Source organism: Chelatococcus sp. XZ-Ab1 (assembly GCF_029309855.1).
In the GTDB taxonomy this organism is placed as follows: Bacteria; Pseudomonadota; Alphaproteobacteria; order Rhizobiales; family Beijerinckiaceae; genus Chelatococcus_A; species Chelatococcus_A sambhunathii.
On sequence record NZ_JARKII010000015.1, the window covers coordinates 1 to 56,179 of the forward strand.

Annotated in this window: 51 protein-coding genes and 2 pseudogenes (1 of these 53 cut by a window edge); 19 read left to right on the plus strand and 34 right to left on the minus strand. The window is 67.5% G+C overall.

Annotation, left to right across the window (positions count from 1 at the left end):
- A pseudogene (locus tag P2T65_RS18575) lies at positions 1–128 on the plus strand (IS5/IS1182 family transposase); the annotation flags it as partial.
- Here the strand turns inward: P2T65_RS18575 and P2T65_RS18580 are convergent.
- The 3 genes from P2T65_RS18580 to P2T65_RS18590 form a co-directional block, all read right to left on the minus strand.
- A complete protein-coding gene (locus tag P2T65_RS18580) occupies positions 125–1,411 on the minus strand; it encodes an MFS transporter (RefSeq protein ID WP_055460283.1) in 1,287 nt (428 codons plus the stop codon). The pseudogene P2T65_RS18575 and the gene P2T65_RS18580 overlap by 4 nt on opposite strands.
- Positions 1,412–1,657: 246 nt before the next feature.
- The gene (locus tag P2T65_RS18585; protein ID WP_055460284.1) at positions 1,658–2,509 is read right to left on the minus strand and encodes a universal stress protein; all 852 of its coding nucleotides are present in this window, start codon (positions 2,507–2,509) and stop codon (positions 1,658–1,660) included.
- Positions 2,510–2,520: 11 nt separating this feature from the next.
- Complete coding sequence (locus P2T65_RS18590; RefSeq protein ID WP_063187339.1) at positions 2,521–4,008, minus strand: SulP family inorganic anion transporter; 1,488 nt, start codon at positions 4,006–4,008, stop codon at positions 2,521–2,523.
- A gap of 799 nt (positions 4,009–4,807) precedes the next feature.
- On the opposite strand from P2T65_RS18590, the gene P2T65_RS18595 reads away from it, so the two are divergent.
- Positions 4,808–5,992: a hypothetical protein gene (locus P2T65_RS18595; protein ID WP_276200463.1), complete on the plus strand. Its 1,185-nt coding sequence runs from the start codon at positions 4,808–4,810 to the stop codon at positions 5,990–5,992.
- Positions 5,993–6,168: 176 nt separating this feature from the next.
- Here the strand turns inward: P2T65_RS18595 and P2T65_RS18600 are convergent, their stop codons facing one another.
- The gene (locus P2T65_RS18600) at positions 6,169–7,638 is read right to left on the minus strand and encodes an NAD-dependent succinate-semialdehyde dehydrogenase (protein ID WP_276200464.1); all 1,470 of its coding nucleotides are present in this window, start codon (positions 7,636–7,638) and stop codon (positions 6,169–6,171) included.
- Between the two features lie 161 nt (positions 7,639–7,799).
- Positions 7,800–8,702 carry a helix-turn-helix transcriptional regulator gene (locus P2T65_RS18605; RefSeq protein WP_276200465.1) on the minus strand — a complete coding sequence of 301 codons (903 nt, stop codon included), beginning with the start codon at positions 8,700–8,702 and terminating at the stop codon, positions 7,800–7,802.
- On the opposite strand from P2T65_RS18605, the gene P2T65_RS18610 reads away from it, so the two are divergent.
- Positions 8,701–10,266: an MFS transporter gene (locus tag P2T65_RS18610; protein ID WP_276200466.1), complete on the plus strand. Its 1,566-nt coding sequence runs from the start codon at positions 8,701–8,703 to the stop codon at positions 10,264–10,266. The two genes, P2T65_RS18605 and P2T65_RS18610, sit on opposite strands and share 2 nt — an antisense overlap.
- Positions 10,267–10,706: 440 nt before the next feature.
- Here P2T65_RS18610 and P2T65_RS18615 read toward each other — a convergent pair whose 3' ends face one another.
- The 9 genes from P2T65_RS18615 to ccoN form a co-directional block, all read right to left on the minus strand.
- Positions 10,707–11,075, minus strand: coding sequence for an SPW repeat protein (locus tag P2T65_RS18615; protein ID WP_245280589.1), 369 nt, complete (start codon positions 11,073–11,075; stop codon positions 10,707–10,709).
- Between the two features lie 668 nt (positions 11,076–11,743).
- Positions 11,744–11,926, minus strand: coding sequence for a cbb3-type cytochrome oxidase assembly protein CcoS (gene ccoS / locus P2T65_RS18620; RefSeq protein WP_055460291.1), 183 nt, complete (start codon positions 11,924–11,926; stop codon positions 11,744–11,746).
- On the minus strand, positions 11,923–14,184 hold the full coding sequence (locus P2T65_RS18625) for a heavy metal translocating P-type ATPase (protein WP_276200467.1): 2,262 nt from the start codon (positions 14,182–14,184) through the stop codon (positions 11,923–11,925). Before P2T65_RS18625 ends, ccoS begins: the two co-directional genes overlap by 4 nt.
- Before the next feature lie 4 nt (positions 14,185–14,188).
- Positions 14,189–14,983: a DUF2189 domain-containing protein gene (locus P2T65_RS18630; protein WP_055460293.1), complete on the minus strand. Its 795-nt coding sequence runs from the start codon at positions 14,981–14,983 to the stop codon at positions 14,189–14,191.
- A gap of 24 nt (positions 14,984–15,007) precedes the next feature.
- Positions 15,008–15,226, minus strand: a complete 219-nt coding sequence (locus P2T65_RS18635; RefSeq protein ID WP_055460294.1) for a hypothetical protein — start codon at positions 15,224–15,226, stop codon at positions 15,008–15,010.
- A 3-nt stretch (positions 15,227–15,229) separates the two neighbouring features.
- On the minus strand, positions 15,230–16,105 hold the full coding sequence (ccoP, locus tag P2T65_RS18640; RefSeq protein WP_055460295.1) for a cytochrome-c oxidase, cbb3-type subunit III: 876 nt from the start codon (positions 16,103–16,105) through the stop codon (positions 15,230–15,232).
- Positions 16,096–16,263 (minus strand): cbb3-type cytochrome c oxidase subunit 3, encoded by a 168-nt coding sequence (locus P2T65_RS18645; protein ID WP_055460296.1) that lies wholly within the window; start codon positions 16,261–16,263, stop codon positions 16,096–16,098. The genes ccoP and P2T65_RS18645 overlap by 10 nt, the downstream gene beginning before the upstream one ends.
- On the minus strand, positions 16,260–17,009 hold the full coding sequence (gene ccoO, locus P2T65_RS18650; RefSeq protein WP_026015350.1) for a cytochrome-c oxidase, cbb3-type subunit II: 750 nt from the start codon (positions 17,007–17,009) through the stop codon (positions 16,260–16,262). Before ccoO ends, P2T65_RS18645 begins: the two co-directional genes overlap by 4 nt.
- Positions 17,006–18,658, minus strand: coding sequence for a cytochrome-c oxidase, cbb3-type subunit I (gene ccoN / locus P2T65_RS18655; protein ID WP_055460297.1), 1,653 nt, complete (start codon positions 18,656–18,658; stop codon positions 17,006–17,008). Before ccoN ends, ccoO begins: the two co-directional genes overlap by 4 nt.
- 308 nt (positions 18,659–18,966) lie before the next feature.
- On the opposite strand from ccoN, the gene P2T65_RS18660 reads away from it, so the two are divergent.
- From P2T65_RS18660 to P2T65_RS18675, 4 genes are read left to right on the plus strand one after another with little or no spacing between them, the layout of a single operon-like run.
- A complete protein-coding gene (locus P2T65_RS18660; RefSeq protein ID WP_055460298.1) occupies positions 18,967–19,953 on the plus strand; it encodes a zinc ABC transporter substrate-binding protein in 987 nt (328 codons plus the stop codon).
- A 14-nt stretch (positions 19,954–19,967) separates the two neighbouring features.
- Positions 19,968–20,792, plus strand: a complete 825-nt coding sequence (locus P2T65_RS18665; RefSeq protein ID WP_063187360.1) for a metal ABC transporter ATP-binding protein — start codon at positions 19,968–19,970, stop codon at positions 20,790–20,792.
- On the plus strand, positions 20,789–22,000 hold the full coding sequence (locus P2T65_RS18670; protein WP_055460300.1) for a metal ABC transporter permease: 1,212 nt from the start codon (positions 20,789–20,791) through the stop codon (positions 21,998–22,000). Before P2T65_RS18665 ends, P2T65_RS18670 begins: the two co-directional genes overlap by 4 nt.
- The gene (locus P2T65_RS18675; protein ID WP_276200468.1) at positions 22,000–22,992 is read left to right on the plus strand and encodes a metal ABC transporter permease; all 993 of its coding nucleotides are present in this window, start codon (positions 22,000–22,002) and stop codon (positions 22,990–22,992) included. Before P2T65_RS18670 ends, P2T65_RS18675 begins: the two co-directional genes overlap by 1 nt.
- Here the strand turns inward: P2T65_RS18675 and P2T65_RS18680 are convergent.
- Complete coding sequence (locus P2T65_RS18680; RefSeq protein WP_055460302.1) at positions 22,953–23,261, minus strand: hypothetical protein; 309 nt, start codon at positions 23,259–23,261, stop codon at positions 22,953–22,955. The two genes, P2T65_RS18675 and P2T65_RS18680, sit on opposite strands and share 40 nt — an antisense overlap.
- Positions 23,262–23,380: 119 nt before the next feature.
- On the opposite strand from P2T65_RS18680, the gene P2T65_RS18685 reads away from it, so the two are divergent.
- Positions 23,381–23,533, plus strand: a complete 153-nt coding sequence (locus P2T65_RS18685; protein WP_071923285.1) for a DUF3309 family protein — start codon at positions 23,381–23,383, stop codon at positions 23,531–23,533.
- 225 nt (positions 23,534–23,758) lie between these two features.
- Here the strand turns inward: P2T65_RS18685 and P2T65_RS18690 are convergent, their stop codons facing one another.
- The gene (locus P2T65_RS18690; protein WP_082464870.1) at positions 23,759–24,643 is read right to left on the minus strand and encodes an RNA methyltransferase; all 885 of its coding nucleotides are present in this window, start codon (positions 24,641–24,643) and stop codon (positions 23,759–23,761) included.
- A gap of 113 nt (positions 24,644–24,756) precedes the next feature.
- On the opposite strand from P2T65_RS18690, the gene ilvD reads away from it, so the two are divergent.
- On the plus strand, positions 24,757–26,610 hold the full coding sequence (gene ilvD, locus P2T65_RS18695) for a dihydroxy-acid dehydratase (protein WP_276200469.1): 1,854 nt from the start codon (positions 24,757–24,759) through the stop codon (positions 26,608–26,610).
- 123 nt (positions 26,611–26,733) lie between these two features.
- On the opposite strand, the gene P2T65_RS18700 is transcribed toward ilvD, so the two are convergent.
- From P2T65_RS18700 to P2T65_RS18735, 8 genes are all read right to left on the minus strand, one after another.
- Positions 26,734–27,729: a Gfo/Idh/MocA family oxidoreductase gene (locus tag P2T65_RS18700; protein ID WP_276200470.1), complete on the minus strand. Its 996-nt coding sequence runs from the start codon at positions 27,727–27,729 to the stop codon at positions 26,734–26,736.
- 3 nt (positions 27,730–27,732) lie between these two features.
- A complete protein-coding gene (locus P2T65_RS18705; protein WP_082464871.1) occupies positions 27,733–28,623 on the minus strand; it encodes a sugar phosphate isomerase/epimerase family protein in 891 nt (296 codons plus the stop codon).
- On the minus strand, positions 28,620–29,456 hold the full coding sequence (locus P2T65_RS18710; protein ID WP_055460306.1) for a carbohydrate ABC transporter permease: 837 nt from the start codon (positions 29,454–29,456) through the stop codon (positions 28,620–28,622). The genes P2T65_RS18705 and P2T65_RS18710 overlap by 4 nt, the downstream gene beginning before the upstream one ends.
- Complete coding sequence (locus tag P2T65_RS18715) at positions 29,453–30,355, minus strand: sugar ABC transporter permease (RefSeq protein WP_055460307.1); 903 nt, start codon at positions 30,353–30,355, stop codon at positions 29,453–29,455. Before P2T65_RS18715 ends, P2T65_RS18710 begins: the two co-directional genes overlap by 4 nt.
- A 90-nt stretch (positions 30,356–30,445) precedes the next feature.
- Complete coding sequence (locus P2T65_RS18720; RefSeq protein ID WP_055460308.1) at positions 30,446–31,708, minus strand: sugar ABC transporter substrate-binding protein; 1,263 nt, start codon at positions 31,706–31,708, stop codon at positions 30,446–30,448.
- A gap of 82 nt (positions 31,709–31,790) precedes the next feature.
- Positions 31,791–32,735, minus strand: coding sequence for an alpha/beta hydrolase (locus P2T65_RS18725; RefSeq protein ID WP_055460309.1), 945 nt, complete (start codon positions 32,733–32,735; stop codon positions 31,791–31,793).
- Entirely contained in the window at positions 32,732–33,364 is a 633-nt protein-coding gene (locus P2T65_RS18730; protein WP_055460310.1) for a GntR family transcriptional regulator, read from the minus strand. Before P2T65_RS18730 ends, P2T65_RS18725 begins: the two co-directional genes overlap by 4 nt.
- 114 nt (positions 33,365–33,478) lie before the next feature.
- On the minus strand, positions 33,479–34,300 hold the full coding sequence (locus P2T65_RS18735; RefSeq protein ID WP_063187381.1) for an IclR family transcriptional regulator: 822 nt from the start codon (positions 34,298–34,300) through the stop codon (positions 33,479–33,481).
- 184 nt (positions 34,301–34,484) lie between these two features.
- On the opposite strand from P2T65_RS18735, the gene P2T65_RS18740 reads away from it, so the two are divergent.
- From P2T65_RS18740 to P2T65_RS18770, 7 genes are all read left to right on the plus strand, one after another.
- Positions 34,485–35,387, plus strand: a complete 903-nt coding sequence (locus P2T65_RS18740; protein ID WP_055460312.1) for a dihydrodipicolinate synthase family protein — start codon at positions 34,485–34,487, stop codon at positions 35,385–35,387.
- A 53-nt stretch (positions 35,388–35,440) separates the two neighbouring features.
- Complete coding sequence (locus tag P2T65_RS18745) at positions 35,441–36,433, plus strand: tripartite tricarboxylate transporter substrate binding protein (protein ID WP_276200471.1); 993 nt, start codon at positions 35,441–35,443, stop codon at positions 36,431–36,433.
- 16 nt (positions 36,434–36,449) lie between these two features.
- Positions 36,450–36,929, plus strand: coding sequence for a tripartite tricarboxylate transporter TctB family protein (locus P2T65_RS18750; RefSeq protein ID WP_276200473.1), 480 nt, complete (start codon positions 36,450–36,452; stop codon positions 36,927–36,929).
- Between the two features lie 6 nt (positions 36,930–36,935).
- Positions 36,936–38,459 (plus strand): tripartite tricarboxylate transporter permease, encoded by a 1,524-nt coding sequence (locus P2T65_RS18755; protein WP_276200474.1) that lies wholly within the window; start codon positions 36,936–36,938, stop codon positions 38,457–38,459.
- Positions 38,456–39,361 carry a PfkB family carbohydrate kinase gene (locus P2T65_RS18760; protein WP_063187387.1) on the plus strand — a complete coding sequence of 302 codons (906 nt, stop codon included), beginning with the start codon at positions 38,456–38,458 and terminating at the stop codon, positions 39,359–39,361. Before P2T65_RS18755 ends, P2T65_RS18760 begins: the two co-directional genes overlap by 4 nt.
- A complete protein-coding gene (locus tag P2T65_RS18765) occupies positions 39,361–40,419 on the plus strand; it encodes a tagatose 1,6-diphosphate aldolase (protein ID WP_055460317.1) in 1,059 nt (352 codons plus the stop codon). The genes P2T65_RS18760 and P2T65_RS18765 overlap by 1 nt, the downstream gene beginning before the upstream one ends.
- A gap of 119 nt (positions 40,420–40,538) precedes the next feature.
- Positions 40,539–41,303, plus strand: a complete 765-nt coding sequence (locus tag P2T65_RS18770; RefSeq protein ID WP_055460318.1) for an SDR family oxidoreductase — start codon at positions 40,539–40,541, stop codon at positions 41,301–41,303.
- A 113-nt stretch (positions 41,304–41,416) separates the two neighbouring features.
- Here the strand turns inward: P2T65_RS18770 and P2T65_RS18775 are convergent, their stop codons facing one another.
- The 10 genes from P2T65_RS18775 to P2T65_RS18820 form a co-directional block, all read right to left on the minus strand.
- Positions 41,417–43,078 carry a Na/Pi cotransporter family protein gene (locus P2T65_RS18775; protein ID WP_055460319.1) on the minus strand — a complete coding sequence of 554 codons (1,662 nt, stop codon included), beginning with the start codon at positions 43,076–43,078 and terminating at the stop codon, positions 41,417–41,419.
- Between the two features lie 92 nt (positions 43,079–43,170).
- Positions 43,171–43,920, minus strand: coding sequence for a 5'/3'-nucleotidase SurE (locus P2T65_RS18780; protein WP_276200475.1), 750 nt, complete (start codon positions 43,918–43,920; stop codon positions 43,171–43,173).
- 8 nt (positions 43,921–43,928) lie between these two features.
- A complete protein-coding gene (locus P2T65_RS18785) occupies positions 43,929–45,080 on the minus strand; it encodes an MBL fold metallo-hydrolase (RefSeq protein WP_071923290.1) in 1,152 nt (383 codons plus the stop codon).
- Positions 45,077–46,162, minus strand: a complete 1,086-nt coding sequence (locus P2T65_RS18790; RefSeq protein ID WP_055460322.1) for an ABC transporter ATP-binding protein — start codon at positions 46,160–46,162, stop codon at positions 45,077–45,079. The genes P2T65_RS18785 and P2T65_RS18790 overlap by 4 nt, the downstream gene beginning before the upstream one ends.
- A complete protein-coding gene (locus tag P2T65_RS18795) occupies positions 46,150–47,856 on the minus strand; it encodes an iron ABC transporter permease (RefSeq protein WP_055460323.1) in 1,707 nt (568 codons plus the stop codon). Before P2T65_RS18795 ends, P2T65_RS18790 begins: the two co-directional genes overlap by 13 nt.
- Positions 47,857–47,877: 21 nt before the next feature.
- Complete coding sequence (locus P2T65_RS18800) at positions 47,878–48,870, minus strand: ABC transporter substrate-binding protein (RefSeq protein WP_055460324.1); 993 nt, start codon at positions 48,868–48,870, stop codon at positions 47,878–47,880.
- Between the two features lie 114 nt (positions 48,871–48,984).
- The gene (locus tag P2T65_RS18805) at positions 48,985–50,286 is read right to left on the minus strand and encodes a dihydrolipoamide acetyltransferase family protein (RefSeq protein WP_055460325.1); all 1,302 of its coding nucleotides are present in this window, start codon (positions 50,284–50,286) and stop codon (positions 48,985–48,987) included.
- The gene (locus tag P2T65_RS18810) at positions 50,286–51,284 is read right to left on the minus strand and encodes an alpha-ketoacid dehydrogenase subunit beta (RefSeq protein WP_055460409.1); all 999 of its coding nucleotides are present in this window, start codon (positions 51,282–51,284) and stop codon (positions 50,286–50,288) included. The genes P2T65_RS18805 and P2T65_RS18810 overlap by 1 nt, the downstream gene beginning before the upstream one ends.
- Positions 51,285–51,291: 7 nt before the next feature.
- A complete protein-coding gene (locus tag P2T65_RS18815) occupies positions 51,292–52,308 on the minus strand; it encodes a thiamine pyrophosphate-dependent dehydrogenase E1 component subunit alpha (protein ID WP_055460326.1) in 1,017 nt (338 codons plus the stop codon).
- 95 nt (positions 52,309–52,403) lie between these two features.
- Positions 52,404–53,747 carry an SAF domain-containing protein gene (locus P2T65_RS18820; protein ID WP_276200477.1) on the minus strand — a complete coding sequence of 448 codons (1,344 nt, stop codon included), beginning with the start codon at positions 53,745–53,747 and terminating at the stop codon, positions 52,404–52,406.
- 185 nt (positions 53,748–53,932) lie between these two features.
- Between P2T65_RS18820 and P2T65_RS18825 the strand changes: the two genes are divergently transcribed.
- The 3 genes and pseudogenes from P2T65_RS18825 to P2T65_RS18835 all read left to right on the plus strand — a co-directional run.
- Entirely contained in the window at positions 53,933–54,895 is a 963-nt protein-coding gene (locus P2T65_RS18825; RefSeq protein WP_055460328.1) for a sugar-binding transcriptional regulator, read from the plus strand.
- A 349-nt stretch (positions 54,896–55,244) separates the two neighbouring features.
- Positions 55,245–55,685 carry a transcriptional regulator GutM gene (locus P2T65_RS18830; RefSeq protein WP_055460329.1) on the plus strand — a complete coding sequence of 147 codons (441 nt, stop codon included), beginning with the start codon at positions 55,245–55,247 and terminating at the stop codon, positions 55,683–55,685.
- An 84-nt stretch (positions 55,686–55,769) separates the two neighbouring features.
- Positions 55,770–56,179 (plus strand): annotated as a pseudogene (locus P2T65_RS18835) (PTS glucitol/sorbitol transporter subunit IIC) (its annotated part continues 136 nt past the right edge of the window); the annotation flags it as partial.

A 56,179-nucleotide genomic window follows, 5' to 3' on the forward strand; every position in this document is an offset into this window, starting at 1 on the left:
TCTTCAACAAGATCAAACACTTCCGCCGTATCGCCACCCGCTTCGACAAGACGGCGGAAAACTTCCTCGCCGCCGTGAAGCTCGCGTCCATCCGCATCTGGCTACGCGGTTATGAGTCTACGGCCTAGAATCGCGCCAGCCGACGCAGTCGCGGCATGAGCACTCCCAGGCATGCCGCGGCGGCAAGAGCATAGGCCACCATGGCGAGATATTGCAGAGCAAGCGGCGCGCCCAGATCGAGTAGAACGCCCATGAGCCCCGGCGCGAGTGCCGAGGCAATGACCTGGGCCGCAAAGGCGACGGATCGGATCGCGCCGAGATGGCGCGTGCCGAACAGCTCCGCCCATAGCGCGCCGAGCAGCGTCGAGGCGCCCCCGTTGGTGAGTGCACCGAGGGCCATGAAGACCGGCACACTCCATGGCGAAGCCGACAGGGCGAGGACGGTGACGGCGCCCGCCATCGGCAAAAGGAAGAACGGCAACAGCCGGATCGAGCCGAAACGATCGATGAGCCAGCCGGTGGACAGTGCCGTGACCACGCTCACGCTCGCATAGACCGGGAACCAGCCGGCGAACCAGGAAAGCGTCCAGCCCTTGTCGTCAACGAGATAGGCCTGATGAAAGAATATCCCCGTCATGACGAAGGAGGGCGCCACGACCGCGACCAGGGCGGCAAAGAATTCGGGACGGCGCAGGACCTCCCCGCGGGTCCACTGTTTCTGGCCGGTGCCTTCCGCCTCGCCGCCGGTCTCGGTGTGATCGTGCCGCGGCTCCCGACGCAGCAGGGCGAGCGTGAGCGGAACGGACACGGCACAGAGGACGAAGGCGCCGACGAGCCACGTCTGGCGCCAGCCTATCGCCGCCATGAGGGCGACGGCGGTCGCCGGCATGAACGCTTCGCTCACCGGAAATCCCAGCACCGCGAGCGACATCATGCGGCCGCGCCGCTTGATATACCACCGGCCGACGCCGGTGAGCGCCAGATGTCCCATTGCGCCCTGGCCGAACAGGCGCAGCCCGAACAGGATCGGAAGCAGCAGCCATGGCGAACGGACTTGTGACATTCCCATGCACATCGCGGCCAGGGCAAGAAGCGCGAGCACCGCCAGTCCGCGGATCCTGAAGCGGTCGGCGATCTTCCCGCCCCACATCAGAACGCAGGCGCTGGCGATCGTGCCCAGGCTGTACAGGGTGCCGAAGCCGCCGTCGGAGAGAGCGAGGTCGGCTTTCAGCCACGGCGCGAAGACCGCGATGAAATAGGTCTGCCCGAAGGCGGATGACATGGTCATCACGATGGCGGCGACGACGAATTCGGTCGGCGCCGGAGCGCGCTGAAGACCAGCCGACCGAAGACCCGGTGCGGGACGGGCCGCGCCCGTCTGCGGCCCGGCGATGCCTGGTACATCAGCCATGGTCGAGGCCCACCGCCTGACGGGCCACGGTGCCGGAAGGGACGCAATGACGACCGGCGCCGGCTCCCGCAGGAGCGCACCGGACAGGAAGCGGTGCCGCGCGCACGCTGCAAGTTGGGCAGCCGTTGTCGAATGGTGGCATGGCCGTGAGCCTAGACAGGGGCGCGCCGGTAGGACAGTACGGGCAAGGCACGTCTGCCCTGCCTCCCTTGCAACCCGGAGCGCATCCTCCGCTTCCCTGATGCCCTACCGGAACATCATGATCGGGATCTTGCAGGAACGGACCATCTCGACGGTGGTCGAACCGACAATGAGGTTGCGGATGCGGGAGTGGCCGTAGGCGCCCATGACAAGGAGGTCGATGCCCTCGCGTTCGACGCTCTGGGCAATCACCTGTTCCGGCTGGCCGGGCACGAGGTCGGCTTTCGGCACGTAGCCCGCGGCGGCGAGCTGGGCCACGGCGCCGTCGAGCTTCTTCCGCGCGTCGGACGTCTCAGCGCCCACCATGAGCAGCCGGCAGGAAAGCCCGGCGAACATCGGGCTGCGCGCAATGTGGTCCACCGCCTTCAGAGCACTGGCGCCGCCGTCGAAGGCGACGAGGACGCGTTCGATTGGCCTGAAGGCGCGCGCCGCGACAAGTACCGGGCGGCGGCTGGCGCGCACCACACGTTCCAGGTTGGAGCCGAGGTGCAGCTTGGCGAAATCCGCTGCCTCGCCGCGCTTGCCGATGACCACGAGTTCGGCGTCCATCTCGCGCTCGGCGACCGTTTCAGTGAGATCGCCAAGGCGCAGGCTGGTCACGGCATCGATGCCGGCAGCGGCAAGGCGCGCCTTCGCTTCGTCGAGGACGAGACGACCGCGCTTCTGGGCAAGGCGTGCCTTCTCCTCGTCCAGCGCGGCGAGTTCGGCGAGCAGGGTGTCGCGGGCATCCGCCGAGAGGCTGCCGGTATAGTCCGCGGGAATGCTGGAGGTGTCGCGTCGGCCCAGGACATGCAGCACCTCGACCGAGGCGTCCAGGCGGGCGGCCGCCCAAGCGGCATGGTCGCAGACGCTTTGCGCATAGACGGAGGCATCGATCAGGGCGAGAAGCTTCGTCATGGCGTTTCCCCTCAATGGCCCATCAGGCGCTCAAGGGCGCCGGGCTTGTCATGGATGGCGAGCCGGTCGACGATGGTCTCGCTCGCTTCGTTGAGCCCGAGGATCTCGACCTCGGCACCCTCCCGCCGGAATTTGAGCACTACCATGTCGAGCGCTGCAACGCTGGAAATGTCCCAGATGTGGGCGCGCGAGACATCGATTGTGACCTTCTCCAGCGCCTCCTTGAAATCGAAGGCATCGGTGAAGGCATCCGCAGAGGCGAAGAAGACCTGGCCCTCGACGACATAGGTACGGTGGGTTCCGTCGGGCGACAGATATGATGTGACGCGGAAGATCTGGGCGATCTTCCAGGCGAAGAAGATGCCGGACAGCAGCACGCCGATGAGAACGCCGATGGCGAGGTTGTGCGTGGCGATGACGCCGAGGACGGTCGCCACCATGACGATGGAGGACGAGCGCGGATGGGTGGCGAGGTTCTTCAGCGACACCCAACTGAAAGTGCCGATCGAGACCATGATCATCACGGCGACGAGGGCGGCCATGGGAATCTGCTTCACCCAGTCGCCGAGGCCCACGCACAGGACGAGCAGGAAGACGCCGGCACAGAAGGTGGACAGCCGCCCGCGGCCGCCCGACTTCACGTTGATGACGGACTGGCCGATCATGGCACAGCCCGCCATGCCGCCGATGAATCCGGTGGCGAAATTGGCGATGCCCTGGCCGATGCACTCGCGGTTCTTGTCGCTCCTCGTGTCGGTCAGTTCGTCGACGATGGTGGCCGTCATCAGGGATTCGAGCAGGCCGACGGCGGCCACCGCTGCCGAATAGGGCAGGATGACAAGAAGCGTGTCGAGATTCAGCGGCACGTCCGGCAGGAGGAAGACGGGCAGCGTGGACGGCAGTTCGCCCATGTCGCCGACGGTTCTCAGATCGAGTCCGAGGCCGATCGAGACGGCGGTGAGCACGACGATGCAGACGAGCGGCGAGGGGATCGTCTTCGTGATGAGGGGCAGTAGGTAGATGATGGCGAGCCCCGCCGCCACCATCACATAGGTGAGCCACGGCACATTGGTGAGCTCCGGCAGCTGCGCCATGAAGATGAGAATCGCGAGGGCGTTGACGAAGCCGGTCATGACCGATTTCGAGACGAAGCGCATGACGTAACCGAGCCGCAACAGGCCAGCGCCGACCTGCAAGACGCCGGCGAGCACCGTCGCGGCGAGCAGGTATTGCAGCCCGTGTTCCTTGACGAGCGTGATCATCAGTACGGCCGTTGCCGCCGTTGCCGCCGAGATCATGCCGGGGCGCCCGCCCGTGAAGGCGATGATGACGGCAATCGAGAAGGAGGCATAGAGCCCGACCTTGGGGTCGACGCCGGCGATGATGGAGAAGGCGATGGCCTCCGGGATGAGAGCCAGGGCGACCACGAGGCCGGCGAGAATGTCGGCGCGGATGTTGCCGAACCATTCGGTTCTGAGCCGCGAAAGGGAGGAGGACATAGAAACAGGGCTCCGTGCAGGCGCGCCGTTGGTCCGGCGCGGCAAGAGAGGTCAGTTTGTCGTGAAGGAACAGGAGAGAACGGGATGTCGCAGCGGCCGCCTGAGAGCACGCGATCGCCGACACGGCGCGGCCGAGCGGGGAACGCAGATACAGGCAGGAGAGCGCGTAGCTTACATCGGCTCGTTCGTCTCTGGGAACAAAGGCTGCTGCAGCGCAGCATCGATGGTGCGTGCATAGACAGGGCGGCGTGTCATTGCAAGCCCGTTGATCGGGCGGTCGGCAGCAAGACCAGGGCAGACCAGTCCCGGTGGCTGCGCCGGAGCGGCGGATTGCCAGGCGCAGGCTTCCCGACACGGCTGCAGATGAACGTTTCAAGGTTTCCCTTCACGACGCCCACACCCATGCCCGGCGATCGGCATTGATGCCGCGGGCCGATCCTGCGGCTTACCGCCTGACGACGATCGCGCTCCGACTTGGGTCGACACGAAGGCCGGCGGCAGCAGCAAGCATGGCGGCTGCCTGTAAGTTGTGTTGTTGTGCCGCGTTGTCTTTCGAACGTATATCACTTGTCATAAAAGTCGTTCGGGGTTCTGATATGCTGACGGGCGCCATGAATACATTATTCTTCACGCGTGAGATGACACGACAGTTTTATATATTTCGAACTTGAGTTCTCTGCGTTTGGTTGTGAACGTCCGGGCGGGTCGGTCCGGGAGCGGCGTTCCGGATGGGACGCAACATCCCCCATCGCTGTTTGTCGCCTGGTCTGTAGCGGCATGTCGAATTGCGAGTGAAAGAATGATTCCAGCATCCGTTTTCAACAACCTGTCCCTCGGTATTTCCATGACAGCCGATCATCGGGCGCCGTTCTTGCCGCAGAGGCCGGGTGTGGGGCCGGGCAACGTAGGTTCGCCGGCCTTCCATCCTCCGGCTCCGGAGGTGGGGGCCAGGCTCGAGGAACAAATTCGAGAGGCCGCAACCTTCATCAATCAGATGTTTCCTGAGACCCGCGCCTGTTCGGATGTCGCTGGCGATGCGGAGCTGCGCCGGGAGAGGGCCGTGGATGGGGCGCGCAAGCATCGCCCGCGCCATCGCAAGATCTATCAGGTGTCGCGCAAGAATGACGACACTCCCGACAAGCTGCCGTCGTGGGACACGACGCACGGCGATCCCGTCTTTCGCATCGGTGCGGATGGACAACCACGTCAGGTCGGCTGGCGCACCGCCGACGGCACTTTGAAGAAGCTGGGTCTCGAGACGGGCGAGCCGAAAGGTGCCGGCAACCAGATCGGTCAGCCTCGCCGGGGCGGCGGGAGGCTCTACGAGACGATCAAGTGGGAACCGGACCATCCGCCGCCAAGGCAGTCCGTCGGTTCAAAGGATAGCATCTTCCTCGTCCACCCGAATGTTGCCAAAGCCCTCGGCGGCGAGATCGGCGATCCCTCGATCCAGAGCAGAATCATAGATGCCATTCAGAAGAAGGGGATCGAGCCGGTTGCCACCGACTTTGAGACCTTTGCGCCCAACGTTCCGCTGAGTTGGGATTTCAGGTTCGACTTCAACGGCCACGCGCCGACGGGTGCGCAGGATCTGGCGCGCCGGGATGGGCGCCGCTTCCGGGATGACCTGGCTCTCTACATCTATGAGAACAATCGTAATCCCCACAATCGCCCCATGGTTATCGACTCCGCAACGACGTACATACTTGTTTCTGATGTCCCTCATGGCGTCATCGGTCAGGCCGCTCCTGGCAGGGCGTACATGATGATCGCCTTCAATCATCTCGATGATGGTGTCCTCAAGCATGAGTTCGGCCATAAGTATGAACTGATGCACGACGATGACGATGGGGTCATGTATCCCTTCGTCCGGAAGCATCAGAACACGAACTATACCAATCAGAACAAGGCTGACATGGTTGGCCCGCTATCGAGGGCATTGGGCTATGATCCGGAAACGGGAAACGCGCCGCCGAACGGCTGATCGCCGCGAGGGAGGCGCCAGCGGCGCCGGCGATAGGAAAAAGGTGGCGAGGCCGAGCCCCCTATCGTCCATGCGATGACAAGGTTGGGAACGGAGCCGCTGCTCGATGCCCGAGCCGGTCGCCGGAGCCGGCGCGGGGGTGTTGCGGAAACCCGCTGGGGAGGGCTGCGCTTGCCTCACAGGCCGCCGACGCAGACGTATTTGATGTTCAGGTAATCGTCGATCCCATATTTGGAGCCCTCGCGCCCGACGCCGGATTCCTTGACCCCGCCGAAAGGCGCGACCTCGGTGGTGATCAGCCCCTCGTTGATGCCGACGAGGCCGTATTCGAGCGCTTCCGAAACGCGGAAGGCACGGCCGAGGTCGCGCGTGTAAAAGTAGCAGGCGAGGCCGTATTGCGTGTCGTTGGCAAGCTGCACGGCCTGTGCCTCATCCTTGAAGCGGAAGAGAGGGGCCAGCGGTCCGAATGTCTCCTCGCGGGCGACGGCCATGGCCGGCGTTGCGTCCGCGATCACCGTCGGCTCAAAGAAATTGCCGCCGAGGCTCTGGTGGCGCCGGCCGCCCGTGAGCATGCGCCCGCCCTTGGCGAGGGCGTCGGCGATATGCTCCTCCACCTTGGCGACCGCCTTCTCGTCGATGAGCGGGCCCTGCACGACGCCGTCCTCGAAGCCGTTGCCGATCTTCATGCCGGCCGAGGCCTTGGCGAGGCGTTCGGCGAAGGCTTCGTAGATGCCCTCCTGGACGAGGAAACGATTGGTACAGACGCAGGTCTGGCCGGCGTTGCGGTACTTGGCAATCATGGCGCCCTCGACGGCGCGGTCGAGGTCGGCGTCGTCGAAGACGATGAAGGGCGCGTTGCCGCCGAGCTCCATCGACACCTTCTTCATGGTGCGCGCCGCCTGTTCGGCGAGCTGCTTGCCGACCTCCGTCGAGCCGGTGAAGGTGATCTTCTTAACGAGGGGGTTCGACGTCAGCTCTCCGCCGATCTGCCGCGCCGCCCCGGTGAGAATGTTGACGACGCCGGCGGGAATGCCGGCCTCCTCGCTGAGCACGCCCCAGGCGAGCGCCGAATAGGGCGTCTGCGAGGCTGGCTTGACCACGATGGTGCAGCCGGCGGCGAGCGCGGCGCCGAGCTTGCGCGCGATCATGGAGGAGGGGAAATTCCACGGCGTGATGGCGCCGACGACGCCCACCGGGTCCTTCGTGACGAGGATGCGCCGGTTCTGCCACGGCGAGGGGATGACGTCGCCGTAGATGCGCCGGCCCTCCTCGGCGAACCACAGCACATACGCAGCCGACATGCCGACCTCGCCGCGCGCCTCAGCGAGCGGCTTGCCCTGCTCGGCTGTGAGGATGCGGGCGAGATCCTCCTTGTTGTCGGCGACGAGTTGGGCGAGGCGGCGCAGGTGATCGGCCCGCTCGGCCGCGGTCTTTGCCCGCCAGGACGGAAAGGCGGCATCGGCGGCCGCGATGGCTCGGGTGGTTTCGGCCGCTCCGGCGTTGGGCACTGTGCCGAGGAGCCGGCCGGTCGCCGGATCGGTGACTGCGATGGGCTCGCCGGCCGAGCTGTCCTTGACCCATTCGCCGCCGATGAGATTGGTGGAGCGGAAAAGCTCGGGGCGCTTCAATCGGGGCTCTGTCTGCATGGTTGTTCTCTCCAACTGCGCTCGCTTGCCGGCGCGCGCATCTCGACGGCACTGGCGGGCGGACGTGAGGGCAGCGCGCTTCCAGCATCCTCGAAGGGCAATGTGGCGCTGGCAAGGGCCATGAAGACAATCGGGACCTGCGCCCTCGGCGTGGGCAGGAGCTACGGGTCCCGTTTTTCAGCCGGCGACGGATCCTCGAAATAGACTACCATCCTGAGATGGCGATGTTCATCGACCGTCAGCACCTCGTGACGAAAGGTGCGATGCCTGCCGTGCGGATCGATGACGGCGCTGATGCCGCGGCTGTAGCTGTCCATGGTCGGCTGCTCGAACCAGCGCCGGAAATCCGCCGACAGGCTCTTGAGCTCGCCGATCAGCGATGCGAGCACCGGGCTCTCCGGCGCGGCGGCGACATCGTAACGGAACTGGGCGAGCAACCTTGGCGCATCCCGATGCCATGCCGGCAGCCGCCGGCGCAGGTCGGGGTCGGCGAAGAGCATGCGCATGATGTTGCGGTCCGCCTGCTCGCGGCCGGAGAGGCCGAGCAGCCGGTCGATGGCCGCATTCCAGGCGATCACGTCCCAGCGCAGGTTGACGACACAGGCCGGCCGCGCGGCGAGATCGTCCAGCATCTGCTGGATGAGCGGGCTGACCGAGAGCCACTGATAGTCTTCGAGCGGCGGTGGGCGCCGATGCGCCAGCAGAAAGAGGTGGCAGCATTCCGCGTCGTCCAGCCTAAGGGCCTTCGACACGTTGAGAAGGAAATCCTCGGAGACCTGAATGTCGCGCCCCTGCTCGAACCACGTGTACCAGGTCAGTCCGACGCCAGCGAGGGCAGCAACCTCCTCGCGCCGGAGACCCGGCGTGCGGCGCCGACCCGTCGAGGCGAGGCCGACGTCGGCAGGCGTCAGCCTGCGGCGGTGGCGTATCAGGAAGTCCGACAGGTCGCTTCGTGTGCGGGCGAGGGTTCGGTTCGTCAGGGGATTGCTCCAAGTAACAGGATAACTTCCAATATTGTAACAGGATGATGTCGTGCCGACAGTCCTCCGACAAGGAGGCAACATGACATCTCGCTGCGACATCGACATTTCTCTTCCAGACGCGGTCCTGGGCGACGCCGCGACGGTCCCGTCCTCGGCGCGGCTGCGGGAATGGCTGGGCCTTGCCCTTCTTTCCCTGCCGACGATCTTACTCGGGCTTGATCTGACGCTGCTGCATCTGGCGCTGCCAGCGCTCGCCGCCGACCTGCAGGCAACGAGCACGCAGGCGCTCTGGGTCATGGATGCCTACGGTTTCCTGATCGCGGGCTTTCTCGTCACCATGGGCACCCTGGGTGACCGCATTGGGCGTCGCCGACTCCTGATGATCGGCGCTGCCGCCTTCGCCGCCGCCTCGATCGCCGCGGCCTTCTCGCCCTCCGCACCGATGCTGATCGCGGCGCGTGCGGCGCTCGGGATCGCCGGCGCGACGCTGATGCCGTCCACCCTGGCGCTCATCAGCAACATGTTCGTCGCCCCCCGCGAGCGGGCGTTGGCGATCGGTGTCTGGGCCACCATGTTCGCGGCCGGCATGGCTCTGGGACCGATCGTGGGCGGCGCCCTGTTGGCGCATTTCTGGTGGGGCGCCGCATTTCTCTTGGCCGTCCCCGTCGTTGCGCTGCTGCTCGTCCTCGCCCCGGTCCTGTTGCCGGAATACCGCGCCCCGCGCGCTGGCCGCCTCGACCTTCCGAGCGTCGTCCTGTCACTCGCCGCCATGCTGCCGGTCATTTACGGCGTCAAGCGGTTCGCGAAGGACGGGCCCACGCCCGAGGCAGCCGTCGCCATGGGGCTCGGGGTACTCGTCGCGCTCATCTTCGTGCGGCGGCAGCGGCGTCTCGCGGACCCGCTCGTCGACATGAGCCTGTTCGCCGAAAAGGCGTTCGGCATTGCGCTGGTGGTGCTGCTCTTCGGCCTCGTCGCCGTCGGGGGCACCATGCTGCTCGTCACGCAGTACCTGCAGCTGGTGGCCGGCCTTTCGCCGCTCGTCGCCGGTCTCTGGATGGGACCGCCGGCCGTGGCCATGGTCGTTGCCGGCATCGGCGCGCCGCTTGTCGCGCGGCGCGTCAGGCCGGGATATGTGGTCTCCGGCGCGCTTGCCCTGTCTGTTGCCGGCTATCTCATGCTGACGCAGCTCGACGGCGGCGGTTCGGACCTGGGGCTGCTGGGCGCCGGCTTCTCGTTGGCCTATCTCGGGCTCGGGGCGATCGCGGCGCTCGGTACGGATCTCGTCGTCGGTTCGGCGCCCCCCGAGAAGGCGGGGTCGGCGTCTGCATTGTCGGAGACAGTGCAGGACCTCGGCGCCTCCCTCGGCGTCGCCGCGCTCGGCAGCCTCGCCACCGCTGTCTATCGCGGCGCAATGGCGGGGCGGGGGATGGAGACGCTCGCCGGCGATGCGCGCGAAGCGGTTGCGGACAGCCTCTGGGCGGCCTCCGCCATCGCCGGCAGGCTGCCGGCGGGGCTGATCGACCAGGCGCGGGCCGCCTTCATGGCGGGCTTCACCGCTGCTGCTGTCGTCAGCGCCGTATCAGTCGCCATTCTCGCGGTGCTTGCCGCCGTGGCGCTGAGGCATGTCGGCCGCCCGGGCGATTGAGCGACCGAACGGGGTGCGCCTCTGGCCGATTGCAAGCGATTGGGTTTCAGGCACCCGTATCGGGGGCATCCCGAATGGCAGGCAGGGGTAAGCGGGCATTGCGATCAAATCGCGCGATTATATCGAGCGGGAGGACTGGGGGCGCCTTGCATGGCCGCAAACAAGGATACGCATCGCGGAAGTCAGCCTGACGTTGGCGGGCTGCAACCTCGCCCACGAGGCGGCCTGCGTGCCGGCGAGGATCTTGGAGATGACCGGCATGTCGCCGGGCGAAGTCGCTGAGAGTCGTCGAGCGCTGGCGGCGTTGCGCGAAAAGCTGCACGTTGGTTTGCCGGACAGGGGCTGACGCGGCAGCGGCCGGCGCGGCGACCGGAGCATGGGACAATGATGAGGGGCGAGCCCTGCCACGGACGGCTGGGCCCGCCCGGATGAGCTTGCCGTCAGGCGGCGCCTACCGGCTGACGGTGGATGAACCACAGCTCGATCGCGGCGAGGACGGCGACGATCACGCCCGCGATCACGTGCGGATAGAACGCCGCAGCGATCCCGGTGAAGCCGAGCACCCACGGCGAGATCAGCGCCCAGATGCCGAGCGCCAGGTTCGCCCATTCCTCCCATTCCGCGAAGGAGACGAGCGCGCCGATGGCGATGAGCGCGATCGCCGCCCCAACGAGCCAAGCGTTCCAGGAGGCCGCTGCCTCCATGGTGAAGCCCAGCACCCAAGGGCTGAGTGCGAGGCAGACGCCGACGAGGGCATTGCCGACGTCGAGCGCCGTATGCTCCGTCTTCCTCATCATTCTCGCTGGCATGACACTGCTCCTTCCTTGACACACCGGTCGCCCGTGACGCGCGCAGCCGGCCTTCGCCGTGGCAGGGCCGCAAAGCCGCGCCGCCGGCGCGGCCAGCGAACATGCAAGGTGAAGGAGAGGGACACGTACTGCGTCGTCCTCATGGCCACATCCTCCGGTGGAGGACCGTGCATGGGCGACATCTCCGGACCCCGGTCCGGCTGCGGCCCGTGTCACGGTGACCGCTTGCTCTTCATTTAGCCGGGAAAGCCTTACTTTTCAAGGGTTATGGGGATCAGTCCATCACGGCATGGCCCGGTTCGCCCTTGCGGTCGGCAGGTCCGGCCGGCGCATCATCAGGAGCCGTAGCACGGACAGGAGCAGCACGGTCGTCATGGTCAGCGTCGCGACCGAGGCTCCTGTGTCCAGTAGCTCTCGTTCCAGAGCGAATAGGCGAGCATCATGATACCCGTGAGCATCAATGAGACGCGGGTCGGGGCGAAGACAGCCGGCCGGCGATGAGCATGGCGATCATGGTGTCGATCCCGCGCGGCGCCATCAGGAGCCCTACGGTCGCAGCCGAATAGCCGCCGAGCATTCGCAGATAGGGCGAAAACGATCTGCAAACAGCGCTATTGAAGCGGTTGGAGCATGCCTCCACTGGCTCGGCGTCCCCGCGATGGCATGGTTCAGCATTGGCTGGAGGCGGACTTTCCGTGCGGCAGGATGGGCGCGTCCTCGTCATCGAGTACACGTTCGGCCGCGCCGTCGAGATCCTCGTACTGGCCGCCGCGCAGCGACCAGAGGAAGACGGCGAGCCCGACGAAACCGAGGCCCAGCGACAGCGGGATGAGGTAGAAAAAGTCGCTCATGCACGTGCCTCCGACATCCGGCCGACGCGCCGGCCCGCCTCTCGGGCGCCGCCGTCGGCACGGCCGAGGCGCAGCGCATTCGCAACCACGATCACCGAAGAGGATGACATGGCCACGGCGGCGAAGAGCGGTGTCACGAAGCCGAACACCGCGAAGGGCAGGGCGATGGCGTTGTAGATCAGCGCGAGGGCCAAGTTCTGGCGGGTCAGCGCTTGCGCCGCGCGGGAGAGGCCGAGGGCCGCCGGCACGGCCTCGAGCCCGTCGCGCAGGAAGACGAAGTCGGCTGCGTTGCGGCCGATGTCGGCGGCCGTGGCCGGTGCCATCGACGCATGCGCGGCGGCGAGCGCCGGCGCGTCGTTGAGCCCGTCGCCGACCATCAGCACCTTGCGGCCGTCGGCGGCGAGCGCGGCGAGGATCGCCACCTTGTCGCCCGGCACGAGGTCACCGGCGCATTCGGTAATGCCGAGCTCGGCGGCAAGGCGCAGGACCTCATCGCTGCGGTCGCCGGAGAGGAGGACGATCCTGAGCCCCTCGGCCTTGAGCGCCCGCACCGCCTGCTGCGCGCCCGGCCGCAGTCGGTCGGCGAATGAAAAGCCGGCGACGAGGCGGCCGTTACGCGAGAGGACGGTGCCGGTGATGCCGCTGGCGTCGCGGAGCGCCCAGGCCGCGCGGCCGAGGCGGTAGACATGGCCGCCCGCGGTCGCCTCGAGCCCGAGGCCGGGATGTTCGCCGACGCTGTCGAAGACGGGCGCCAGCCGCACCCGGTGCTGCGCGGCGGCGGCGATGGCGCGCGCATGGGGGTGGCGCGAATGGGCGGCGATGGCCGCGGCGACCGCAAGTTCGGCCGGTGCAATGTCGCCGGCATTCGTAAGCGCGAGGATGCCCTGCGTCAGCGTCCCCGTCTTGTCGAAGACGACGGTGTCGATCTCGGTGATGCGCTCCAGCGCGCCTCCGTCCTTGACCATGATGCCGGCCTCGAAAAGGCGGCGGGCGGCGACCACCTGCACCATCGGCACGGCGAGCGCCAGCGCGCAGGGGCAGGTGATAATGAGCACGGCGACAGCGACGGTGAGCGACTGGTGCCAGCCGCCGCCGACAAGCATCCAGCCGATGAAGGTGACGAGCGCAGCCGCATGGACGAAAGGCGCATAGAGAGAGGCCGCGCGGTCGGCGAGCCGCCGGTAGCGCGAGCGTCCACCTTCCGCCGCCTCCATGAGGCGCAACATCTCGGCGAGGAAGGAATCCTTTGCCGCCGCCCGTGCCCGCATCGTCACCGGCCCGGTGAGGTTGAGCGTGCCGGCCTCCACGGCGGTGCCGGGGCCGGCCTCGCGCGGCAGGCTCTCGCCGTTGACGAGCGAGCAGTCGATGTCCGATTGCCCGGCGATGATCTCGCCGTCAACCGGGATGCGTTCGCCCGCGGCCACCATCAGCGTCATGCCGGGAGCGATTTCGGAGAGCGGCAGGTATTCCTGCCGTCCGTCGCCACGGACCACATGGGCGCCGCGCGCGGCGAAACGCGCGAGGCCCTTGACGGCGGTGCGTGCCCGCTCGCGCATGACATGATCGAGCGTGCGGCCGATGAGCAGGAAGAAGATGAGCGATACGGCTGCGTCGAAATAGGCATGAGCACCGCTGTTCACCGTGTCGTAAAGGCTCATGCCGAAGGCGATGAGGATGCCGATGGAAATCGGCACGTCCATGTTGGTGCGCCCGTGGCTGAGTGCGTTCCAGGCGGAGCTGAAGAAGACGCGGCCGGAATAGGCGATGGTCGGCAGGGCGATGGCGGCGGAGATGAGGTGGAAGAGGTCGCGTGCGCCGGCCTCGGCGCCGGACCACACCGCTACTGACATCAGCATGATGTTCATCGCGCCGAAGCCCGCCACCGCGAGCGCACGCACGAGGCTGGAGAGCGTCTCGTCGCGCTCGTCGGCTGCCGGGTCGTCGAGATGGGCGGGATAGCCGATGGCCGCAAGCGTCGGGACGAAGGCGCTCGGGTCCGCCGCCTCGCGCCAGCGCACCGAGACGCGGCGCGTGGAGAGGTTGACGCGCGCGCCCTCGACGCCGTCGATGCGCCCGAGCGCGTTCTCGACCGTGCGCATGCAGGCACCGCAATGCACGGCCGGAACGGACAGGTCCGTCTGCCACAGGCCCTCGCCGATGCGATGGCTGGCGAGGACGATCTCCTCCCGCGAGGGCCCTCCTTCAGCGGCCGCGGGCGCGGCGGCGAGGGCGAGCGTGGCCGGCCCGCAGCAGCTCATGGGGTCATTCCTCCTGCGCGATGGCCTTGTAGGCGTGCCAGGTGCCGTGGCCGAGCACCGGGAAGGTGATGATGAGCCCGAGGAGGCCCGTGACGAGGCTCGCTAGGAAGAGCGCGAGCACGATGGCGCCCCAGGCGAGCATCACGGGCAGATTGTTCCACACCAGCGCCATGCTCTTGCCCATGGCCGTGAAGGCATCCACGCGCCGGTCGAGCAGCATCGGGATTGAGAAGGCGCTGATGGCAAAGGAGAAGGCAGCGAACAGTGCCCCGACGAGGCTGCCGACGACGAGCATGGCAAGGCCGAGTGGTGTGCCGAACAGCATCGCCGTGATCGGCCCGAGGCCGGGTACGAAGGGCTGCCAGCCGAAAAACAGCGCGTAGATGATGACGGCTGCACGCATCCATACCAGCATCAGCATCATCAGGAGCGCGCCGGTGAAGAGGATCTGCCCCGTCGAGGCCGCCTTCACGAAGATCATGCCGGCAAGGCTCGCCCTTCGCCCCTCGGCAAGGCGCCGGCTCTTTTCGTAGAGGCCGATGGCGAGCACCGGTCCGACCACCATGAACCCAGCCAAGGCAGGGAAGAGGATGTAGTCGAATCCGAAGGCGAACAACCCCCAGATCGTGATGACTGAGACGGCGAAGACGAGAACGCCGTAGGCGAGGCTCGCCCCTGGCTGCACCGTGAAGTCCCGCCAGCCCTTCCGGAGCCAAGTGAGGGCCTCCGACGCAGGCAGTCCGCGATCGAGATCGACGCGGGCGGGCTTGACCGGCGCTTCGTGCGCGACTGTGCTCATGTCCTTTTTCCTCGCTCCGTCCGCTCAGCACGATGACTTGGCCGCGCGGAAGGCGCCTTCGCCCCCGCCCGGCGCCTTCAGATGGGCGACGCAGTCCGGCTGCGAGGACAGCGCCACCGCGACGAGATGCGCGTTCGCTCCGATGATCACCGCGGCCGCCACCGCGACGATGAGGAAGGCCGTGAGGCGCCCCCGCGACAAAGGCTTGCGGGCCGGATCCCGATGTCGTGTCCTCGCCGTCATGGGTCACTTGCCTCCGCCGAGGTCGAGCACGTAGAGCGTGAGGATCTTGCGGTCGAGCTCCGAGAGCCGCGTCTCCCACGCCGGCATGTGGCCCTGGCGACCACCGTAGACGGTATTGAAGATCGACTGGCGGTCCCCGCCGTAGATCCAGAAGCCGTCCGTCAGGTCAGGAGCCCCCACGTCGGTGCTGCCCTTGCCCTCTGGCCCGTGGCACGAGGCGCAGTTGGCGTCATAGACCTCCTTGCCCGCGACAATCGCTTCTTTTTCCGGCCCGCTCGCGAGGGTCGGATCGCTCAGCGACTGCACATAGGTGACGACGTTGAGTACGGCCGCTCTGTCGAGCATCTGGTCGCGGCCGAAGGCGAGCATCTGTGCGATGCGGCCCTCGGGATGGCCGCTGTTGATGCCGACACGGATCGTCTCGGCGATCGCCTCGGGCGTGCCGCCCCACAGCCATGCACCGGCCGTGAGGTTAGGATAGCCGGGCCCGCCCTTGCCGGCGGTGCCGTGGCAGACCGCGCAATTGTCGCCGAAGAGGGCGCGGCCGCTCTCGCGCACCTTCTGCATCAGGCCTGCATCCGCCTGGATGGTGGCATAATCGTCCTGCGCGATGCGCTGCGCCCAGCTGCGCTGGCGCGCGGCCTCGGCGACGCTCTCGCGCACGATCTCGCGCTGGTCGATACCGAGCAGGCCCTTCGTATAGGTCACGCCGAGCGGCCAGGCCGGCATCAGCACCCAGTAAACGAAGGCGAAGAGGGCTGTGACGGAGAGGAAGAACCACACCGCCTTCGGCACTGGGGTGTTCAGTTCCTTGATGCCGTTCCACTCGTGCCCGGTCATTCGCTGACCGGTGTAGGGATCGTGCTCGCCTACCGACATGGCGTGTCCTCGTCGTCGATGATGCTCTTGGCAGCTTCCTCGAACCGCTCCTTGTTGGAGGGCCAGAAGGTGTAGGCGACGACGGTGATGGCCATCGCCATGAGGTAGAAGAGGCCGTAGGATTTGGAGAACGCGACGAGCGTGTCGTGGTCGATCATGGCTTCGCCCCTTCGGTCGATGCGGTCTGCTGGTGGGCGGCGTCCGTGAGGCGGCCGAGCACCTGCAGGTAGGCGACGAGCGCATCCATCTCGCTCACCCGCTCGGGCTTGCCATCGAAGGCGCGCACGTTGGTAGCCTCGCCGTAGCGGGCGGTGACGCCGGCCGCGAAGGGGCCGTCCGGCATCGCCTGGCCATAGGCGTCGGCGGTGGCGTTGGCGATCATCTCGTCCGTATAGGGCACGCCGACCACGCGCTGGGCGGCGAGATGGTCGGAGAGGTCGTTCACCTTGAGCGGCGTCTCGGCGAGCCAGCGGTAGGCCGGCATGATCGATTCCGGCACCACGTCGCGCGGGTTGATGAGATGCGCAACGTGCCAGGCATCGGAATACTTGCCGCCGATGCGGGCGAGGTCCGGCCCCGTGCGCTTGGAGCCCCAGAGCATCGGGTGGTCGTATTTCGACTCGACCGCCAGCGAATAGGGTCCGTAGCGCTCCACCTCGTCGCGCAGGGTGCGGATCATCTGCGAGTGGCAGGCATAGCAGCCCTCACGGATGTAGATGTTGCGCCCCGCGAGTTCGAGCGGCGTGTAGACGCGCATATCGGGCGCCTCCTCGACCGTCTCGTCGATGGTGAAGAGCGGGGCGATCTCCATGAAGCCGCCGATGCTCGACACCACGATGATGGCGACGACGAAGCCGATGGCGTTGCGTTCGAGCTTTTGATGGATGCCGAACATCTCAATCATTCTCCCGCTTGGAGCGACCGGGCGAGGGCGGGAACGACGGGCGCGTCGGGCGCGTCGGCCCGTTCGGCCGACGCCTCGCGGATGGTCATCCACACGTTGTAGAGGCCGACGACTGCGCCGATGACGAAGAGGAGGCCGCCGATGGCACGGGCGATGTAGTAGGGCCGCATCGCCACGAGCGAGTCGATGAAGGAATAGGCGAGCGTGCCGCCTTCGTTGTAGGTACGCCACATCAGGCCCTGGATGATGCCCGAGTTCCACATTGCGAAGACGTAGACGAGCGTGCCGGCCAGCGAGAGCCAGAAGTGCACCTCGACGAGCTTGTTGGAATACATGGCCGGCCGCTTCCAGACCCACGGCACGACGGCATAGATCGAGCCGAAGGTGATGAGCGCTACCCAGCCGAGCGCGCCGGCATGCACGTGGCCGACCGTCCAGTCCGTGTAGTGCGAGAGCGAGTTGACGGCGCGGATCGACATGAACGAGCCCTCGAAGGTCGAGAGGCCGTAGAACACTGCCGCCAGCATCATGAAGCGCAGCGTGGCGTCATCACGCACCTTGTGCCAGGCGCCGTTGAGGGTGAGCAGAGCGTTCGCCGCCGCCATCCACGAGGGCACGATCAGCATGATCGAGAAGGTCATGCCGAGCGTCTGCACCCATTGCGGCAGGGCCGTGTAGTGCAGGTGGTGCGAGCCCGCCCACATGTACATGAAGGTGATGCCCCAAAAGCCGAGGATCGACATGCGGTAGGAGAACACCGGCCGGCCCGCGCGCTTGGGCAGGTAGTAGTACATCATCCCGAGGAAGCCGGCGGTGAGGAAGAAGGCGACCGCGTTGTGGCCGTACCACCACTGCGTCATCGCATCCTGCACGCCCGAGAAGGCCGAGTAGCTCTTGGCGCTGCCGAAGGAGATCGGCACGGCGAGGTTGTTGACGATGTGCAGGATGGCCACGACCAGGATGAAGGCCATGTAGTACCAGTTGGCCACGTAGATATGCGGTTCCTGCCGGCGCATCAGCGTGCGCAGGTAGATCGAGAAATAGACGACCCACACGACGACGAGCCACAGGTCGGCGTACCACTCGGGCTCGGCATATTCCTTCGACTGGGTGATGCCGAGGAGATAGCCGCTCGCCGCGATGAGGCAGAAGAGGTTGTAGCCGACGAGCACGAACCACGGGCTGAACTGGTCGGGCAGGCGGGCGCGGGACGTGCGCTGCAGGACGTGGAAGGAGGTGGCGATGAGCGCGTTGCCGCCGAAGCCGAAGATGACGCCGGAGGTGTGCACCGGCCTGAGGCGGCCGAAGCTCGCCCAGGCGGCGTCGAAGGTCATGTCTGGATAGACGAGCAGCCAGGCGACCCAGTCGCCCACGCCCATGCCGATGACGCCCCAGATCATGGCGAGCACGACGCCGGCCTTCGTCGGCGTGTCGTAATACTGGGCGAGGCGCTCCTCGCCCGGCTCTGGCGCATAGAAGCCGGCGATGACGAAGAACATCAGGATGACGGCCGAGGCCATGATGAGCCCGCCGTGCACGGCAAGAATGTCCCCCCGGCCGGCGATGGCCAGGGCAAGGCCGAATGTCGCCACGGCCGTCAGCACGGCAAGAGCCAGCCGCCTCTCGCCCCTCGTCAGTTCCGATATCATGGTGGCGTTGCTCCCGCTCCGCTCCTGGTCCCTGCGACGGGTGCGGAAATCCGCCCGTCTCACAGGCCATAGGACGAGCCGGCGGCCGATTGTTTGATGCGGATCAAAGAACGCCGGATTCGGCTGTGCCGGGCGCCTGTCTTGGCCCGGTTCCCCCACGCGGCCAGAGGCCCGGCCCGCAACGCCGCTAGATACATGGTCGCGGGGCGGGGCACCGATTCGTAATGCAACTCGTTTGCACTTGCGCCGCGGCTGCGCGTCGCCTATATCTGCAATTGCAATTCATTCGCAATAAGGAGAGGCGTTTCATGCCCGATGCGACGCGACGCGGCCTCATGGCTATGGTGGCTGCTGCCCTGCTTGGTTTCATGGTCGCAGCCGGCCCGGCCGCGGCGCAAACGCCGCCGGCTCGCAAGCTCGTCATCGTTGCCACGACCGGCATGATCGCCGACGCCGTGCGCCAGGTGGCAGGGGACCGGGCCGAGATAAAGGCCCTGATGGGTCCGGGTGTCGATCCGCACACCTATCGCCAGACCCGTTCCGATATTGTCGCCATGACGCAGGCTGACGCCGTGATGTGGCACGGGCTCTACCTCGAGGCCCAGCTCGAGGCCTTTTTCGTCGACCTTGCGAAGCACAAAAGGGTTTTCGCTCTTGGCGAAACTCTGCCGAAGGCTGAATTGCTGGCGCACGAGGACTACGAGGGCCGCTACGATCCGCACGTCTGGATGGCGCCGCGCATCTGGAAGGGGGTCGTTCTTGCCGCGCGCGATGCGCTGATTGCGCTCGACCCGGCCGGCGAGGCGACCTTTCGCCGCAATGCCGATGTACATCTAGGCGAGATCGATGCGCTCGCCGCCTATGGCGAGAAGGCCATGGCCAGCGTACCGGCGGAGGCTCGCGTCCTCGTGACCGCGCACGATGCCTTCCGCTACTTCGGCCGCGCCTATGGCTTTGAGGTGCTCGGCATCCAGGGCATCTCGACCGAGAGCGAGGCGGGGCTCAAGCACATCGAGGATCTTGTCGGCACGTTGGTCGAGCGCAGGATCGGCGCCATCTTCGTCGAGACCTCGGTGCCGGACCGCAACGTCAGGGCCCTCATCGAAGGGGCGGCGGCGCGCGGCCACAAGGTGGTCATCGGCGGCGAGCTCTATTCCGATGCCATGGGTCGGCCGGGCACCTACGAAGGCACCTACGTCGGTATGATCGACCACAATCTCACGACGATCGCCCGGGCGCTCGGCGGCGACGCGCCGGCCAGGGGCTTTCAGGGCAAGCTCGACCCGGTCGATTGAAGAGGCATGACGCCATGAGTACCCCGACCCTGATCGCCGACAACGGCCGCACGCTCGGCGAGAGCCATCCCGACAGTCCGCTCGCCATCAACGGGCTGACGGTCAGCTACGGCGAGAAGCCCGTGCTGTTCTCGATTGACTTCGTCGTACCGAAGGGGGCGATGGTTGCCATCGTCGGCCCCAACGGCGCCGGCAAGTCGACGCTCATCAAGGCGGCGCTCGGCATCGTGCCGCGCATCGCCGGCGAGGTCACGGTTTTCGGCGCTCCTTATGAAAAGGCGCGCCACCGCATCGCCTACGTGCCGCAGCGTGCCAGCGTCGACTGGGACTTCCCGGCGACCGTGCGCGACGTCGTGCTGATGGGGCTCTACCGCGAGATCGGTTTCCTGCGCTTCGCCGGCCGCCGCCATCGCGAAAGGGCCCTCGCCTGCCTCGAGCGCGTCGGCATGGCGGCCTTCGCCGACCGGCAGATCGGACAGCTCTCCGGCGGCCAGCAGCAGCGCGTCTTCCTCGCCCGCGCGCTCGCCCAGGAGGCGGACCTCTATGTGATGGACGAGCCCTTTGCCGGCGTCGATGCGGCCACCGAGCGCGCCATCATCGCCGTGCTCAAGGAGCTCAACGGCGCCGGCAAGACCATCGTCTGTGTGCACCACGACCTCGCTACCGTGCCCGACTATTTCGACCATGTCCTGCTCGTCAATGTGCGTAAGATTGCTGATGGGCCGGTCGCCACCACCTTCACCTCGCACAACCTGCAGGCGACCTACGGCGGTCGTCTCGCGGCCGCCCATGTGGAGGAGGTCGCGGTCGGGCGGGAAGCGGCGGGGGAGGGGCGATGATGGCCTTCCTCACGGCGCTCGCCCTCGGCGCGGGCTACAACACCGCCCTCGTCACCATCGGTGCTGCCATCCTCGGCGGCAGCGCCGGGGCCATCGGCACCTTCGTGCTCCTGCGCAAGCGCTCGCTCGTCAGCGATGCCGTCAGCCACGGCACGCTGCCGGGCCTCGCGCTCGCCTTCATCCTGATGGCGCTCCTGACCGGCGACGGACGCAACATCGTCGCGCTCATGGTGGGCGCAGCGTTCAGCGCCGCCCTCGGCCTCTTCTGCGTCGAGTGGATCACCCGCCGCACGCGTCTCACCGAGGATGCGGCCATCGGTGCGGTCCTGTCCGTCTTCTTCGGCTTCGGCATCGTGCTGCTCACCGTCATCCAGTCGCTGCAGACCGGCGGGCAGGCCGGCATCGCCGGCTATCTCTTGGGTTCGACCGCCGGCATGCTGCGCTCGGAGGCGGAGACCATCGCCGTCGCCGCGCTTGCCACGGGGGCTGCCATCTTCGTCCTGCGTCGGCCCTTCACGCTGGTGTGCTTCGACGAGGGCTATGCCGCGACGCGCGGCATCGACGTGCGCCTCACCGACCTTGCCATGATGGGCGTGCTGCTCGCCGTCACGGTCATCGGCCTCAAGGTGGCCGGCCTCGTGCTCATCGTCGCGCTCACCATCATCCCGCCGGTGACGGCGCGGTTCTGGACCGACCGGCCGGAACGCATGGTGCTCATCGCCGCCGCCTTCGGCGCCGCCGCAGGCTATGTCGGCGCCGCCATCTCCGCCTCGGACCGGGGCCTGCCGACCGGGGCGGTCATCGTGCTCACCGCCGCCGCTTTCTTCGCCGTCTCGCTCGTCCTGTCGCCCGTCCGCGGGCTGATGTCCGGCCTTGCCACGCGCCTGCGTTTCCAGCGGCGCGTGCACGAGCGTCAGGGCCTGCTCGCGCTCGCCCGTGGCGAGGCCATCTACGATCCCCTGACCATCAAGGTTCTGCGCCGGGCCGGACATATCCGCGCCGATGGCGTCGCGACGCTCGAAGGCCGCGCCGCCGCTGCGGCCGCCGTGCGCGAGGAGGCCTTGTGGGGTCTCTACCGCCGGCTTCATCCCGATGAGGCGGGGGCCCTTGATCACCAGGGGCTTGCGCCCATCGCGACGGCCTTGCCGCCGGACGTTGTGGCCGATCTTGCCGCGCGCCTCGAGCCGGCCGATACCGGAGTACGCTGATGGGTACCGATTTCGTTGTCCTCAGCCTGGTGCCGCTCGCAATCGGCATCCTCGTCTGCGTTTCCTGTGCGCTGCTCGGCAATTTCCTCGTGTTGCGTCGCCAGAGCCTCATCGGCGATGCGGTGAGCCACGTAGTGCTGCCGGGGATCGTCGGCGCCTTCATCGTCACCGGCACCGTCGCGGCCGGCGCCATGCTGCTGGGCGCCGGCATCGCCGCCGTCCTCGCGGTCCTCCTCATCGAGATCGTGTGCCGGGTCGGTCGTGTCGAGCCCGGCGCGGCCATGGGCGTCGTCTTCACCACGTTCTTCGCGGCGGGCGTGCTGCTGCTCGAGCAATCGGACACGAGCTCCGTGCATCTCGACGTGGAGCACGCGCTCTACGGTAATCTCGAGAGCCTCATCTGGCTCGCGGGCAGCGCAGGCTGGGCGGCGCTCCTCGATCCTGCCGCGCTCGCGGCCCTGCCGCCGCAACTGCCGCGCCTGGCACTCGTCACGTTCGCCGTCGTCTTGTTCCTGCTCGTTTTCTGGAAAGAACTCGTCGTCGGCACCTTCGATGCGACATTCGCGGAAAGCGTCGGCGCACGGCCCGGGCCCGTGAGCTTCGCCCTCATCGTCATGGTGGCTGTGGCGGCGGTGGCGGCCTTCGATGCCGTAGGCTCGATCATCGTCATCGCCATGTTCATCTGCCCGCCGGCCAGCGCGCGGCTAATGACCGACCGGCTCGTGCCGCAGCTGGCCTGGAGCGTCGTATTCGCCGTGGTCTCGGCCATCGCCGGCTATGTTCTGGCCGGCTACGGCCCGCTCTGGCTGGGTGCCGCCTACAGTGTCAGTGCCGCAGGGATGATCGCGACTGTCGCAGGGCTGATCCTCGCGCTCGCCTGCCTGGCCGGGCCGCGGCGCTTCGGCACGCGCACGGCCGCCCGTCGGCGGCGACCGCCCCCAGGGCGGGCATCTCACCACCAGTCGTCGATCTCGAATTCCTTGCAGGTATAGCCAATGAAGCAGCTTGGCGTGTCCGCGGCGCGCACCCAGGCGGGGCGGGTGACCTGTGTCGGGAAGCAGAAGCTGCCGTTGGCGACATAGCGGTCGTAGGTCGTCCGGCTGGTCGAGACGACGACGGCGCCGCGCGAGGCGACGATGCCGGCAAGGGCGCGGCACGTGAGCGCGGGCGCATAGGGGCGCGACTGTGCGAAGGCCTGGGTGGCCGGAGCAGCGACGGACGCGGCCATCAACAGGGCAAGGGTGAGGGTGCTGGCTTTCATCGTCTCGCCTCCACATGGGCGCCGGGCGCAGGACGAACAACAAATTATAGCTCGCCTGAAACAGAATGGCCCCTTCGCGCGTTTCCATGGCACTCGCTTAAGTCAAGGGGTGGAACGCCATGTCCACGATACTCATCGTCATACTGATATTGTTGCTCATCGGCGCTCTGCCGAGCTGGCCCTACAGTGCAGGCTGGGGCTATTACCCGAGCGGCCTCCTGGGCCTCATCCTCATCGTCATCCTCATTCTCGCACTGATGGGGCGCTTGTAGCGCCCGACAGGATCAGGCGTTTTCGGGTCGGCCGCCGGCGCACGTTCTCCGCGCCGGCGGCGGCGTGACATTCAGGGTCACAGGGAGAGAGAACATGGAGTTGACGATCCAGCTTCTTGGTGTGCTCGGTTCCATGATCGTCTTCGTGACGATCTGCGCTCTCGAAGGGGCAAGCTGAACGAGCCCGCTCCCGATCGATTTTACGGCACTGCCGAGGGCAGGGGGTCAATCGCCCGCGCGGCGAATGCGTGTTGCCGCCTGTGAGAGATGGTAAAGCGCGATTCCGCTCGTCGTCGCCACGTTGAGGGAATCGAAGCCCTGTGCCATGGGGATGGTCACCGTGCGGGCGCGCGCCATGACGCCGGCCGGCAGGCCCGGACCTTCCGTGCCGAGCAGGATGGCGGCCCGGGCCGGACGCGCGAGCTGCGCAAGTGGCGTTGCGCCCGACGGGCTCAGCGCGAAGGGAACGAAGCCGTGCCGCTCCAAGAGGGCCACGACGTCCTCGCTCGCGCCGATGCGAGCCGAGGGCACGATAAGGCTCGCGCCGACGGAGACGCGGATCGCCTTGCGGTAGAGCGGATCGCAGCTCGCCCCGTCGAGCAGCACGCCCGCAGCGCCGAAGGCGGCTGCATTGCGGAAGATGCCGCCGACATTGTCATGGTTGGCGATGCCAAGCCCGACGACGACGAGCGCCTCCTCAGGCAGTTGGTCGAGGAGCTCGGCCGCTCCCGGCATCGGCGCCCGCTCGCCGAGCGCCAGGATGCCGCGATGAATATGGAAGCCGACGATGGCATCCATCACCGCCGATGAGGCGCGGTAGACGGGCACCGCCGCCGGCACCAGCGCCAACAGGTGGCCGAGATTGTCGAAGCGCTTGGCTGTCACCAGCAACGAGCACGTCCGGTGGACGGCGCGCGTCAAGAGCACGCGCAGCACCACCTCGCCCTCGGCGACGAAGTGGCCCTGCCGGCCGACGAGATCGCGCTCGCGCACGTCGCGATAGGCGGCGATGCGGGCGTCACCCGGATCATCGATGTCGATGATTTCAGCCAAGGGCGGCTCCCGCACGGCCTTGTGCGCCGCAGTCGCCAGCCATGCGCTCGCACGCATGGCTTTTCCTGCCGTTCGCTGGCATTGTCCCTTGCCTCATTGGAACAGCCATAAGAAAAAGCTCGCTCACGCTCAAGGACGGCGCCGCAGGGCGCCAGGATATGGAAGACCCTATGCCCAGCTATCGCTCGCGAACCTCCACCCACGGCCGCAACATGGCCGGTGCCCGCGGCCTCTGGCGCGCCACCGGCATGAAGGATGGCGACTTCGGCAAGCCGATCATCGCCGTCGTCAATTCCTTCACCCAGTTCGTGCCTGGCCATGTGCACCTGAAGGACCTCGGCCAGCTCGTGGCGCGCGAGATCGAGGCGGCGGGCGGCGTCGCCAAGGAATTCAACACCATCGCGGTCGACGACGGCATCGCCATGGGCCACGACGGCATGCTCTACAGCCTGCCCTCGCGCGAGATCATCGCCGACAGCGTCGAATACATGGTCAATGCGCATTGCGCCGACGCCATGGTCTGCATCTCCAACTGCGACAAGATCACGCCCGGTATGCTGATGGCGGCCATGCGCCTCAACATCCCGGCCGTCTTTGTCTCCGGCGGACCGATGGAGGCTGGCAAGGTCGTCCTGAACGGCAAGGAAAAGGCGCTCGATCTCGTCGACGCCATGGTCGCGGCCGCCGACGACACCGTCTCGGACGAAGATGTGAAGGTCATCGAGCGTTCCGCCTGCCCGACCTGCGGCTCGTGCTCGGGCATGTTCACGGCCAATTCGATGAACTGCCTCACCGAAGCGTTGGGCCTCGCTTTGCCCGGCAATGGCTCCACTCTCGCCACCCACGCCGACCGCAAGCGCCTCTTCGTCGAGGCCGGCCACCTCATCGTCGATCTCGCCCGCCGTTATTACGAGCAGGACGACGCCTCGGTGCTGCCGCGTGCCATCGCGAGCTTCAAGGCCTTCGAGAATGCGATGACGCTCGACATCGCCATGGGCGGCTCAACAAACACGGTTCTCCATCTCCTCGCCGCGGCGAATGAGGGCGAGGTGCCGTTCACGATGAGCGACATCGACCGCCTGTCGCGCCGCGTGCCCGTCCTGTGCAAGGTGGCGCCGGCGGTCGGCCACGTGCACATGGAGGATGTGCACCGCGCCGGTGGCATCATGGCGATCCTGGGCGAGCTCGATCGCGTCGGCCTCATCGATACCAGCTTGCCGACCGTGCACAGCACGACGATGGCTGTGGCGCTGGAGCGCTGGGACATCGCACGCACCGACAGCGAGAGCGTGCGCACGTTCTACAGGGCCGCGCCCGGCGGCGTGCCGACGCAGGTCGCTTTCAGCCAGGACCGGCGCTGGGACGACCTCGACCTCGACCGTGAAAAGGGTGTCATCCGCGCCGCGGAGCATGCCTATTCGAAGGACGGCGGCCTCGCCGTGCTCTACGGCAACCTCGCCGAGGACGGCTGCATCGTGAAGACGGCCGGCGTCGATGAATCGATCCTGAAATTCTCCGGCCCCGCCCGCATCTTCGAGAGCCAGGATGCGGCGGTCGAGGGCATCCTCGGCAACAAGGTCAAGGCCGGCGAGATCGTCCTCATCCGTTACGAGGGGCCGCGCGGCGGCCCGGGTATGCAGGAAATGCTCTATCCGACGAGCTACCTGAAGTCGAAAGGGCTCGGCAAGCTCTGCGCTCTCGTCACCGACGGGCGCTTCTCCGGCGGCTCCTCGGGCCTGTCCATCGGCCACGTCTCGCCGGAAGCGGCCGAGGGCGGCACCATCGGCCTCGTCGAGGAGGGGGACATCATCGAGATCGACATCCCGAACCGGCGCATCCATCTCGCCGTGGGGGAGGAGGAGATCGCCCGCCGCCGCGCCGCCATGGAGGCGAAGGGCGACGCCGCTTGGCAGCCGGCCGCCCCGCGCAAGCGCGCCGTCTCGGCCGCCCTGAAGGCCTACGCGGCCCTGACGACCAGCGCCGCCCGCGGCGCCGTGCGCGACGTGAGCGGCCTCAAGCGCTGAAAACGTTTCGGCGGGTCGCAGGGCTGGAGCGCCGCTGCCCCCTCCCCATTACATGAGGGAGGGGGCGCCAAGACGCCGCCCGCCATGGCATCGCCAGCGCCGGGCGCTCGGGCCGTTGCGTCGCTACGCCTGCGTGACGATGGCCTCCAGAAGCCGCATCGCCCGCGCCCCGGCGGCGGCGTCGGGCACGTCGCGCTGCTCACCTCGTACCACCGCGAGGAAGTCACCGATCAGGGCGTAGTAGCCCTTGTGGTCCTCGTTGGCGGCGACCGTCAGGTTCGGCTCCCAGACGAGCGTATCCTCGCCGTCGATGAGGCTCGCGTCCGTGCGGCTCACCTTGAAGGGCGGGGCGCGGTAGTAGCGGACCTCGTGCACGTTGCGCACCTCCACGCGCTGGTGGTCGGCCATCACCTGCCACCATTCCATCGGCGTGCCGCGCGACTGGTGCGTGCCCATGACGAGCGTGCCGAGGCCGCCGCTCGCGAAGCGGAAATCGACGTGCAGCAGCAGCTTTCCGGGGGCGAGTTCGTGCCGGCGCGCGCCGACTTGGGCGACCTCGCCCATCAGCCACGGAACGAGGTCGAGATAGTGCACGCAATGATGCAGGTAGAAGCCGGTGTAGTCCGGGTCCTTTTCAAAGTATGTCGGCGCCGTCATGTACTCGCCGAGGAAACTTGCCGGCGTGCCGAATTCCGGCTTGGCGACGACATTGGCGGCGATCCGGTTTGCCGTTGAATAGCGTTTCATGAAGCCGAGCACGACGGGTACGCCCGCGGCCTGCGAAGCCTTGGCAAGTTCCTCGGCCTCGCGCGCCGTCGCTGCCGGCGGCTTCTCGACGAAGACGGGCAGCTTGCGTGCCATCGCCGCCATGCCGACAGCGAAATGTACGGCAGGGCCTGCAGCAATGCCGATGGCATCGATGTCCTGGCGCGCCAGCAGCGCCTGCCAATCGCGCATCGTGTTCTGCACCGGGATGCCGTAGCGTCTCGCGGTCTGGGCGAGCCGCGCTTCGTCGGTGTCGCAGAGCGCGGCGATGGTGACATCGTGGCGGATGAGCTGCGGCAGCAGCATCTCGTTGGCATGCGTGCCGCAGCCGATCCAGCCGATGCGAATGGTCATGGCTCATGCCCTCCCGGCGAAGGCGAGCGCGGCCTTGAGATAGGCCACACTGTGGGCGAGTTCTCCGTCTTCGTTGCGCTGCGGTGCACGCCATTGGGCGAGCGGCACCCCCGGCCGCTCGTCGTCGCGGCGGAAGGGCTCGAGGGTGATCGGCCCAGCGTAGCCGACGTCGACGAGGGCACGCGCCACCGCCGGCCAGTCGATATGGCCGGAACCGACGAAGCCGCGGTTGTTCTCGTTGGCCTGGAAATGTACGAGCCGCTTGCCCGCCAGTCGGATGGCGTCGGGGATGGAGGGATCCTCCATGTTCATGTGGAAGGTGTCGAGCATCACGCCGAGCGCCGGCGAGGAGACCGCCTCCGCGATGGCGAGGCCGTGGCGCGTGGTGTTGGCGATGTCGGTCTCGAAGCGGTTGAGCGGCTCGAGCCCGAAGGTCACGCCGGCATTCTCGGCGCGCAGGCTCGCCTCCCTCAGGCCGCTGACGACGCGATCGATGCGCCGCTTGCGCTCCTCCTCAGCGACCGGTGCCGGCGGGCGCCCGGCGAAGACCATCGGCGCCCCGTAAAGCGGCCCGCCGACGATGGTTGCGCCGAGCGCCGTCGCGGTCTCGACGCAGGTGCCGAGATAACGGATGCCCGCCTGTCGGGCGCCCTCGTCAGCACTCGAAATGTCGCGGGCAAGGCTGACGCGGGCGGCCAGCACCACGCCGAGGCCGCTGTCGGCGAGCGCGGTCCTGGTCTCGGCGAGATTGAGCTCGCCGGGCTCGGGCACCAGCAGTTCGACGAAGTCGCAGCCGGCCTTCTTCGCTCGGGTGAAGGTTGCGAAATGTTCGCGGCCGAACGGCCGGGCATAGAACATCGAGATGACGCCGATCGGGTTCATTTGCTTGGTCATGACTTCACCGCACCGGCCGTGAGACCGCCCACGAGCCGCCGTTGCACGAGGAGGAAGAGGATGGTGACGGGGATGGCGACGAGCGTTCCGCCCGCCGTGAGCAGGCCCCATTGCACCGTGAACTCGCCGATGAAGAGCTGCAGGGCAACCGTGACGGTGCGCACGTTCTGGCCCGACAGCATCATGGCGAAGAGGTATTCGTTCCAGGAAGTGACGAAGATGTAGATGCCCGTCGTCACGATGCCGGGCATGACGATCGGCAGGATGACGAGGCGGATGGTTTGCAGACGGCTGGCCCCGTCCATGATCGCTGCCTCGTCGAGTTCGGGCGGGATCGCATTCATGTAGCTCGTCATCATCCAGATCGAGAATGGGATCGCGAAGGTGGAATGCCCGGCGATGACGCCGAGGAAGGTGTCGAGCAGCCCGAGGGCGCGCATCAGCACGAAGAGCGGGATGATGATGAGCACGATCGGGAACATGTTCACGACGAGGAACTGCACCATCAGGAAGCGCCGCCCGCGGAAGCGGAAGCGCGAGAAGGCATAGGCCGCCGGCACGCTGACGAGGAGCCCGACCGTGACCGCGCCGACGGCGACGATGAAGCTGTTGAGGAGGTTGCCGGCGAAGGTCGTGCGGGCGAGGAGGTCCCGATAATGCTGCAGCGTGCCCTCGCTCGGCCAGTACGCAACCGGCCATTGGGCGATCTCCTCGTTGGGCTTGAAGGAGGTGATCACCATCCAGGCATAGGGCGCGAGCGCGAAGAGCACGATGGCGAGGACCGGGATCTCCACCTGGACGACGCGGGCGAGACGGGAGCGGCGTTCGATCATCGGCTGAGCTCCCGCGCCACGCGGCGCACATAGATGAAGACGACGACGAGCAGAAGCGCTGTGAGCACCAGCGCGAGCGCCGCGCCATAGCCGAATTCCATGCCGCTGTAGGCTTTGAGGAAGGCGTAGAGCGGCAAGGTGTGGGTGGCGTAGCCCGGCCCGCCGCCGGTCATGACGAGGATCACGTCGAGCGAGTTCGCCACCCAGATGGTGCGCAGCAGCAGCGCGGTCGCGATCACCTCGGAGATCGACGGCAGCGTGACGTAGACGAGCTTCTGGAAGCGGCTCGCCCCGTCGATCTCGGCCGCCTCGTAGAGCTCGGCGGGGATCGTCTGCAGGCCGGCGAGCACGACGACCGCGAAGAAGGGAAATCCCTGCCAGATGAGGGCGAGGATGACGGCGTAGAAGGCCGTATCGGGATGGGCGAGCCAGGCGACCGGTTCGGAGATGAGGCCGAGCCGCAGGAGCCCGTCGTTGATGACGCCGACATTGAAGTCGTACATCCAGGTCCACATCAGGCCGATGATGACGCTCGGCAGGGCCCAGGGCACGATGATCAGCGAGCGGGCGATGCCCCGCCACCAGAAGCTCTCGTTGAGGAGGAGCGCGGCGCCGAGCCCCAGCAGGAACTGGAAGCCGACGACGAGCGCGATCCATAGGAAGGAGTGGCCGAGCGAGATCCAGAAGACCTCGTCGTTCCACATGCGTTGGAAATTGCCGAAGCCGATGAAGGGCACGTCCTTGGGGCGGAAGAGCACGAAATCGTGCAGGCTCATCCACGCCGTCTGCAGGACGGGAACGAGGATGACCGCCGCCGTGACCACGAGGGCGGGCAGCAGAAAGGCATAAGGCGTCATAAGCGCGCGCGAGCGCGCTCCCGCCGTCACGAGGCTCGTCACGGGCCGAAACTCCGGAAAAGGTGGGTGGAGGCGGTATTGCGCCGCGCTCCACCCGGGTCGGCAGGGGCCAGGGGGGACCCCCGCCACCCATCAACCGTGGAAGTGCTTCTCGATGGCCTGCATCATGTCGTCGGGGCTGATCTGTCCGAGCAGCGCGCGCTGCATGTTGGTCGGCCAAACGGTGCGCACGAAATCCGCTGTCTTGGGGCTATCTGGCAGCACACCGGCCATGGCGAGCGACTGCTCGCTGGCCTCGACGAAGCGCTTGGGATGCAGCTTCCAGTTCGCCATGCCCGAGGTGGTCACGGTGAGCTGGCCGGTGAAGCCGTTGAAGGTGACGTTGTTCTCGGCGGTGGACAGGAAGGTGATCCACTTGAAGGCGGCCTCCTTGTTGGCGCTTGCCGCGAAGACCGCGTTCGATTCGTCGCCAAAGGAGGTCCAGCCGTTGCCGTCGGGCGCGCGCGGCACCGGCACAGCGGAGACCTTGTCGCCGAGCGCCTCAACCATCTCGTTGGACGAGCCGACGTGGTGGATGGTCATGGCCGTGCGGCCCGCCTTGAAGCCGTCGATGATCTGGCGGAAGCCGTCGGTCGGTGCTGACGGCGGGAAGACCTTCTCCTTGGTACCGAGATCGACGAACCAGCGGTTGGCGGCGAGCGCCTTGTCGCTGACCATGCCGCCCTTGCGGAAATTGGCGCCGCCGCCGAGGACGAATGGCCCCCAATGGTCGTGGCCACCCGCTCCGCCGCGCATGCCGAACCCGAAGACGCCATCCCTGGTCAGTGCCTTCGCCGCCTTGAGGAAGTCGTCGAAGGTGTGCGGGGCAGCGACGCCGGCCTTTTCGAACAGATCCGGTCGGTAGTAGAGATAGAGCACTACGTATTGTAGCGGCAGGTAATATTGCTTGCCATCGCTGGCCCTGTTGAGCTGCCAGATGTCCTCGGTGATGTCGGTACGCGCGTTCCAGCCCTTGAGCATGTCGTCGAGCGGCTCGAGCGCTCCCATCTCCACGAGGCGGGCCTGGTTGTTGAGCTTCACCATGGCGCAGTCGGGCGCATTGCCCGCGACGAGCGCGGCGAAAAGGCGCGTGTAGTAGTCGTTGCCGCCGCCCCACGGAATGCTTTCGGCGACGACCTTGATGCCGGGATTTTCCTTCTCGAACTTCGCGACGAGCTCGGCTGGCGAGTGCTGCGGATTGTCGAAATGGTACCACCAGCGCACCGTCACGCCCTGCGCGACGGCCGGGGCGGGAAAGCTGCCCGCGAAGGGCGCGGCAAGCGCGCCCGCGCCGGCGAGTTGCAGGAATCTGCGCCTCCCGATGCCCTTTTTGCGGGTCATGTTGTCCTTGGTCATGTCCTCTCCTCCGGTTCTTTGCGTGTTGTTTCTGGGGTACCGCCCTGGTCACCTTTCGCTGCAAGGGGGAAATTGCCGTCTCCTATCGGCCGAGAACCTCCCTGATATGCGCCGCGCCGGCCGCGATGGCCGCCCTTGCCGCCGGCAGCTCGCGCGTCATGCGCAGAAAGCCGTGGACGACGCCGGGCGTCACGTCGAGGCGGAAGGCAATGCCGGTGTGGGCGAGTTTGTCGGCCAGCAGCAGCGTGTCGTCGAGCAACGGATCGAGCCCCGCGGCATTGAGATAGAGCGGCGGCAGGCCGTCGAGTTCGGCGCGCAGCGGGACGGCGAGCTCGGTGGTGTCCGCCGGCAGGGTGCCGAGGAAGTTGCCCCAGTACCACTGCATGATCGCGGTTCCGAGAAAGAGGCTGCCGTCGCCAAGGCGCTCGTGGCTTGCCGTGTCGAAGATCGGCGCGTAGCAGCCGTAGAACAGGGCGGCCGTTGCGGGCAGCGCCTGTCCCTTGTCGCGCCGGGCGAGAAGCGCGGCGAGCGCGAGGTTCGCCCCGGCCGAATCGCCGGCGAGCGCGATGCGCGCCATGTCGACGGGCTGGCCGAGGCCGCCATCGGCCGCGAAGGCGAGGGTGGCGAGGACATCGTTGAGCGGTGCCGGGAAGGGATGTTCCGGAGCGAGGCGATAATCCATGCTGAGGACGGCGCAGCCCGAGGCCTTGGCCAGGTTGCGCACGGTGCCGTCGTGCGTGTCGATGGAGCCGAAGGTCCAGCCTCCGCCGTGCACGAAGACGACGAGGCCGTTCGTCAGCGCGTCCGCCTGCGGTTCGTAGAGACGGGCCCGCATGCCGCCGGCAGCCGTGGGGACGGTGAGCTCACGCACCGCCGCCAGCTCCGGCGCGCCGGCGTTCCAGGGCTTCGCCAGCTCTTCGAAGGTCTGTCGGGCCTCACCCATCGCCATGGTGCGGTAGTCGACGGCGGGCGCAGCGCGCATGCGCTCGTAGATGGGCCGGAAATCTGGATCGAGGGGCAGGGTCATGCTGACTGACGCTCCGAGGAAACGTCGACGATGGTGTCGATGTGGTGGCCGAGCGCCTCGGCAAGGCCGGCGCCGTCGCGCGCGGCGAGGCGCTCGTAGATGGGTTGGTGCCGGCGCGCCGTCTCGAGCAGCGGCCGGCGATGGCGCGGCTCCCACAACTTCTGCCGGTGCGAATGCAGGATGCAGCGCACGAGGATCTGCTCCAGCGCCTGCAGGCCCGCGAGGCGGAAGATGGCGAGGTGGAAATCGGTGTCGAGCTCGATGAGCCGGTACTGGTTGCCCGCGCTCGCCACTCGCTCCATCTCGTCCTGGAGGGCCTGCAAATCATGCAGCGCGCCATCCGTTACCGCCGCCGCAGCCCGCACGGCTCCACGCATCTCGATGCGGCGCCGGAGCGCGATGATCTCGTCGGCCTCTTCCGGGTCGAGAGGCGTGACGGTGGTGCCGCGATGGCCGCTGCGGATGACGAGCCCGTCCTCCTGCAGGCGTAGCAGCGCCTCCCGCACCGTGCCCTGGCTGCAGCCAAGCTCGCGCGCGAGGCCGAGTTCCGTCAGGGCGATGCCAGGCTGCAGGTCGTTGAGGATGATGCGGCGTTTGACCGCCGAATAGGCTGCCTCGCGCGGGCGCAAGTCCTAATCCTCCCTGCTTTCTTATTATCGATATTGATATTGATAATTCAAACGGCTTAACCTGACAAGACGGCGCCCGCCAGGGCGGCCGCAATGATCGAGGTGACGATGGCCTCAGGACGCGGCGGCGCGTGGGGGGGACCGGCTTTCCGCCTGCTTCGCGGGCGCTGTCCAGCCGAGTGCCCGCGAGATCGTGTCGGCCGTCTCGATGACGAGTTCGCCGAGCACGGGGATACGCGCCGGCGAGATGCGCTCGGCCGGGCCGGAGACGCTGATCGATGCGAAGACGCTGCCCGAGGCGTTACGGATCGGGGCGGCGACGCAGTTGAGGTTGCGCTGGTGCTCGGACCAGTCGATGGAGTGGCCGCGCTTGCGCGTCGCCGCCATCTCCTCGCGCAGCCGCTGCGGGTCGACGATGGTGTTTTCCGTAAAGGCCTTGAGCCCGGCGGCGATGACGCGCTCCAGCGTCGCCTCGTCCTGGAAGGCGAGGATGGCCTTGCCGACACCCGTACAATAGACCGGTGCGCCCTCAATGGTCATGACGAGCGAGCTTGGGCCGCTGTCCATCTCCTTGCGGTCGACGAAGACGGCGTGCAGGCCGTCGAAGATGCAGAGGTGGACCACCTCGCCGCTCAGCTTGGCGAGGCGGTCGACATGCGGCTGCGCCTCGCGGTGCAGGTCGAGGTTGGCGAGATAGAGGCTGCCGAGTTCGAACAGCTTGAGCCCGAGGCGGTAGCGCTCCCGGTCTCGGTCCTGCTCGATGAAGCCGATCTCCTTCATCGTCGCGAGCAGCCGGTGGGCGGTGGCCTTGGGATAGCCCGTCCGCGCCTGGATCATGCCGAGCGTCAATGTCCGGTCGTGCTTGGTGAAGCACTGCAGGATGCTCGCCATCTTGCCAAGCGAGTTGACCAGATCCTTGCGCTGGGTCCGCGTCACGCTTTGCCTCGTTCATTCCGTCATGCGGAACATATCGAGGAAGTTCTTCGAGCGTCAAGCGCTTTTGAGCCGTGCGTCCAGATGGGCGAGCGCGGAGTCCGATTCCGTGTTGACGATCGACTTGGAGGCTCGATAAAGTCTGATATACGGAATAAAAATCCGATATTCGGACCAGGGAGCTGAAATGCACAGGAAACTCGCAGGTGTCATTCCGCCAATGACGACGCCGTTTCGGACCGATGGGACGATGGCGCTGGAGGCCGTTGCCGGGCAGGTGGACTTTCTTGTCGCGGCCGGAGCGCACGGCCTGGCAGCCGGCGGCTCGACCGGCGAGGGCCATACGCTCGACCCGGAGGAGTTCCGCGATCTCATCAGCGCGGCGGTCGCCGCCACCGCCGGGCGGGTGCCGGTGATCGCCGGCATCATCGTCGACAGCACGCGCGACGCGATCCGCCGCGGCAAGCTGGTGCGCGACATGGGCGTCGCCGCCCTGCAGGTCACGCCGGTGCACTATCTCTTCAAGCCGGACGACGAGGCGATGGTGCGCCACTTCCGGGCGCTCGCCGACGAGACCGGCCTGCCGATCATCATCTACAACGTGGTGCCCTGGACCTATCTGTCGCCGAAGCTGCTCGCCCGCATCATGCGCGAGGTGCCGATGGTGGTCGGCGTCAAGCAGAGCGCCGGCGATCTCAAGCTCTTCGCCGACCTGATGGCCGAGAACCTTGCCGACAAGCTGATCTTCAGCGCCGTCGATGCGCTGATGTATCCCTCCTACACGCTCGGCGCCCACGGCTCGATCGCCGCGATCCTCGCCGCGGCGCCCAAGGCGTCGGTCGATCTGTGGGACGCGGTGAAGGCCGGCGATCACCCGCGCGCGCTCGATCTCCACGTCAAGCTGCTGGCGCTGTGGAACGCCATGGTCTCGGACAACCTGCCGGCCTGCACGAAATATGCCCAGAGCCTGCAGGGCGTGAACGCGATGGAACCGCGCGCGCCGATGCCGCCGGCCTCGCCCGCCCAGCGCGAGGCGATCCGCGCGGCGCTGGCGGGCCTCGGCGTTGCCGTCAAGGCAAAGGCGGCCTGAAGGCCGCCTCCTGTTCAAAAAAGCAAAAGCATATCGGGTTGGAGGAAACGTCCATGTTCTCGCGCAAATCGTTCTCGCGCATATCCCTGACGCGCCGGGTCGCCATGGCCGCGGCGGTCTCGCTCGCCGTCGCCGGGCCGGCGCTCGCCGCCTGGCCGGAGCGGCCCGTCACCATGATCGTGCCGTGGAGCGCCGGCGGCGGCACCGACGCGACGGCGCGCATCGTCGCGAGCCTGCTCGAGAAGGAACTCGGCAAGCCCGTGTCGGTCGTCAACCGCACCGGCGGCGGCGGCATCGTCGGCCACACCGAGATCGCCAATGCCAAGGCGGACGGCTACACCATCGGCGTCGTGACGACCGAGTTGTCGATGTATCATTGGCTCGGCACCTCGGCGCTGAGCTACGACAGCTACAGCCTCATCGCCCTTTACAATACCGATCCGCAGGGCGTGCACGTGCGCAAGGACGGGCCGGCTACGATCAAGGACCTTGTCGGGGCGATCAAGGCGGCCCCAGGCAAGCACAAGGCGTCGGGCGCCAACCAGGGCGGGGCGGCGCATCTGTCCTTCGTCGGCCTGCTCAACGCCATCGGTCTCAAGGCCCAGGACGCGCCGTGGGTGCCGACGGACGGCTCGGCGCCCTCGCTGCAACTCCTCACCTCGAAAGCCATCGATATCGTCACGACGACGATGCCCGAGGCGCAGACCATGGTCGATGCCGGCGAGGTGAAGACGCTCGCCCTGATGCGTCCCGAGCGCGATCCCGCCTTCCCCGACGTGCCGACCGTCAAGGAAACGCTCGGCGTCGACTGGAGCCTCGGCGCCTGGCGCGGCGTCGCCGGCCCCAAGGGCATGCCGGAGGAGGTCGTCGAGACGCTCTCGAAGGCCATGGCCAAGGTCGTGAAGGACCCAGAGTTCGTTAAGTTCATGGATGCCCGCAAGTTCGGCATCGAATATGCTGGCGGACCGGATTTCGCGAATTACCTCAAGCGGATGGATGAACGCTTCGGCGAGGCCATGAAGGCCGCCGGCCTCGCCAGGCAATAGGGCCGGGACTCCTTCCATGCGCAAGGTGGATGTCGCCGCGGGCTTGCTCTTCGCGGCCTTCGGAGCGGGCGTCGTCGTTGAGGCGGCGTCCATTCCTCCGATGATCGGGCAGGCCTACGGGCCTGGCTTCTTCCCCTCGCTCGTCGGCGGCGGGCTCGTCGTCGCCGGGCTCATCATCGCCCTGCGCGGCCTCTTCACCGCGCCGGAAGCGGTGGCGGAGGGGGCGGGGCGGCCCGCACCGACTGCGACGCGGCCCTACTGGGGAGCGCTCGCCTGGCTGGTCGCTGGGCTTGTCGTCATCATCCGGGCTTTCGAAGCCATCGGCTTCGTGCCGCTCCTTGGCATCTATCTCGCCGGCTTCATGCTGCTGCTCGGTGTGCGGCCAGTGCAGGCGGTCGTTCTCGGGTTTCTCCTGACCCTCGGCGTCTATTTCCTGTTCGTCCGCCTGCTGCTGGTGCCGCTGCCGGCCGGGCTGCTGCAACCCCTTCTCGGGTAAGCGCTCATGCATTCGGTCATTCAGGCGCTTGGGCTGGTGCTCGATCCGCAGGTGCTTCTCACGGTGGTGCTCGCCTCGCTGTTCGGCCTGTTCGTCGGCGCCGTCCCCGGCCTGACGGCGACCATGGCGACGGCGCTGCTCGTGCCGATCACGTTCTTCATGGATCCCCTATCGGCCGTTGCCGCCATTGTGGCCTGCACGGCGATGGCTATCACCGCCGGTGACATTCCGGGCTGTCTGCTGCGCATTCCCGGCACGCCAGCCTCGGCCGCCTACACGGACGAGACTTTCGCCATGACGAAACGCGGCCTCGGCGCGCAGGCGCTCGGCGCGAGCCTCGTTTCCTCGGTCATCGGTGGCATCGTCGGCACCGTCGTCCTCATCCTCGCCGCGCCGGCGCTGGCGCGCATCGCCCTGCAGTTCTCGAGCTTCGAATATTTCTGGCTCGCGCTCATCGGCCTGTCCTGCGCCGCCTTCGTGAGCTCGGACGACGCCTTGCGCGGCTTCGTCTCCCTGCTCATCGGCCTCTTCATCGCCAGCGTCGGCATGGACGGCGTCAGTGGCACGCCGCGCTTCACGCTCGGCGTCACGGAGCTTCTGGGCGGCATCAGCTTCATTCCAGCCATGATCGGCATGTTCGCCGTCTCCGAGATCCTGAACAGCCTCGTCCGCGGCACGGCGCGTGAGCGCTTTGCCGCGACGCAGAAGGTTACCGGCATCTTCCGCGGCATCCTCGGCCTCATCCGTCACTACTGGCGCAACGTGGCGCGCGGCTCGGTCACGGGCACGCTGATCGGGGTCCTGCCGGGCGCCGGCGGCGACATCGCCGCCTGGATCTCCTACGCCACCGCCAAGCGCTTTTCGAAGACGCCCGAGAAGTTCGGCACCGGCCATCCCGAAGGCGTCATCGAGGCAGGTGCGGCCAACAACGGCGGTCTCTCAGGCGCGTGGGTGCCGGCGCTCGTCTTCGGCATCCCGGGCGATGCGGTGACGGCGATCGCCCTCGGCGTCCTCTTCATGAAGGGGCTCAACCCCGGCCCGCGGCTGTTCGAGGCCCAGGCGGAGATGCTCTATGCCGTCTTCATCATCTTCCTCATCGCCAACCTGCTGCTCCTGCCCTTTGGCTGGGCGGCGATCCGGCTCGCGAGCCGCATCCTGACCGTGCCGCGCCCGCAGCTGATGGCGATCATCCTGCTCTTCTGCGTCGTCGGCTCCTTCGCCATCAACAACACCGTCTTCGACATCGGCCTGATGCTCGGCTTCGGCATCCTCGCCTTCCTGCTCAACCTCGCCGGCTTCCCCGTGGCGCCCATCATCCTCGGCATCGTGCTCGGGCCGCTGCTCGAGCAGAACTTCCTGACCTCGATGGTGATTGCGGGCGGCGACATCACCGGCTTCTTCGAGCGCCCGGTCGCCGCCGCGCTCGGCGTGGCCGCCATCCTCATCTGGGCGGTGCCGCTCGGCCTCACCGGCCTGCGCCTCCTGCGCGGCGGCACGCGCGCCGCAAAGCCCGCGGAGAACAACTCATGACGAAACGCGTGATCGCGGTGGGCATCGCGGTGATGGACAAGATCTTCTCCGTGTCCGCCATTCCGGACGAGCCCATCAAGGTCTTCGCCACCGGCTACAGCGAGATCGGCGGCGGACCGGCCGCCACCGGCGCGGTGACGGTGGCGCGCCTCGGCGGCGAGGCCGTGCTGTGGGCGCGCGTCGGCGATGATCCCGTGGGCCGGCGCATCATCGAGGAACTGGGCGAATGGGGCGTCAGGCCCGCAATCCGCCTCCTCCCCGGCGCCCGCTCCGGCGTCTCGGGCGTGCTCGTCGACAAAGAGGGCGAGCGCCTGATCATCGCCTTCGCCGACCCCGGGCTCGATGCCGATCCTGCATGGCTACCTCTTGCGGAGGTCGCGGCGGCGGATGCCGTCCTCGCCGACATGCGCTGGCCGCGCGCGAGCGAGGTCGTGCTTGATGCTGCTCGGGCGGCCGGCGTGCCGGCCGTGCTCGATGCGGACTTGGCGTCCGACGACGTCGCCCACCGGCTCGTCGCGCGCTCGGACTATGCCGTCTTCTCCCGCCCGGCGCTCACACGCTTCGCCGGGACGGACGATGTCGCCGAGGGGCTCCGGGCGGCGGCGCAGGTCTGCCCCGGCCGTGTCGGCGTCACTCTTGGCGGCGAGGGCTTCGCCTGGCTGGAGGGGGAGAGCCTGGCCCGCGAGCCGGGCTTCACCGTCGAGACGGTCGACACCCTCGGCGCGGGCGACGTCTTCCACGGCGCCTTCGCCCTCGCCATCGCGGAGGGGCGCGACATGCGCGCCGCGGCGCGCTTCGCCAATGCCGCCTCCGCTCTCAAATGCACCCGGCGTGGTGGCCGTGCCGGCATTCCGGATCGGGCCGAAGTTGAGGCCCTCATGTCTTTGTCCGAGGAGGTATGATGACTGTTTCCGCAGGCAAGTTGCGCGGGTTGAAGAGGCTCGCCGACGACAGCGGGCGCTTCAAGATGGTCGCCGTCGACCAGCGCCCGCCCATCCTGAAGGTGCTCGGTGAGAAGCTGGCGCCGCGCCAGCCGGGCTACGACGAGGTCAGCGCCGTCAAGGCGCTGCTCGCCCGCGTGCTGACGCCGCTGGGCTCGGCCGTGCTGATCGATCCCGACTACGGCTACAGCCGCGCCGTCGACCACATCCCTGCCCGGCGCGGCCTGCTGATCACGCTCGAGGATTTCCGCTTCGAGGAAGACGAGCGCGGCCGCCGAACGCGGCTCTATCCCGGCTGGGACGTCGGCAAGATCAAGCGCATGGGTGCAGACGGCGTCAAGCTGCTGCTCTGGTATCGCCCCGACGCGGCGCGCGAGGTCGTCGCCCACCAGCAGGCGCTGGTGCGGCAGGTGGGCGAGGCCTGCGCGCGCTACGACATCGCCTTCCTGCTGGAACTCCTCGTCTATCCCTTTAAGGGCGCCAGCAATCACACGACGGATTACATCGAGGATCGTGAGAAGCGCCCCGATCTCGTGCTGCAGAGCCTCACGGACTTTGCGGACCCGGCCTATGGCGTCGACATCTACAAGCTCGAAAGCCCGGTGCCGGCCGGCGCTCTGCCGGATCCCGCAGGCAGCGATGCCGCGGTGGCTGAGACGGAGCAGCTCTTTGCGCGCATGGCCGGGCTCATCGACAAGCCGTGGGTGATGCTGAGCGCCGGCGCCGGGATGGAGGAGTTTCGCCGCGTCCTCAGCTATGCCTACCGGGCCGGCGCCAATGGCTATCTTGCCGGCCGCGCTATCTGGTGGCCGGCCTTCCGCCATTACCCCGACCTTCAGGCAATGGAACGAGAGTTGGCGTCGGACGGCATCGGCTATATGAAGGATATAAATCGATTAACAGACGATTCCGCCCGGCCGTGGCAAACGGCCGCTGCGTTTGGAGGCGCGCCGGGGCTGGCCGACGCGGGACATGATTTCCCCGGGCGCTACGCGGGCTTCGGTTCGCAGGCTGCCTGAGGTGCGGGGCCGGAGGCGCGCCGCCTGCGTGGCGGTTCGCGCCGAACCGATGGAAAACGATCGCCGGAGAGCTGTGGGTGAGCCGCGCCGGCGGTCCAGGCTAGGGAGATGAGACCGATATGTTGAATGATCTCAAGGGCAAGCGCGTCCTCATCACGGGCGCGAGCACCGGCATCGGCGCGGCGACGGCCGTGGCGTTCGGCCGGCTCGGCAGCCATGTCGTCGTTCACTACAATTCGAGCGAGGACGACGCCAAGGCCGTCGTCGAGGCCATCCGCAAGGCGGGCGGCAAGGCCGATATGCTCAAGGGCGACGTGAGCACCTCGGCTGAGGCGATCCGCGTCGTCGACGAGGCGGCCGGTGTCCTCGGCGGGCTCGACGTGCTCATCAACAATGCCGGGGCCCTCGTGCAGCGCATGTCCCTGACCGAGATCACGGACGATTTCTACGACCGGGTGCTCGACCTCAACGTGCGCTCGGTGGTGATGGCCTCGAAGGCGGCCGTGCCGCACCTCAAGAAGGCGGGTGGCGGCACCGTCATCAACACCAGCTCCATCGCCGCGCGCAACGGCGGCGGGCCGGGCGCGGCACTCTACGCAAGTTCCAAGGCCTTCGTGTCGAACCTGACGCGCAACATGGCCAAGGAATATGCCAGCGACAACATCCGCGTGAACGCGGTCGCCCCAGGCGTCATCATGACCCCGTTCCACCAGCGCTTCTCGACGGCCGAGATGCTTGAGGCCATGCGCAAGACCATCGTCATGGGGCGTATCGGCGAGCCGCAGGACTGCGTCGGCGCCTATGTCTTCCTCGCCTCGCCCGCCATGAGCGGCTACATCACCGGCCAGGTCATCGAGGTCAACGGCGGCCAGCTGATGCCCTGATGTGCCAGGGGAACAGGGCAGGCTTTCCCGGCGAGCATAAGGTAGCCACGAAGCGGTCCGATCCTGCAGGATCGGGCCGCTTTTCTTCGGGCAGGGGACGGTCGCTCAAAAGCTCACGCGACAACCGCCTTGCCGTCGCCGCGCAGGCGGCTTTCACGCAGCGCACCGGCCTCGTCGAGGATGGGGTAGGCGACCGACGTGATATGGGCGTTGATCTGCTTGAGGTCGCGCAGGACGTCGAGGTGCAGGGTGCTCGACTGGATGCTCTCGATGCGTCCTTCGCGCAGGCGCTCCAGGTGCCGCTCGGCCGACAGGCGTTCCATGTGGCGCACGTCCACCTTCACCTCCACCAGCTTGCGGGCGAGGTCGATGTCGCGGCTGATGAAGATGCTCTGCGCGATGCGCAGGTTCTCCAGCGTGCGCGCGTGCAGTTCCTCGATCTCTCCCATGCCCTCGCGCGAGAAGCGCAGGCCGTACTTGATCTTCTTGGCGATCATGTCGAGCAGGCTCTTGTCGATGATGTCGCCGATGTGCTCGAGGTTGATGGCGTAGGAGATGATCTCGGTCGCCTTGCGTGCATCCTCGTCGTCGAGGCCCTCGTGCCCGAGGCGCGAGAGATAGAGCTTGACGGCCTGCTGCAGCGCATCGACCTCGTCGTCCATCTTGGCGATTTCGTTCTTGAGCTTGGCATCGTTGTTGCGCAGCGCCTCAAGACTCTTGACCAGCATCACCTCCACCACGTCGCCGATGCGCAGCGTCTCGCGGGCAGCGCAGCTCAGCGCCACGACCGGCGTATCGAGGGAGGAATCGTCGAGATAGCGCGGCCCCAGCCGGTCGATCGGCTGGGGTGGCATCAGCCGCTCTGCGAGGCGCGCGATGAGACCGACGAGCGGCAGGAAGAGGAGAGCGAGCAGAATGTTGAAGGCAAGATGCACGTCGACGGAGAAATTGCCGGTCAGCGCCGCGGCCCGGGCGAGATAGCCGTCGATGGGGCCGATGAGCGGCAGGGCGAGCAGGCAGCCGGCGCCGCGCACCGCGAGATTGCCGAGGGTGACGCGCCGCGCGAGCGGGCCATAGCCCGCCGTGGCCAGCGCCGGCGGCACCGCCCCGCCGAGATTGGCGCCGAGGACGAGCGCGACGACGAGCCCCGCATCCATGTTGCTCGAGGCGGCCAGCGAGGCGACGAGCAGCACGATGGCGAGGCTCGACGAGGCGACGAAGGCGAGCACCGCCGCCACGAGAAGGCCGATGACGGGCGCGGCGCCAAGAGCGGCGAGCAGGCTCTGCAGTGCGGACGAGGCGCGCATCGGCTCCGTCGCCGCGCCGATGAGCTGCAGCGACAGGAGCATGAGCCCGAGGCCTATGATGGCGCGGCCGATGGCCTTGGGGCGCGAACTGTCGCTCGCCATGAAGGTGGCGACGCCGCACAGGATCAGCACTGGCGAGAGCCAGTGCAGATCGAGCGCGAGAAGCCGCGTCACCAGCGCCGTGCCGACATTGGCGCCGAGCATGATCGCCTGCGCCATCGCCGTTGTCATCAGCTCCCGGCTGGCGAAGGAGGCGGTGATGAGGGCGGTGGCCGTGCTGCTCTGCACGGCGATGGTTGCGGCGAGGCCGGCGAAGAAGGCCTTGAAACGATTGGTGGTGCCGAGCGCGATCCAGTGCCGGAGGCTCGAGCCGAAGGCGCGGGTGACGCCGGTCTTGACCATGCGCAGGCCCCAGAGCAGCAAAGCCCCCGCGCCGAGAAGGTCGATCAGCACCAGATTTGCCGACATTCAACGCTCCCTTGTCGCCAAGCCGGCCCTGTCCAGTTGCTTCGACCGGTGTCCGTTCCTTCTGCCGGTGCCGGCATCTTACTGTAAGCCGGCTATTTGACCATGCTTTGCCAGCGCGCCACGGTTGCATCCTCGAGCGGCGCGTGCGCGAACCAGCAATGCCGGACGATGGTGACGTGGCCGCTGTCGATGGCGGTGTTCTCGTCGCCGGGCGACAACGTGTGCGGCCGTCCGCGGCGGATGCGGCAGGTGATTCGCTCGCCGTCCTGTGCGGTCACGTCCATGGCCGCGGCGATCTTGTCGCGGCCGATGCACGCGCCGGCGAGCGGGGCCGGCAGGTCCTTCGGCAGGTTGACCGAGAGCCAGGTGCCCTCGTGGTGCCAGTCGTCGCGCGCCGCCCACAGGAGGTCGATGAGCGCCCGCACCGCGTCCTGCTCGCGCAGGCCCATTTCGCCGCCCTTCGTGCGCGAGAAGGCAAGGGCGGGCAGGCCCCACATGGCCGCTTCGCGGGCGATGGCCATGGTGCCGGAATAGGCCATGTCCTCCCCCACGTTGCGCCCGTCATTGATGCCGGAGAGGACGAGATCAGGCGGTGTCTCCGCCATCAGCACCGACAGGGCGGCGACGACGCAGTCCGCCGGCGCGCCCGAGCAGGCATAGGTACGGATCTCCCGGCGCGTCAGCACGACGTCTGTGTCAAAGGAGAGCTGGTGGCTCGCCGCCGTCCATTTCCGCTCCGGCGCGACGATCCACACCTCGTCGCCGCGCGCCCGTGTGGCCTCGGCGAGAAGCGCGAGGCCGGGAGAGGCGATGCCGTCGTCGTTGGCGATGAGCACACGCATGGAGACCTTCAGATGTCGAGGCTCGCGCCGGTCGCAAGATCGGCACGGAGGAGGGGAATGTGCGCGGCCAGGGCGCGGAGCATCGCCGGGTCGCAGGAATGGCCAAGGACGATGCGCGCGCCGCTGGTGGCGACGATGGCGCGGTTCTCCCCGAGCGTCGGGTGGGTCGGCAGGCGGTTCCAGGCGGCGCGCCCGGCCTGCACCATCCTGTCGCCGGGGCTACCCTTCGGCAGGTGGCCGGTGAACAGCACAGGATGGTCCTGCCGTTCGGCGAGGGGCAGGATCGTGGCGGAGGGGCCGGACATGCCCATGCCGTCATGGCAGAGGAGGGCGGCCTTCGGCAGCGGCTCGCCCTCCCGCCAGTCGGCGGCAGCCGCGAGGCGTTCGGCGAGGCGGTCCCGGATGCCGGGGTGCAGCCATTCCTGCGCGGCAAGCTGTGCGGCAAGGGATTCGCGCATGTCGGGGGCGAGCGCGATCGGTTCGGGCAGGATGGCGAGCAGCTCCAGCGAGCGGCCGGCCAGCGGCGTCGGCAGCACGCAGCCCTGCGGATGCCGCGCCACGAAGGCGGCGACCTGCCGCGCCCGCTCGCGCGCCGGCACGTCGTCGTCGCCATAGGAGGCGTCGATGGCGATGGCGTCGCAGGGCGGCAGCGGATCCATCATGAAGACGGGGCTTTCGGGCACCACATCGCCGCAATAGGCGAAGCGCCGCGCGCCGTCGTCGATGACGCACCAGGATCCGCCGACGATGTGGCCCGAGCGGCCGGTGGTCACGGTGAAGGGGCCGAGCGCGACGGTGCCGCGCGCCGGCAGGGTCTCGACCGCGGCCGCGCGCGCCCGCTCGCGGTCCGCCGGCGCCGCATAGCCAGCCCATGCCAGGTCCGCGTCGCGCACTGTCTCGGCGCCCATCAGGATCCGGCCGGCAAAGCCCTGCGCGATGGCCCAGCCGAGCGCCGTCACATGATCTTCATGGGCATGGGTGATGATGAGCGCATCGGTGGCCGCAAGAGCGGCGGGGGAGACGCGCGGGTAATAGTCCGCGTCGTCCATACGCACGCTCGTGTTGATGCCCGCGTCGAGCATCAGGCGATAGCCCTTGCTCTCGATGGCGAGGCTCGTGCGGCCTTTTTCCCCGAAGCCGCCGAGAAGGTGGATCCTCATTGGCTTGAGCTTTCGGTCTCCGCCGGCAGCACCCAGCCGTCGTGCACGGCGATGTCGACGACGTCGCCCGGGCCGTGGTGGAAGGGCTCCGGTACCTCGAGATGCACGGTGATGTCGGGCGCCCGCACGAGGCTTGCCTCGAGCCGGAAGAAGCCGCCCTGGTAGACGGTCCGCACGATATGCGCCGCAAGGCCGGGTTCACCCGGCCCGGCGATCGCGAGATCGCGCGCCCTGAGGCATACCTTCGCATGGCCAGCCTTCTGCAGGGGCGAAGCGCGCAGCGAGAGCTCCAGGCCGTGGATGCGGCCCCGGCAGCGGCCTTCGCTGTCGGCGGCAGCGACCTCGGCGGGCAGCACCATGCCCTCGCCAATGAAGCGGGCGACAGTCTCGTTGGCCGGCTGGCGGAACAGGTCGGACGGCGTCGCGAGCTGCAGCAGCCGGCCCCGGTCCATCACCGCGATGCGGTCGGCGAGCGCCATCGCTTCGGCCTGATCGTGGGTGATGTAGATCATTGTTGTCGCCGTGCGCTCGTGGAAGCGGGCGAACTCGTCCTCCATCGCTGCGCGCAGATGCACGTCGAGATTGGCGAGCGGCTCATCGAGCAGCACGAGTGAGGGTTCGGTAACGAGGCAGCGCGCGAGCGCGACGCGCTGGCGCTGCCCTCCGGAGAGGAGGCCCGGGCGGCGCTCGGCGAAGGTCTCGAGCCCGACGAGCGCGAGTGCCTCCCTGACGCGGCGCGTGCGCTCGGGGTCCTTCACCCCCGCCACCTTGAGGCCGTAGGCGACATTGTCGAACACGCTCATGTGCGGCCACAAGGCGTAGGACTGGAAGACGATGCCAACGCGCCGATGCTCCGGCGGCACATGCTGGCGGGTGCCGGACACGACCGTGTCGCCGATGCGAATCTCGCCGTCGTCGATCTGGTCGAAGCCGGCGACCTGCCTGAGCAGCGTGGTCTTGCCGCAGCCGGAGGGGCCGAGCACGGCGAGGAATTCCCCGTCACGGACTTCCAGCGAGACGGCGTCGAGGGCGCGGTAGTTGCCGAAGTTCTTGGAGACCCGGTCGATGGTCAGTCGCGCCACGGCAGTACTCCCTGGGGCAGCTTGCGAGCGAAGAGAAGGGTGGAGAGCATCAGCGCCAGCGTGACGATGACCGTCAGTACCGCGAGGGCGGCCGCATAGGTCGAATCCCCGCCCTGCTCGAAGGAGAAGACGACGACACCAAGCGTCTCGTTGCCGGACGACCACAGGAGGGCCGAGACCGTGAGCTCGTTGAAGGCGGTGAGAAAGACGAGGAGGGCACCTGCCGTTGCTGCCGGGGCGACGAGCGGCAGGATGATGGTGACGAGCCGACGGATGAGCCCGGCGCCCGCGACCTGCGCCGCCTCTTCCAACGTGCGGTCAAGCTGGTGATAGCCGCTGGCGACCGGGCGAAGCCCGAGCACGAGGAAGCGCGCCACATAGCAGAAGAAGATGATCCAGATGGTATTGTAGAGCGAGATGCCGAAAACCGGCAGCGGCTTCAGGAAGATGAGGATGGCCGCAATGGCGAGCACCACGCCCGGCAGGGCATAGGGCAGCTCCGCCGCGAGGTTCAGCAGGCGCAGCATGCGCGAGCGCCGCCAGACGAGGAAATAGGCGAGCGGCACCGAGACGACGACGATGACGAGCGCGGCGGCAGCCGACAGCCCGAAGCTGTTGGCGAAGGCGCGCTTAGAGCCGGCATGGTCGAACATCACGTATTCGTAGTTCTCGAACGTCGCCGTCGCGGCATTGAGCGGCACGCCGTAGCCCGGCACGAGGGAGGTGGCGAGAAGCCCGGCGAGTGGCACCACGAGGATGAGCAGGACGAGCCCCCATAGCAGGATCTCGCTCGGCAGCCGCCAGCCTCGCAGCTCGAAGGGGCGCGCCGCCGTCGAGGTCGTGGTGATGCGGAAGTCGCGCCGGCGCAACATCACGTCCTGCAGGATGATGCCGGCCATGGCGATGGCGCCGATGAGGGTTGAAAGGACGGCCACTTCGGAGAGGATGCCCGGGCCGAGCCCGGCGAGGCGCTGGTAGATCAGCGTCGGCAGCACGAGGTAGTTGGCGGGAATGCCGAGAAAGGCCGGAATGCCGAAATTGCCGAGGCTCGAGACGAAGCATAGCGCGATGCCCGCGACGAGCGGCGGCGTCATCAAGGGCAGGATGATGGTGCGCAGCACCGTCAGCTTGCCGGCCCCGGCGGCAAGGCCCGCCTCGATCAGTTCCTTCGGCAGGGCACGCAGGCCTGCGCGCAGCGTCAGGAAGACGAGGGGGGCATACTGGATGCCGAGCAGCAGGATGATGCCCTCGGCCGAATAGAGCGGGTTGCGCGTGCCGAGCGGCGGGGCAAGCCCCAGCATGTTGAGGAGGGCGCTCGACGGCCCCGTCACCTGTAGCCAGGCGAGCGCCGTGACCTGCGGTGCGATCATCAGCGGCAGCACGAAGCAGAAGACGAACGCATTGCGCGCCCGCATGTCCGTGAGGGCGACGAAACAGGCGACGATGCTTCCGATGACGACGGCGAGCAAGGTGCCGCCGAGCGTCGTCACCAGACTGTTGCGAACAGCCGCCCAGGTGGTCGGATCGGAGAGGACCGAGCCGACGACGCCCGACGAGAGGGCGCCGCCCGGCGCGATACCCTCGATGACGAGGCGTGCGAGCGGCAGGATGGAGAGGATGGCGACGAGGACGACGAGCCCCCACAGGAGTGTGAGATCCCCGCCGCGCATGGCCTTGGCAGCACTGCCGCTCATGGTGTCCGCGACCCATCCGGCTCAGTTGCCGAACATGTCGGCGAAGCGCTTCTTGTCCGCCTCGGTCGTCTCGACGACCTTGGCGATATTCGTCGCCATCAGCTGGATCTTCGTGCCTTCCGGCAGCCATTCGGGATTGGCGATGCCGGCCTTGGCGGGCACGTAGCCCATGGAAGCGGCGAGCTTCTGGCCCTCGTCGGAGAGGATGAAGTCGACGAAGGCCTTGGCGGCGGCCTCGTTCTTCGTGGTCTTGAGGATGGCGACCGGCTCGGTCACCGCCGGCACGCCCTCGGCCGGGAAGACGAAATCGACCGGCGAGCCCTTGGCCTTGGCATTAAGCGCCATGAAGTCGACGAGAACGCCATAGGCCTTCTCGCCGCTCGCGACCGACTTCAACACCGCGCCGTTGCCGCGCACGGCCACTGCGTCATTGGCCTTCAGCCCCTCGTAGAACGACCAGCCGAGATCGGGATTGTCCACGATCGTGCCGAGCATGATGGCGGCCGCGCCCGAATAGAGCGGGCTCGGCATGGAGATCTGGCCCTTGTAGGAGGCCTTGGTCAGGTCCTTCCACGACGTGGGCTTCTCGGCCGCGCCCGTATTGTAGGCGATGCCAGTGGTGATGAGCTTGGAGCCGAAGTAGGTCTTGTCGGCGTCGTAGGTCTCCTTGTCGAAGCCTTCGACCTTCGCCTCGGCGTAAGGCAGAAGACGGCCGTCCTTCTTCAGCGTCTGCATGCTGGCGGCATCGGCGATGAGCAGGACGTCGGGGCGCGGGTCGCCAGCGGTGAACTCGGCCGCGAGCTTGCCCATCACTTCGGTGGTGCCCGACCGGAAGATCTCGACCTCGACGCCAGGATAGGCCTTCTTGAAGGCCTCGGTCGTCAGGCTCGCATCCTTCTCGGGCTGCGAAGTGTAGAGGACGAGCTTGCCGGACGGCGCCTGCGCGAGGGCGGGGGCGAGGGCGGCGGCGAGCACACCGGCGACTGCGAGGGTGTGGCGGGTCAGCGTGTTCATGAATTCTCCTCCCATTGTGGGCCGGGCTGCGCAGGATGCGCGAAGCCGGCATTCCTATCGTCCCGGCATATTGTTTTTGTGACGATGGATTCTCTTATATTTCTGACGGTTATCTCACAGAAGCACCTCCGGGTATTCGATGGCCTCGCGAAGGTCCGCCATGAAGCGTGCGGCCGTGACACCGTCGACGATTCGATGGTCCGACGACAGCGAGAAGGTCGCCATCGGTCGAAGCACGATCTCGCCGTGGCGGCCAACCGGCGTGTCCACCGTGCGGCCGACGGCGAGGATCGCGCTCTCGGGCTGGTTGATGATGGCCGTGAAGCTGTCCACGCCGAACATGCCGAGATTCGAGAGGGTAAAGGTGCCGCCGCGCATGTCCGCCGGCTGGATGCTGCGGCTCACCACCGCCTCGCGCAGGCGTCGGAAGTCGCGCGTCAGCTCCGCAAGGGTCTTGCCTTCCGCGCCGCGCAGCACCGGCACCACGAGATCGCCGTCGCGCTCCATGGCGATACCGATGTTGACGGCGGCGTGAAGGCGGGCCGCATCGCCCTCGACGCTCGCGTTGAGCATGGGGTGGCGCGGCAGGATGCCGGCGACGACGCGCGCGAGGAGCACCGTGAGGCTCGGCTTGACGCCTGTCATCTTCTCGATGCGCGGGCCGACGCGTTTCAGCAAAGCCTGCAGGGCGCTCATGTCCATCTGCGCCGTCATGTAGAAATGCGGCGCGACCCGCATGCTCTCGGAAAGGCGGCTCGCGATAATGCGGCGCACCGGGCCGAAGGGGACGAGTTCGCCTTCCGTCGGCGCTTCGGCCGGCGCCCGTGCCGCGACCGGCGCAGGCGCGGGGGGGTGCGCCTTCGCGAGATGGGCGAGGACGTCCTTCTCCGTGATGCGCCCGCGCGGTCCCGAGCCCGACACCTCGTCGATGGCGATGCCGTTGAGGCGCGCCGTCCGGCGGGCGAGCGGCGTCGCGCGGATGCCGTCGCTCTTGGCGGACGCAGGCTGGCCGTTCGCCGTCCGCGCAACGGTCTCCCCTCCCCCTTGTGGAGAGGGGGTGGGGGCGGGGGGCGTGACGGACGATGATGGCGGCCCGCCGGGCTGCGCCACTTCGCCCGGGGTGAGGGACCTGCTCGGTGCTCGCGCCGACGGCGCGGCAGCTGCGCCCGCCTCCTCACCCTCCTGAAAGATCCACGCCACGGGCGTGCCCACTGCGATCGGCTCGCCGGACGCGGGCACGAGGTTGCGGATGATGCCGCTCGCCGGGGCCTCCACCTCCATCACGGCCTTGTTGGTGCCGATCTCGAAGAGGATGTCGCCCTGCTTGACGGCATCACCCTCGGCGACCTTCCAGGCCTCGATGGAGCCGGTCTCCATGTCCATGTCGACCTTGGGGAGGATGACCTCGACGGGCATCAGGCATCTCCCCTGGCAAGGCGACGCGCGGCGGCGAGGATATCCTCTTCCTGCGGCACGGCTGCCTTCTCCAGCACCGGGTTGTAGGGCAGGGGCACCTCCGCCCCGCCGAGGCGGACGATCGGCGCGTCGAGGAAGTCGAAGGCGTCGCTCTCGGCGATCATGGCCGATATTTCGGCGCCGATGCCCATGGTCTTAACGCCCTCGTAGACCACCATCAGCCGGTGCGTCTTGCGCACGCTCGCGGCGATGGTGTCGAAATCGATGGGGCGCAGGCTGCGCAGGTCGATGACCTCGGCGTCGATGCCTTCCTCCGCCAGCTTCTGCGCGGCAGCCGCGGTGCGCACGGCCATGATCGACGAGCCGACGATGGTGAGGTCGCGGCCCTCGCGCCGGACCGCCGCCTTGCCGATCGGCACGCGATAGTCGCCCTCCGGCACATGGCCCTTCGTCTTGTAGAGCAGCTTGTGCTCGAAGATGAGGACGGGATTGGGATCGTCGATGGCGGACAGCAGCATGCCCTTGGCGTCGTGTGGGCTCGACGGTTGGATGACCTTGAGGCCCGGCACGTGGGCGAACCACGCCTCGAGGCTCTGGCTGTGCTGCGCCGCCGCGCCGGTGCCCGAGCCGCCAGGCAGGCGCACCACCATCGGCACCTTGGCCTTGCCGCCGAACATGAAGCGGATCTTGGCCGCCTGGTTGACGATCTGCTCCATGGCGAGCGTCACGAAATCCGAGAACTGGATCTCGAGCACCGGCTTCATGCCGGTGATCGCCGCGCCGACCGCCGCCCCCGCGATGCCGAGCTCGCTGATCGGCGTGTCGATGACCCGCTCGGTGCCGAAACGATGCACGAGATCGCCCGAGACGCCGAAGGCGCCGCCGTAGACGCCGACATCCTCGCCGAAGAGGAAGACGCGCTCGTCCGCCTCCATGGCGATGGCCAGCGCCTCGCGAATGGCTTCGGCATAGGTGAGTTCGCGCACCGCGCTCTCCACGGCGGCCTCAGTCAGCGTAGACATCGCGGGTCAGGTCCTTCGGATCCGGGTCGGGGCTCGCCTTGGCAAAGTCGAGCGCAGCGTCGATCTCCGCCTGCGCCGCCTCCTCGATGGTCATCAGCGCCTCGGGCGTGAAGCGCTCGTGCGCCGTAAGCTCGGCTTCGAGGCGGCGGATGGGGCAGCGGCTGCGCCATTCCTCGATCTCTTCCTTGGTGCGGTAGAGATTGCGGTCGCTCTTGGAATGGCCGCGCAGGCGATAGGTCTTGCATTCGATGAGCGTCGGCCCGCCGCCGGCCCGCGCCCGCTCGGCCGCCTCGCGCGCCACCGCCGCGACGGCGGGCAGGTCGTTGCCGTCGACGACGACGCCCGGCATGGCATAGGCCACGGCGCGGTCGGCGACGTTGGGCACCGCCATGGCGCGGCCGATGTCCATCGACATGCCGTACTTGTTGTTCTCGCAGACGAAGAGGATCGGCAGCTTCCAGATCGAGGCCATGTTGAGCGCTTCGTGGAAGGCGCCCTCGTTGGAGGCACCGTCTCCGAAGAAGACGACCGCGACCCGGTCGAGCTTCTGCGCCTTGATGCTCATGCCGACGCCGACAGCGATGGGCAGGCCGCCGCCGACGATGCCGTTGGCGCCGAGATTGCCGCCGTCGACATCCGCAATGTGCATGGAGCCGCCGCGCCCGCGGCAATAGCCGTTCTCCTTGCCGAAGAACTCGGCGAACATGCGCGCCGGTTCCGCCCCCTTGGCGATGCAATGGCCATGGCCGCGGTGGGTGGAGAGGATATAGTCCTCGTCCATCAGCGCCAGCGTCGCCCCGACAGCGCTCGCCTCCTGACCGATCGACAGGTGCATGGTGCCGTGGATGAGGCCGCGCATGTAGCTTGCCTCGGCCGCCTCCTCAAACTTGCGGATGAGGTGCATCTTGCGCAGCACGCCCCGCATCGTCTCGTCGTCGATGGCCGCCAGCTCCGGCCGCTGGTTGGGCCGCCTGGCGGAGGTGTCGGTGTCTGCTTTCATCGCGTTTCCAACTCGCAGCTCGTTTCGGCCCCTATGCGCCGATGCTCCCTCTCCCCGCCTGCCGGGAGAGGTGCTATCCGTCGGCGTCGTCAGTCTCACCGCCCCTCGAGCCCGGCGACGAAGGCGTCCTGCTCCTTGCGCACCTTTGCGATCATAAGGCTCTCGTCGGGAGCGCAGTTCTCGTAGGTGAGATACTCGCCCCTGCGCACCGGCCGGGTGACCTTCGCCCCTTGCGCGAGGCCGATGGGGAGCGCCTTCAGCGAGAGCGCATCCGCTCGGGAGAGAGCGATGCCGCGGTAGCAATACTCGCCGATGGCATCGAGCGTCTCACCCGCGGCGAGGTCGCGCTTGGCGACGGCGCCGACTTCCGCGCTTGGCACCGGCAGCGGCCGCATGAGGCTGCGGCCGTAGATGACCGCGTTCGCCGCCGACAGCGGCACCTCGATGCTGGTGAGATGATAGGGCCGGTAGAAGGTGTAGTAGGGCCCTTCGCCGAGGTGCAGGTCCTCCATCCGCTCGCGGATGCGCGGATGGCGCATCTCGGCGATGACGAAGACCCCCGGCGCGACGCCGCGCGCCACGGAGAAATCGACGACGCCGCGGCGCGACAGGAGGCCCCCGTCCTCCCGCGGGCACAGCACCTTGTGAAGCTCCTCGCGCGGCGCGGCGGGGCCGTGCATGCCCGGCAGGTCCGGTACCAGGCCAGCGGCATTGGCGACGGCGACCATCTCGACCATGGTCTTCGAGCCATCGACGAACTCCACCAGCATGCGCGGGTTCATATTGCGCCGGTGCGCCTCCTCCTCGTAGGCGTCGGGCGTGGCGTCGAACTTCAGCGGGTTGTTCTTGCCCTTGCCGGCGGCGACGACGGGATAGCCGAGGCTGCGCACGAAATTGATCAGCTCCATCGTGCAGCAGGGTTCGTCGCCGGCGGCGAGCGTGTAGACGACGCCCTTCTCGTCGGCCTTGGCCGCCAGATAGCTGCCGACGGTAATGTCCGCCTCGACGTTCATCATCACGATGTGCTTGCCGGCGGCGATGGTGGCGAGCGCGACCATGGCCCCGACATTGGGATTGCCCGTCGCGTCGATGACGACGTCGACGCCCTCGGCGGCGCACACCGCTTCATAGGACGGGGCGACGGCGAGGTGGCCTTCGCGGATCGCTGTCGCCACCTCGGCCGGGTTCGCCGCGGTCGTCGGCTGCCGGGCGCTGCCGCCGGCGATGGCGCAGGCCTCGCTGACCCGCTCGGCGATGGCATCGGCCGCAGCGACGATCTCGATGCCGGGCATCTGCGTCGTCTGCACCACGATGTCGGTGCCCATCTGGCCGACACCGATGAGGCCCACACGGACCGGCCGTCCCTCGCGCTCGCGGCGCAGGAGGGCATCGACGAGGGAATCGTCGCTGGCACGCCCCGCAGGCGTTCTGGTGTCCATGAGCTGTTCCCCTCTCAACGGCGCTTCCGTGACGTGCCGCGACCGGCACATTTGTACATTGCAACGAACATAAATTCATGAACGATTGCGCGTCAAGCGGGATGCAATGTACGCCGCGCGCTTGCCTCCCGCCGCACTTGCAGTCACTGTCGCGACCGATTGGATGAATGGGAAAATTGTTGCCGATGCGTGCCGAGAAGCTTGCCCGCCAGGAGGTTCAGCCTTCGTCCGACATGAAGGTGCGGGCGGCTTGGCTCTATTATGTCGAGGGCCTCACGCAGGAACAGATCGCGCAGACTATGAACATCGGCCGCATCAAGGTCGTGCGCCTGCTGGCAGCGGCGCGCGAGGAGGGGCTGGTTCGCATCCGCATCGAGGCCAAGGGCGCCGAGCAGATAGCGCTGGAGCGCCGCCTCGTACGTGAGCTCGGCCTCGGGGAAGCGATCGTGGTGCCGGCGGCCGCCGACGAGGCCGACACCGCGACACTCGTCGGCCACGCGGCCGGCAGCTATCTCAACGACCAGGTGCGCGACGGCATGTCCATCGGCATCGGCTGGGGCGCCACCCTGCACATGAGCCTCAAGGCCCTCGGCAACGGCCGCTACGACAATCTCTCCGTCATCTCGCTCATGGGCGGGCTCACCCATTCGCGCACCATCAACCCGTCCGCGGTGGCCCGGCGCGTGGCCGATGCCTTCGGCGCCGAATGCTACCAGCTGACGGCGCCGATCTTCGTCGCCAATGAGGCGGTGCGGGCGCTCCTCTGGGAGGAGCCGGGCCTGAAGGAGCTGCTCGACAGGGCGCGCCGCGTCGACATCGCGCTCGTCAGCGTCGGCAACGTCAGCGAGGAGGCGACGCTCTTCCGCCAGGGCCTGCTGCCGCGTTCGCAGCTCGAGAGCCTGCGCAAGGCCGGCGCCGTCGGCGACGTGCTGTGCCATTTCCTCGATGCCGAGGGCAATGTGGTCGACCATCCCTTCAACCGCCGCATCATGGCGATCGACCTCGACGACATCCGCCGCATCCCCAAGGTCGTCGTCGCCGCCGGCGGCTACAGCAAGGTGCGCGCCATCCGCGCCGCGCTGAAGGCGACCTCGGCGAGCGTCCTCGTCACCGACGAGCCGGCAGCGCTGGGGCTGCTCGAGGGCTGAAGGCGGATAACGCCATCAATTCCGGGCCTCCTTATTCCGGACAGTCGCGACACGTCAGTCCGCCCTTCACACCTGGCGCACCCTCGTGCCCCGGACGCGCCGCAGCATGAAATGATGCGGCGCAGAGCCGGGGCCTATTCATGCGGGCCTTCGGCACATTCATGTGCTGGTTTCCGGGTCGCATTCCGCTTCGTGGCATGCGCCCGGGAAACGCGGTTGCTTTCGGTTGCCGCGGCGTGAGGTCCGCCCGACTGCCGACTGCCACATCAAACACATTGACGACCGTATAAACAAATGTACACTCATTTGTGCAAGACACGAACAAACGTGCGGCATAGGGGAGGAACGCATGAATTTCTGGCAAAGCGCGCTTCTCGTTCTCGGCGTCCTGTGGGCGCTGCAGAGCCTCGGCACCTACCTGCAGATGCGCCACTACCGCCGCATGCTCGGCGACATCACCACGCGCTGGGCCGACGGCTATGTCGGCGTCGGCGTCGCCAAGGCGAGCTTCGGCCGCGGCGTCATCGCCATGCTGGTCGTCGGGGCAGACGATCTGGTGCGCGAGGCCCTCGTCATGGAAGGGCGCAGCGTCTTCGCCAAATTCGCGCCCCTGCCGGATCTGACCGGCATGCCGGCCGCCGAGCTGCGTGTGGGCACGCCCTTTGCCGGGGCCGCCAACCGCGCCGCCGCCTTCCGTCAGGCACTGGAGCAGGTCGATCGCCTGCGCACGGGACGCGCCGAGGCGCCTGAACCGGGCTGCGTGGCCGTGCCGACGCCCGTCATCGCCTGACGCGGGGCGCCGGGAAGCCCTCGGCGGCGGTCGCCGCGAGGGATCGATCAAGCAAGGCAAAATGTCTGGGGAGGGTGAACCATGTTGGAATGGCTGGCCGGAGGCGCCGAGGCCTTCATCGGCGTGTTCAACGAGGGCGGAAAGGTCTTCATCGCCTTCGTCACGGGTATCCTGCCGACGCTGATCGTGCTCCTGACGGCGGTCTACGCCATCATCGAGCTCGTCGGCGAGCAGCGCGTGCACAAGGTGGCGCGCTATGCGGCGGGCAATGTCTTCACGCGATACACCATCCTGCCGCTGCTGGCGGTCTTCTTCCTCACCAACCCGATGGCCTACACCTTCGGCGTTTTCCTGGAGGAGAAGCACAAGCCGGCCTTCTACGATTCGGCCGTGTCCTTCGTGCACCCGATCACCGGCCTCTTCCCCCATGCCAATCCGGGCGAGCTCTTCGTCTGGCTCGGGGTTGCGGCCGGTATCACCAAGCTCGTGGAGAA

Coding starts and splice junctions, on each gene's coding strand:
- P2T65_RS18740 (WP_055460312.1), top strand. CDS start 34,485: ATGCACAGGAAACTCGCAGGTGTCATTCCGCCAATGACGACGCCGTTT.
- P2T65_RS18780 (WP_276200475.1), bottom strand. CDS start 43,920: ATGCGTGTGCTCATCGCCAACGACGACGGCATCGCCTCTCCCGGCCTC.
- P2T65_RS18815 (WP_055460326.1), bottom strand. CDS start 52,308: ATGAAAGCAGACACCGACACCTCCGCCAGGCGGCCCAACCAGCGGCCG.
- P2T65_RS18710 (WP_055460306.1), bottom strand. CDS start 29,456: ATGATCGAACGCCGCTCCCGTCTCGCCCGCGTCGTCCAGGTGGAGATC.
- ccoN (WP_055460297.1), bottom strand. CDS start 18,658: ATGATATCGGAACTGACGAGGGGCGAGAGGCGGCTGGCTCTTGCCGTG.
- P2T65_RS18625 (WP_276200467.1), bottom strand. CDS start 14,184: ATGAGCTGCTGCGGGCCGGCCACGCTCGCCCTCGCCGCCGCGCCCGCG.
- P2T65_RS18825 (WP_055460328.1), top strand. CDS start 53,933: ATGCGTGCCGAGAAGCTTGCCCGCCAGGAGGTTCAGCCTTCGTCCGAC.
- P2T65_RS18685 (WP_071923285.1), top strand. CDS start 23,381: ATGTCCACGATACTCATCGTCATACTGATATTGTTGCTCATCGGCGCT.
- P2T65_RS18705 (WP_082464871.1), bottom strand. CDS start 28,623: ATGACCAAGCAAATGAACCCGATCGGCGTCATCTCGATGTTCTATGCC.
- P2T65_RS18720 (WP_055460308.1), bottom strand. CDS start 31,708: ATGACCAAGGACAACATGACCCGCAAAAAGGGCATCGGGAGGCGCAGA.
- P2T65_RS18770 (WP_055460318.1), top strand. CDS start 40,539: ATGTTGAATGATCTCAAGGGCAAGCGCGTCCTCATCACGGGCGCGAGC.
- P2T65_RS18785 (WP_071923290.1), bottom strand. CDS start 45,080: ATGAGGATCCACCTTCTCGGCGGCTTCGGGGAAAAAGGCCGCACGAGC.
- P2T65_RS18585 (WP_055460284.1), bottom strand. CDS start 2,509: ATGACGAAGCTTCTCGCCCTGATCGATGCCTCCGTCTATGCGCAAAGC.
- P2T65_RS18830 (WP_055460329.1), top strand. CDS start 55,245: ATGAATTTCTGGCAAAGCGCGCTTCTCGTTCTCGGCGTCCTGTGGGCG.
- P2T65_RS18725 (WP_055460309.1), bottom strand. CDS start 32,735: ATGACCCTGCCCCTCGATCCAGATTTCCGGCCCATCTACGAGCGCATG.
- P2T65_RS18665 (WP_063187360.1), top strand. CDS start 19,968: ATGAGTACCCCGACCCTGATCGCCGACAACGGCCGCACGCTCGGCGAG.
- P2T65_RS18580 (WP_055460283.1), bottom strand. CDS start 1,411: ATGGCTGATGTACCAGGCATCGCCGGGCCGCAGACGGGCGCGGCCCGT.
- P2T65_RS18670 (WP_055460300.1), top strand. CDS start 20,789: ATGATGGCCTTCCTCACGGCGCTCGCCCTCGGCGCGGGCTACAACACC.
- P2T65_RS18690 (WP_082464870.1), bottom strand. CDS start 24,643: ATGCGTGCGAGCGCATGGCTGGCGACTGCGGCGCACAAGGCCGTGCGG.
- P2T65_RS18610 (WP_276200466.1), top strand. CDS start 8,701: ATGACATCTCGCTGCGACATCGACATTTCTCTTCCAGACGCGGTCCTG.
- P2T65_RS18615 (WP_245280589.1), bottom strand. CDS start 11,075: ATGCCAGCGAGAATGATGAGGAAGACGGAGCATACGGCGCTCGACGTC.
- P2T65_RS18820 (WP_276200477.1), bottom strand. CDS start 53,747: ATGGACACCAGAACGCCTGCGGGGCGTGCCAGCGACGATTCCCTCGTC.
- ccoS (WP_055460291.1), bottom strand. CDS start 11,926: ATGAGCGACTTTTTCTACCTCATCCCGCTGTCGCTGGGCCTCGGTTTC.
- P2T65_RS18660 (WP_055460298.1), top strand. CDS start 18,967: ATGCCCGATGCGACGCGACGCGGCCTCATGGCTATGGTGGCTGCTGCC.
- ccoO (WP_026015350.1), bottom strand. CDS start 17,009: ATGATTGAGATGTTCGGCATCCATCAAAAGCTCGAACGCAACGCCATC.
- P2T65_RS18765 (WP_055460317.1), top strand. CDS start 39,361: ATGACTGTTTCCGCAGGCAAGTTGCGCGGGTTGAAGAGGCTCGCCGAC.
- P2T65_RS18605 (WP_276200465.1), bottom strand. CDS start 8,702: ATGTTGCCTCCTTGTCGGAGGACTGTCGGCACGACATCATCCTGTTAC.
- P2T65_RS18590 (WP_063187339.1), bottom strand. CDS start 4,008: ATGTCCTCCTCCCTTTCGCGGCTCAGAACCGAATGGTTCGGCAACATC.
- P2T65_RS18600 (WP_276200464.1), bottom strand. CDS start 7,638: ATGCAGACAGAGCCCCGATTGAAGCGCCCCGAGCTTTTCCGCTCCACC.
- P2T65_RS18630 (WP_055460293.1), bottom strand. CDS start 14,983: ATGAGCACAGTCGCGCACGAAGCGCCGGTCAAGCCCGCCCGCGTCGAT.
- P2T65_RS18755 (WP_276200474.1), top strand. CDS start 36,936: ATGCATTCGGTCATTCAGGCGCTTGGGCTGGTGCTCGATCCGCAGGTG.
- P2T65_RS18760 (WP_063187387.1), top strand. CDS start 38,456: ATGACGAAACGCGTGATCGCGGTGGGCATCGCGGTGATGGACAAGATC.
- P2T65_RS18700 (WP_276200470.1), bottom strand. CDS start 27,729: ATGACCATTCGCATCGGCTGGATCGGCTGCGGCACGCATGCCAACGAG.
- P2T65_RS18645 (WP_055460296.1), bottom strand. CDS start 16,263: ATGATCGACCACGACACGCTCGTCGCGTTCTCCAAATCCTACGGCCTC.
- P2T65_RS18750 (WP_276200473.1), top strand. CDS start 36,450: ATGCGCAAGGTGGATGTCGCCGCGGGCTTGCTCTTCGCGGCCTTCGGA.
- P2T65_RS18795 (WP_055460323.1), bottom strand. CDS start 47,856: ATGAGCGGCAGTGCTGCCAAGGCCATGCGCGGCGGGGATCTCACACTC.
- P2T65_RS18635 (WP_055460294.1), bottom strand. CDS start 15,226: ATGACGGCGAGGACACGACATCGGGATCCGGCCCGCAAGCCTTTGTCG.
- P2T65_RS18680 (WP_055460302.1), bottom strand. CDS start 23,261: ATGAAAGCCAGCACCCTCACCCTTGCCCTGTTGATGGCCGCGTCCGTC.
- P2T65_RS18675 (WP_276200468.1), top strand. CDS start 22,000: ATGGGTACCGATTTCGTTGTCCTCAGCCTGGTGCCGCTCGCAATCGGC.
- ilvD (WP_276200469.1), top strand. CDS start 24,757: ATGCCCAGCTATCGCTCGCGAACCTCCACCCACGGCCGCAACATGGCC.
- P2T65_RS18805 (WP_055460325.1), bottom strand. CDS start 50,286: ATGCCCGTCGAGGTCATCCTCCCCAAGGTCGACATGGACATGGAGACC.
- ccoP (WP_055460295.1), bottom strand. CDS start 16,105: ATGTCGGTAGGCGAGCACGATCCCTACACCGGTCAGCGAATGACCGGG.
- P2T65_RS18775 (WP_055460319.1), bottom strand. CDS start 43,078: ATGTCGGCAAATCTGGTGCTGATCGACCTTCTCGGCGCGGGGGCTTTG.
- P2T65_RS18745 (WP_276200471.1), top strand. CDS start 35,441: ATGTTCTCGCGCAAATCGTTCTCGCGCATATCCCTGACGCGCCGGGTC.
- P2T65_RS18595 (WP_276200463.1), top strand. CDS start 4,808: ATGATTCCAGCATCCGTTTTCAACAACCTGTCCCTCGGTATTTCCATG.
- P2T65_RS18800 (WP_055460324.1), bottom strand. CDS start 48,870: ATGAACACGCTGACCCGCCACACCCTCGCAGTCGCCGGTGTGCTCGCC.